The following is a 43,850-nucleotide window of genomic DNA, read 5'->3' as shown; positions in this document are numbered from 1 at the left end:
AACAGTTTTAAACTGAGTAAGGATTTCAATAGCATAAATGTAATCGGTTGTGATAGGAGAGTAACAATCTACTGGAAAAACAAATTAAGTTGAACATGGAAGCATGCTTTGCAGTAAATATCAAATCAGGTGATTTTGAAGACAAGCACAACAGTCACTGATAAATTATTTCTCCAACCGATCATTTTTGCAAATGATAGAATAGTCGACGAAGCTGGACAGACAGTCGCCGCTTTGTGTTCTTCTTTTGAACTCAAGGGGGAGGAAAGTCCGGGCTCCACAGAGCAGGATGACGGCTAACGGCCGTCCACCGCGAGGTGAGGAACAGGGCCACAGAGACGAGCGTATTCAGTTACGGTGAAACGCGGCAACCTCCATCCGGAGCAAGACCAAATAGGCAGGCAATGATGTGGCTCGCGGAGCCTGCGGGTAGGTTGCTTGAGTGCACAGGTAACTGTGCAACTAGAGGAATGACTGTCCACGACAGAACCCGGCTTATCGGCCAGCTTCATCAATTTTACATGCTTGATATGATGCCACACGTCATACAAAACGGTTATTCGTTAACTTAATAAATTAGCATTGAATACTTTCAATCATCGCAATGATCCGTAAATTTCTTAGCAAGGTATTCAGCCGCAAAGCAACTGCTTCCGAATCGCTCGTAAAGCTGAGTATTATTTCTAGCAAACACCATGGAATCCAACGTCACCAGATCACCCCATGCGCATTAAAAACCGCCCTCAATTTACAACAGGCTGGTTTTTCGGCTTATCTCGTCGGGGGCGCGGTACGTGATTTGTTATTAGGATTGGTGCCGAAAGATTTCGATATTGCAACCAATGCAACACCTGAAGAAATCCACAAAATTTTTCGGCGCTCGCGCATTATAGGACGACGCTTTCGCCTGGTACATGTAATGTGCGGCTCTGAAACCGTGGAAGTATCCACTTTTCGAGGACCGTCATCGGATGATGATGGTCCTGCGTCGATTCAATCGATCGACCAGCATGGCCGCTTGTTGCATGACAATGTCTTTGGTAGTCAGGAAGAAGACGCGAAGCGCCGTGATTTTACCGTCAACGCGTTGTTTTACGACCCCGCCAAAGAAGAAATTTTAGATTACCTGAACGGCTACGACGATATTAAAGCCAAAAAAATGCGTATTATCGGCGATCCAGTACAGCGTTTCCGGGAAGATCCCGTGCGTTTGTTACGAGCAGTTCGTTTAGCAGCAAAACTAGATATGCAAATTGATACAGAAACCGCTAAGCCAATTGGCGATCTGGCACCTTTACTGCAAAATGTCCCGCCGTCTCGCCTGTTTGATGAAATGCTAAAATTGCTATTGTCGGGGCATGCTTTGACTTGTGTTGTTGAACTGCGCGCGCGTGGCTTGCATCATGGCCTTTTACCTATGCTTGATGTGATCTTGGAACAGCCCTTAGGCGAGCGTTTTATCACTATTGCACTGAAAAATACGGATGAACGGGTCAGACAGAATAAACCGGTCTCACCCGGATTCCTTTTTGCCATATTGTTATGGCATGAAGTGCTGGCATACTGGAATTCACTCCAGGCATCCGGGGAAAAACCATTGCCCGCTTTATTTAAAGCAATGGATCATATTCTTTCGCTACAACATAAAAAATTGGCGGTACCCCGCCGTTTTGATGCAGTAATACAAGAAATATGGGCAATGCAACCGCGATTCGAAGCCCGTGTCGGGCGTAAACCTTTCCGCTTACTTGCACATCCACGTTTCCGCGCCGCCTATGATTTTATGCTATTACGCTGTGAAAGCGGTGAACTCAGCATTGAGTTCGGAGAATGGTGGAAAGCCTTTCTATCCGCAGATAATTCCGAACGAGAAAAAATGCTGCCCAAGCAAACAGCCATCAAAAAAGGGCGAAGAAAACGTAGCCATAAAAAACCTTCGTCCAATTCTGTTATCACCTCCGAAAACCCGATAGACAACTCAGGCACTTAATTGTACATTTCATGCTAATAAATAAAGGATTGGCTTTTATCGCTTTAGGAAGCAATCTGGAAATTCCGGTTTTTCAGGTACAACATGCTTTTGATGAATTGGAACAGCTTCCTGGCACGCAACTAATAAAACGCTCGTCTTTGTATCAAAGCACTCCGATCGGGCGGCTGGATCAACCTGATTTCATCAATGCAGTGGCACAGATTAAAACTGAGCTCGCACCATTGGATTTACTGACTGCGTTACTGACTATCGAACATAAGCAAGGTCGCTTACGTGAATCGTTGAACGCACCACGGACTCTGGATCTCGATATTTTGCTGTATGATACATTGCAATACCAGGATGGCGAGCTGACCATACCGCATCCACGTATGACCCAACGCGCATTCGTACTACAGCCCTTGATAGAAATTGCTCCAGATTGTCAGATCCCAGGATACGGTCACATTGCGCCATTACTTGCTGCATGTAAAGATCAAAAATTACTAAAAATCAATGGATAAAATCTTATAACCTAAATCAGATTTTGTCATAAAACTATTTGCCACTATTGAAATAGAGTATGAGAACCTCACTCACAACGCTGCAAAAAATGGTTGAGAACAATGAGAAAATCGCCGTTCTGACCTGTTACGATGCAACTTTCGCAACCATTCTAGAAAACTCAGGCGTAGATGTGCTACTAGTCGGTGATTCATTGGGAAATGTTTTACAAGGTGAAAACACCACATTATCAGTCACGCTCGATGATATGATTTATCACACCCGCTGCGTTGCACAGGGCACTGACAAGGTACTGATTATCACTGATATGCCCTTCGGCACTTATCAGATATCGCCAGAGCTAGCTTTCAGCAATGCTTGCAAAATTATCGCTGCTGGCGCGCACATTGTGAAAATCGAAGGCGGTCACATCATGACTGATACCATTCAGTTCTTAACCCAACGCGGCATACCCGTTTGCGCGCATATCGGTTTGACACCGCAATCCATTCATCAACTGGGTGGCTATAAATTACAAGGTAATTCAGAAAAATCCGCCAAGTTGATGTTGGATGATGCAAAAAGTCTGGAAAAATCCGGTGCAAGTATGCTGGTAATGGAACTCATACCGGCGAAACTGGCTAAAAAAATCACCCAGACTCTTTCCATTCCTACCATCGGCATTGGCGCGGGCAATAATTGCTCCGGACAAGTTCTGGTATTACACGATATGTTGGGTTTATTTCAAGGAAAAAAACCACGCTTCATAAAAGATTTTATGGCGGATGCTCAAAATATTCAAGAGGCAGTAGAAAATTATGTTGCTGCAGTTAAAACCGAACAATTTCCAAGTACTGAACATCAATTTTAACTGAATAATATCGCGTGAAAATAATTACCGATATCTCAGAATTACGTAAAAATCTTCGTCGAGAGCAAAGAATTGCTTTCGTTCCAACGATGGGTAATTTACACGCAGGGCATCTTGCTCTGATTGATCAAGCCAATCAATTATCTGATTGCATTGTTGTCAGTATTTTTGTCAACCGATTGCAATTTCAGCCTCATGAAGATTTCGAACGTTACCCTCGAACATTCGAAGAAGATTGCAGGACGCTGTCGGCACAAAATGTCAAGATAGTTTTTGCACCTGATGAAAAAATTCTTTTCCCAACGCCACAAGAATTCTTGTTAGCATTACCCCCTGTAGCAGATATCTTGGAAGGAGAATTTCGACCAGGATTTTTTCGTGGTGTTGCAACGATTGTATTGAAATTATTCAATATTATCCAACCTGACCTCGCTGTATTCGGCAGAAAGGATTATCAGCAGTTGCATATAGTGCGTAAAATGGTACAACAATTAAATTTACCCATAGAAATTATTGCGAGTGAAACTATTCGAGAGCCAGATGGTTTAGCATTAAGCTCACGCAATCAGTATTTAAATGAAGCACAACATGCAGAAGCTTGCAGGCTTTACCAATCGCTTTTGCAGATCAAACAAGAAATTTGTTCCGGTTGTAAGAATTTTCAGAGATTGCAGCATAATGCTGTCAACAACCTGGAGCAACACGGCTGGAAAGTTGATTACATCAGTACCCATAACCGCAATACACTTTTATTTGCACAGGCATCAGATCAAGATTTAGTCGTTTTAGGCGCAGCTTGGCTTGAAAACACACGATTGATCGATAACCTAGAAATCTAACATCAGGTTTTTTTGTAACAAACATAGCATGATGACTATTTTTTCAAACCAGACAAATAAAGAACAAAAAATGATGCAATCACTGAACACTTTTTGGCTATCCTGCCTGGATCATTTTCAAAAAGAACTCAATGCGCAACAATTTAACACCTGGATCAAACCCTTGGAAATTGATCTTGCATTAAATAGTGATAATAAAGTTGTACTGATCGCACCTAATCGTTTTGTATCACAATGGGTCGCAGATAACTTTATCGTGCACATAGAAAGTATGGCAAAAACCTATTTTGACAAAAATATTCAATTCCATCTGAAACTTGCTGATCAAACAAAAACCAAAAATAATACATTGAATCAGGTATTAGACTCCACACCCAGCTCTAATGAAACTACACCGGAATCTAAAACTGTTCATCATCCTGCTAAAAAAAATCTTAATGGATTAAATCCCAACTTCACCTTTGATAGCTTTATAACCGGAAAAGCGAATCAATTAGCACGAGCCGGGGCTATACAAGTGGCGGAATCTCCAGGAGTTGCCTATAACCCGCTTTTTATCTATGGCGGTGTAGGTCTTGGGAAAACACATTTAATTCAAGCGATCGGTAACTTTGTGCAAGAAAACAACAAAGGTGCAAAGATTCGCTATGTTCATGCAGAAAAATACGTCTCCGATGTTGTCAGTGCTTATCAACACAAAGCTTTTGACAAGTTCAAACTTTACTACCATTCATTGGACCTATTACTAGTTGATGACGTACAATTTTTTGGCGGAAAGAATCGCACTCAGGAAGAATTTTTCTACGCATTTAATGCTCTCATTGAAACACATAAACAAGTCATCATCACCTGCGACACTTATCCCAAAGAAATTACTGGTCTGGAAGAGCGTTTGGTTTCGCGCTTTGGCTGGGGATTAACCGTAGCGGTGGAACCCCCTGAACTGGAAATGCGGGTCGCAATTCTTTTAAAAAAAGCTGAAATAGAAAAAATGCGATTGGATGAAAATGTCGCTTTCTTTATCGCTAAACATATTCGTTCAAATGTACGTGAGCTGGAAGGCGCATTGAAACGCGTGTTGGCTTTCTCACGTTTTGTCAATCAGGACATAACACTTGATCTGGCAAAAGATGCATTAAAAGATTTGCTTGCGGTACAAAGTCGTCAAATTTCAATTGAAAATATTCAAAAAACCGTTGCTGACTACTATAAGATTAAAGTTTCTGAAATGTATTCAAAAAAACGTTCACGTGTCGTTGCAAGGCCGAGACAAATGGCAATGGCTATTGCTAAAGAGCTGACTTCACTAAGCCTACCTGATATTGGAGAAGCTTTTGGTGGCAGAGACCATACTACCGTATTACACGGCTACCGCAAAATTAACGAATTGCGTATTTCTGATCCCCATATAAGTCGGGATTTTAACGCTTTGATACTCATTTTAAGAGGCTGATAACTTTTTAACAAATTGTGTATAACTGCCTAGGATAAAAATCTGCTATTTTTATCCACAATTTATCCAGTCTCCATACCTTTATCATACAGACAAAAAAATGATTCTATCTTGTTGAAATTATTATAAATAAAAAAACTATACAGACGTATTAAAGACATTATCTAATTATTACTATTTTTATATCAATACAAAATACAATGCAATGCTTTTAATAAAAACTAACCGAGACACACTGCTAAAACCACTACAAACTGTAACTGGCATTGTAGAGCGTCGACAAACGTTACCCATCCTATCAAACGTTCTGATTAAACAAAATCAAGAAAAGACTTCTTTTTTGACCTCTGATCTGGAAATACAAATCAAAACAGAGACTGCGGAAAACCTTTCTCTTGAAAAAGATTTTGCTTTTACAGTTTCTGCTAAAAAGCTTCAGGATATTCTGCGTTCGCTTTCATCCGATACCGAGGTAACATTAACGCGGAAAGATGATCACTTACAGGTTAAATCCGGTAAAAGCGCATTCAGTCTGCAAATTCTTCCTGCGGAAGATTTTCCCGAAGTAACCAAAGAACCGGAATCAGACAGCGTTATTACACTCAAGCAAAAAGAATTCAAGAATCTTTTATATCTGGTTCAGTTTGCGGTAGCTCAACAGGATATCCGCTATTATTTGAATGGACTTTTGCTGTTGATCGATGGTAAGCAACTGATCAGTGTTGGTACTGATGGTCATCGCCTTGCTTATATTTCAACAAGTTTAGATAAGACGCAGAAAAAGCAAGAAGTTATTCTTCCGCGCAAAGCAGTCTTTGAACTATCCAAATTACTCAATGACAGCGAAGACTTGATCAAGATAGAATATTTCCAAAATAAGGTCAGGTTTTCTTTTTCAGATATAATTCTGACATCTAAAGTTATCGATGGAAAGTTTCCGGATTACAATCGGGTTATTCCAACTAGAAACAACAAACTATTTGAAATTAATCGGCTCATCTTTTTGCAAGCTTTGCAGCGGGTTTCCATTCTATCAAATCAAAGTGATAAATTTCGCGGCGTGCGTTTAATCGTCGATGAAAATAATTTACGCATTGTCTGCAAGAATAATGAACAGGAAGAAGCTGAAGAAGAACTGGAAATCAACTATCAAGAAGACCAAGTGGACATCAGCCTGAACATTACCTATTTGATGGATTTATTAAACAATGTTACGAGTGAAACCGTACGATGCGCCTTTGAAAATGCCAATAGTAGTGTTTTAATGACAATACCTGGAAATGAAATATTTAAATACATCGTAATGCCAATGAGGATTTAATAATAACCGTGCCAAAATCAACAAAAACCGCGACCCTTGAATCGTTATCTGTAAATTTCATAAAGTATCCTACTAATGAGTGATCAAAATCCCCATGTACCGAAAGAAAATCCAACTGATTACGATTCTGAAAGCATCAAAATACTCAAAGGCTTGGATGCCGTACGTAAACGTCCTGGCATGTATATCGGCGACACCAGCGATGGTACAGGTTTGCATCACATGGTGTTTGAAGTGGTCGATAATGCTATCGATGAAGCATTAGCCGGTCATTGCGACGAAATAACCGTCACGATTCATCCGGATAATTCAGTCAGTGTGTTGGATAACGGTCGAGGCATCCCTACCGGGATCAAGCAGGATGATGAAATGAAGCGCTCCGCAGCAGAAATCGTCATGACGGAATTACATGCCGGAGGAAAATTTGACGACAATTCATACAAAGTTTCTGGTGGCTTGCATGGGGTTGGCGTATCGGTAGTCAATGCATTATCGGAATGGTTGAAACTCACTATCAGACGCGACAGAAAAATGCACCAGATCGAATTTCGGATGGGTGTTCCAGTCAAACCGCTGGAAGTTACGGGAGAAAGTGAACGGCACGGTACGGAAGTACATTTCCTGGCCAGCAAGGAAATTTTCGGCAACATTGAATATCATTATGATATTTTCGCCAAGCGCTTACGTGAGCTTTCTTTTCTTAATAACGGAGTAAAAATCCATCTGATTGATCAACGTACCGGCAAGGATGAAAAATTCGCCTTTACCGGCGGTATCAAAAACTTTGTTGAATACATCAATCGCAGTAAGACGGCGCTGCATCCGAGTATTTTCTATGCAGCGGGTGTAAAGGACAATATTGCCGTCGAGGTATCGATGCAATGGAATGACAGCTACACCGAGCAAGTGTTATGTTTTACCAACAATATTCCGCAAAAAGACGGTGGAACACATCTGACCGGGCTACGTGCCGCAATGACACGCACGCTCAACAATTATATCGAAAAAAACGAACTGGCCAAAAAGGTCAAAGTTGAAACCTCTGGCGATGACATGCGCGAAGGTTTATCGTGCGTATTATCGGTGAAACTGTTTGAACCTAAATTTTCGTCGCAAACCAAGGAAAAATTGGTGTCTTCAGAAGTACGTCCGGTGGTGGAAGAAGTCGTGACGCAAAAGCTTTCCGAGTTTTTACTGGAAAACCCGATTGATTCCAAAACCATTTGCAATAAAGTTATCGACGCTGCCAGGGCACGTGAAGCTGCCCGAAAAGCTCGCGAATTAACGCGCCGCAAAGGTGTGCTCGACAGTATGGGATTACCTGGAAAACTGGCTGATTGTCAGGAGAAGAACCCAGCGCTGTGCGAACTCTACCTGGTCGAGGGTGATTCCGCCGGCGGTTCCGCTAAACAGGGACGTGACCGCAAGTTTCAAGCAATCATGCCACTCAAGGGCAAAATACTGAATGTCGAAAAAGCACGTTTTGACAAGCTGATTTCGTCGCAGGAAATCATTTCCTTAATCACTGCGCTGGGTACGGGTTTCGGTAAGGATGAATACAATCCGGACAAACTGCGTTATCACCGCATCATTATCATGACTGATGCGGACGTGGATGGTTCGCATATCCGCACCCTGCTGCTGACGTTCTTTTACAGGCAAATGCCCGAACTGATTGAGCGCGGCCATATTTATATCGCACAACCGCCTTTGTATAAAATCAAGCATGGTAAAAAAGAACGCTACGTCAAAGATGATCATGAATTAAAACAACACTTGCTTAGCCTCGCATTGACCGATGCTGAGCTGCATTCCGGCGAAGAAAGACCCTCTTTGAGCGGTGAAACACTGGAAAAAATTGCCAATGAATACATTCTGGCAGAGGCGGTTATCGAGCGCATGAGTCAGATGATTGATAGTAACGTAATGCACGCGTTGCTACGCCAGCCAGATGTTGATTTGCACAATGAACAAGCGGCGATCGACAGTGCAGCCCGTTTGGCCGCACGTATTAAGGATGTGGAAATCGCTGCGGAATACGATGACGTGCACGAACGTTATCGATTGAAAATTATGCGTATGTCACATGGTAATGTGCTGACCAGCTACTTGGATAATGATTTTGTCGAGAGCGGCGATTATGCGCAAATCCAGAAAACCGCACAGGTATTTGAAGGTTTGCTGAGTCAAGGCGCTTATATTCAACGTGGCGAGCGTAAGCAGTTTGTTAGTGAATTCAAATACGCATTGGAATGGTTGCTGGAGGAAGCGAAAAAAGGGTTGAACGTGCAGCGTTATAAAGGCTTGGGAGAAATGAACCCAAGTCAATTGTGGGAAACCACGATGGATCCGGAAAATCGCCGCCTGTTACGTACTCAGATTGAAGATAGTATATTAACCGATGAAATTTTTACCACGTTGATGGGTGATGTGGTTGAGCCACGCCGTGCATTTATTGAGAAGAATGCGCTACGTGCGACGAATATTGACATTTAGATTGACTCTAGCTTAGCAAACAAGCTTGAAATGAAAAGCCTGTTTGTAGTGTTATCAGGAGATTAAATCATGAAAAACCTACTTTTTTTCATAATTTTTAGCATTATTGTGTTGTCTGGTTGTGCTAAAAGCGGTGGTGGCGGTGAAGAACCACGGGTGCAATGTGACGATGTTGCTAGCCGTGGCTATCTAAACGTCCTATCTGTCAATCTTCTGTTCAAGGAAATTGAAACACGTGAGCAGCGTCTGGAAGCGGTTGCAGAATTTGCAGAGAAAACTCCGGTCGATGTCATTCTGCTTCAAGAAGTGGTTGGAGGCGCATTAGCTCATACTGAAAATAGCGCAGAAGATTTGCAGAAGAAGCTCCTCGTGCGTAAACGTGATTATGATTTGTACACATCTTTTGAAATTGGATTACCGGGTGTGATAGGCGTGGCCAATGCGATATTGAGTCGTTGTGAAATTGATTTTAGGACGACTAAGCGCTTGCCGCATGCGACTGAATTGAATTTTCGCGGACATGATATTAGATTGCCAAGAAATGTCATGATGACACGCATCAATATCCCCAATACTAGTAAACTGAATATTTATAACACACATCTTTGCGCCACATGTACAGCGGATCAGCTGGATGCTCAGTTAAATGTTATGCTGCCATTCATTAGTGAATTAGAAACATCTTTTCCAAGTGGTAATATTGCAATTCTTGGTGGCGACTTTAATATCGACCGATTTCGCGTAGATCCTTTTGTAGAGGGGATTTTCTATGACAGGATTGTCAGTGCTGGTTTTATTGATGCTTATGCGCAGAATAGGCCACTGGACAGTCTATGTACGAATACTAAACAAGCCGACGCACATTGTACAAAAGGAGTTTCGACGTTGGATGCTGGGGGATCTGCCAGGCGCATTGACTATATTTTTATGAATCAGGCAAAGAATTTACGTGAAAGCCGAGTGGTATTTAACACCCTAGTTGATCCAGATCAGGCAAGCGTATCTGATCACGCTGGTGTTTTTATTTCAGTGACTTTGCCATAAGGATACAGCGGGTGATGGATGTCACCCGCTTCTAAAATTGGGTGTTTACGCTGCAACGCGGGATGCGCGTTTACGTTCATGCTCCAGCAGATGACGCTTACGAATTCGAATCGTTTTCGGTGTAATTTCTACCAGCTCATCATCGGCAATGAATTCAATCGCTGATTCTAGCGTGAGTTGAATCGGTGGAATTAATGTGACCGCTTCATCGGTTCCCGAAGCGCGAATATTAGTTAATTGCTTGCCTTTGATTGGGTTGACCACCAGATCATTGTCGCGGGTGTGGATACCGATCACCATGCCTTCGTAAAGACGGTCTCCTGGGCTGACGAACATGCGGCCGCGATCTTGTAGTTTCCATAGAGCATACGCAACGGCTTCTCCTTGTTCAGCTGAAATGAGTACACCGTTTCTGCGTGGTGGAATTTCCGGGCGCATTGGCGCGAATTCGTCAAATACATGGCTCATCAAGCCGGTGCCGCGTGTCATGGTCATGAATTCTGATTGAAAGCCGATCAAGCCACGCGCAGGAATACGGTAGTCTAGCCGCACACGTCCTTTAGCATCCGATACCATATCCTGTAAATCGCCGCGGCGCGAGCCCAAAGCTTCCATTACTGCACCTTGATTTGCTTCATCTACATCAACGGTGAGCATTTCAAACGGTTCGCATTTAACGCCGTCAATCTCACGAATCACGACATGCGGACGAGAGACAGCTAGTTCGTAACCTTCGCGGCGCATATTTTCCAGCAGAATAGTCAGGTGCAGTTCACCGCGCCCTGAAATCAGGAACGAGTCGGTTTCATTGGTGTCCTCCATCCTCAGGGCAACATTGATCAACAGTTCTTTTTCTAAGCGCTCGCGTAACTGGCGGCTGGTGACGAATTTTCCTTCCTGGCCGGCAAATGGCGAGGTGTTGACTTGGAATGTCATGGTCAGGGTTGGTTCGTCCACAGAGAGGATTGGTAGCGCTTCCGGTTGATCGATATCGGTCAGCGTAGTGCCAATGCTGAGTTCTTCCACGCCGTTAATCAGTACGATATCGCCGGCCAAAGCTTCTTTCATTTGTATCCGCTCCAAACCACGGAAACCGAGCACCTGATTAACTTTCGCTTTTTTCGGTGGTTTGTCGCCTGTCAGCACCATGACTTCCTGACCGGGTTTCAGTTTACCGCGGTGAATGCGGCCAATACCAATGCGGCCGACGAAACTGGAATAGTCGAGCGCGCTGATTTGCAGTTGCAGTGGCTCATCAGGATTACCTACAGGAGCGGGTACATATTTGAGGATAGTGTCGAACAACGGACGCATGTCGGTGCTCGGCTTATCAATATCTAAGGTGGCAAATCCATTTAATGCCGAAGCATAAATAATAGGAAAATCAAGTTGTTCTTCACTGGCGCCCAATTTATCGAACAGATCAAATGTTTGATCTACTACCCAACCGGCGCGCGCGCCAGGCCGATCAATCTTATTGACGACAACAATCGGACGTAAACCCAGCGCGAGAGCTTTTTTGGTGACAAAACGGGTTTGCGGCATCGGTCCTTCAACCGCATCAACGAGTAGTAATACACCGTCGACCATTGACAACACACGTTCGACCTCACCACCAAAGTCCGCATGGCCAGGGGTATCGACGATATTGATATGAATATCTTCGTAGTCAATAGCACAATTCTTGGCTAAAATGGTAATGCCGCGCTCACGTTCAATATCGTTAGAGTCCATCACACGCTCGGAAATTTGCTGGTGTGCGGCAAAAGTGCCGGCTTGATGCAGAAGTTTATCAACCATAGTGGTTTTACCATGGTCAACGTGAGCGATGATTGCGATATTGCGAATCGGGCGAGACATAAATTATTCCTCAAATATAAGCTATTAGTCCTTGCGGTGGGGGCAACATTATAGCATCTGATTGTTAATATGGCTAATTTAACCATCCGCTAAGTTTTCTAAAATTAGGGATTCTGATGTTGCCATCGATACGTTACTTATCACAAAGTTCACTGCAGGACTTGCAACTTACCATACATGATGTCACTGCCTGCATTGAGCATTTACTATTTGCAAAAACACAACAAAAGGCCTGGAATGCACCTAAGGCTGTGATTACTCCGCCAGATGATAGATACATGATGGCGACATTAGCGGCAGCCGATGACCCTCCATTTCTTGCTGTCAAAGCGCTAGTGCTCAATCCAGATAACCCAAGGTATGGATTAGAAAGCATTAACGCATTGGTGACTTTACTCGATAGCCGGAACGGATTGCCACTTGCGATCATTGATGGCAATTGGATTACTGCAGTACGCACGGCAGGATTGAGTGTGGTCGCTGCCAAACGGCTTGCACAACCTGATGCTTCTATTGCTGCTTTTATCGGGTGCGGCGTGCAAGCCCATAGTCACTTGCGAGCGCTGGCAGAAATTTTTCCGCTAAAACAGATTAATGTGTTTGGACGGAGCGCGGCCAGCCGCGACAAATTTTGCCGTAGCGCAGAAAAAATGGGCTTGTTGGTGGTTGCGACACAAACGGCACAGGAAGCTATTCAAGATGCTGATTTGATTGTTACATCTGTAACCTTGTCGCCAAAACTGATTCCATTTCTAGACGCGCGCTGGCTTAAACCAGGCGCATTCGTCACTATGACCGATTTGGCTGCACCGTGGCTGGCTGAGAGCATGCCAGCATTGGACCAGATTATCGTTGATGATTTGGAACAAGAAGCCAGCATGCCTAAACCGTTGGTTGATCCGGAGTTAGTGCGTGGTGATTTAACTGATTTGGTAATAGGCAGTGCAACTGGCCGTCAAAGCACAGATGAACGAATCGCTTTTGTGTTCAGGGGGTTGGCGCTTGGGGATCTGGCCGTGGCCGGACTGGCTTACCAGCGTGCTTGTGAGCAATTACAGGGTATGGTGATAGAATCCTAAAGCAATTACTGGTTGTTCTTTTCTGCGCCCGTCATCAAAAATTTAATCAGTAGCGCGAAAATAAGCGGAATTGTACTGAGTCCTGTCACCATGTAATGCTCTGCGGTGAATTGATCGCCTTCATCCATAATGATGTAGCCAAAAAATATCGTGACCGGGGTGATAATTGAGAGTGTTATTACTAAATTAAATAATCCTTTCATTTGTTAAGATCCTTTTGGTAAATTATTTTTTAGAGTATATGCCTATTGGCAGGGTATGCCCAGAACGTAAGAATTCAAAATCACTTGTCAATGGAGGTGCTATGCAGGGTAATATTAATCTTTTTGCAGCAACTGCATAACATGCATGGAACCCGTACTTGTTATTACCAATTTTCCCAATAAGGAAAGCGCCTTAGCGTTGGCAGAGGCTTTAGTCGATCAACATTTGGCGGCTTGTGTTAACACCTTAAGTCCGTGTGTTTCGATTTATCGCTGGAAAGATAACATTGAGTCGGCTGAGGAAACCCCAGTGCTAATTAAAACCCAGCGGCAATATTATGAACGGATTGAACAGTTGATCAAGAAGGTGCATCCTTATGAACTTCCGGAAGTAATTATGGTTCCTATATTGGACGGATTACCTGCATATTTGCAGTGGATCGTCGACGAAACAACCCTATCTGACTAAATAATACTGATACCTATGCGATTAATCCAACTTTTGCTACTAATGTTATGTTTATCCTGTCCGCAAGCTTTCGCTCAGGAAGGCGGATCTTTAAATTTGTTTCAGAAATTACAGGGCTTAGGTATCAATCTGGGCCAAAGTAATCCACAAGAACTTTTGCCACCGGATGAGGCGTTCAAGATCGCCGTAGAAGTGCGGGACGGAAATACGTTAATTGCCCATTTGACACCCGCGAAGAATTATTACCTGTATCGCGACAAAATTGCCTTTGAACCCAAGCAAGAAGGCATGGCGATTGAAAAGGTAACGTTGCCATCCGGCAAAATGAAAGAAGACATGACTTTTGGTAATACGGAGGTATATTACACTCCAATTCAGGCGGTCATTTCGTTAAAGCGCGAAGGCTCGGCAAGTGAGCCGCTGACACTGGAGGCAACTTATCAGGGTTGTAATGAACCGGTGGGGGTGTGTTACGCACCGATACATAAAGTGATTGATTTGACATTACCGGCAGTAAAGGCAGCAATCGGAGCGGTTGCCGAGGCAGTGAGTAGTCAAGCTACGGCAGCAGAAATTGATGCAACCACCGAGTTGTTTCAGATGCCGTCCAGATCACCCGCGATTGAAACCGAATCGTACAAAATTGAGCGTATGTTTGAAACCGGCAATTACTGGTTGATTCTCTCCGGGTTCTTCGTGGTTGGTTTATTTCTGTCATTTACGCCTTGTGTGTTTCCGATGTTTCCAATTCTATCGGGGATTATTGCCAATCAAGGCAAGAACGTAACAAAGCGGCATGGATTTATTCTGGCACTGGCTTACGTATTTGGTATGGCAATTACATATGCCATCATCGGTGTGGCGGCGGGATTATCGGGCGCAATGCTGTCTGCGACTTTGCAAAATGCATGGGTACTAGGCGCGTTTGCAGTGATGTTTGTGTTATTGTCCTTTTCCATGTTTGGTTTTTATGAGCTGCAACTGCCCGGGTCGTTGCAAACCAAGTTATCCCAGGAAGCCGGTCAGTTGAAGGGTGGGCATTTAACCAGCGTGTTTGGTATGGGGGCATTGTCTGCTTTGATTGTCGGTCCTTGTGTCGCCGCGCCGCTGGCGGGTGCTTTGCTATATATTAGCCAGACTCGGGACGTGGTTCTGGGCGGTTCGGCATTGTTTGTCATGGCACTGGGTATGGGCGTGCCACTGTTGCTATTGGGAACATCAGCCGGCGCTTTACTGCCGAAAGCTGGCGCATGGATGGAGTCGATTAAGCGATTCTTTGGCGTGTTGCTGATTGCGGTTGCAATTTGGATTATCTCCCCGTTGATTAATGAAGTGGTGTACATGTTGTTATGGGCCGTGTTATTAATCATCTCGGCGATTTATTTGCATGCGATTGATCCATTGCCGGAAAGAGCCTCAGGTGTGCAGAAATTTCTCAAAGGTGTGGGTGTTATCGCTTTACTGGTTGGTGTTGCGTTATTGATCGGCGTTTTGTCCGGTGGCCGGGATGTTCTGCAGCCACTCTCAAAGCTTAATCTGGCAGATGCGACAAGTTCAGGGGAGGCGGGACCTGCGAGTTATGCAACACTGCCATTTCAGCGGGTAAAAACTATCGCTGAACTGGATGAACAGATTCAGTTATCCAGAGAAAAATACGTCATGGTCAGGTTTCATGCTGATTGGTGTGTTTCCTGCAAGGAAATGGATCGATTTACGTTCTCTGATGCCAAAGTTCAAGCTCGACTGAAAGATGTGGTTCTGTTGGAGGTTGATGTCACTGATGGCACTCCGGATGACACCGCGCTACTTAAACGATTTAAGTTATTTGGGCCACCGGGTATTTTATTTATTGATCGTCAAGGCCATGATGTTCCTGATATTAAAATCATTGGATTTCTCAATAACAATGATTTCTTAACAGTACTGAACGCTGTTTTGATTTAAAGCTAGCTACTGTCAAATAATTAGTCGCGACGTCCTCTTAAAATATTTTCTAAGGATAAAACAATGTCGAAGTTCAAGCAGATAATTTTGTATTCTTGCGTCGCGATATTTGCTCTGGGAGCAGGCTCGTTCTTACGTACCTTGCTGTCTGAAGCATATCAAACTGAATTATCCAGTGAAGAAAGTCAGCAAGGCGCTCAAGCTATTCTTGCTGCAAGCTTGCCAGATTTACAGGGAGAAAATCAGGAGATTTCGCAATGGTTGGGAAAAGTTATGGTAGTGAATTTTTGGGCCACCTGGTGCACGCCGTGCCGCGAGGAAATTCCAGAATTCATTGAAGCACAAAAAAAATATGGGGAACAAGGGTTGATTTTTATCGGTATCGCTATTGATCAAGCGGATAAGGTCAAAATGTTTAGCCAGGAATTTGGTATCAATTATCCAGTATTGGTCGGTAGTTTTGATACTTGGTCATTGTTAGAGGCTGCGGGAAATCGTCATTCTGCGCTACCTTATACTGTGGTGATCAATCGCTCTGGAGAGTTGGTCGAAAACTATTTGGGACGTGTCGATCTGAAAAAGCTAGAAAAAATGGTAATTCCATTATTGAAGGAGCCACCGAAAATCGAGCAATCGACACAAACCAGTTGAATGTGTTGCTGGAACGTGAAAATAACTTCAGTCAAATAATAAATATTATCAAGGCATAATCTAATCAGGCTACTCTGCCAAAAAAGCAATTTCTATCAAAGATAATGATGTAATATTGTCAACAGGAATGGAATGCTTTGTTCATTGACGTATATGCGAGCTACTCTGTCCATGCACTACCTCGCATTTTGATGGTTGCGAATACTTACCAAACAAATACCCGGTTAAGTTTTTTTGGATTGAATGAAGTGCTGAAGGTGGGAAGGCACGGGTTTTTAATCTAAGTGTGAGGAGGATGTTTTTCCGATAATCATTTAGGAGACCACATTATGATACGACGTGATAGCAGTCAATTCATTGTTTTCTTCTTAATTATTCAAATAGCCATGCTCTCAGGCTGTACATCAATACCCGAGCAAACGGGGATGGAAGAAAAATTTAATGATGTTCGTATTACCACAAAAATCTATGAAGCAATTATTGATGAACCGTCGCTAAGACGTTTTGATATCAATGTCAGAACAATCAGAGGGGTTGTAGAACTAAGTGGTTACGTCAATTCCCGTAACGACATGGACAAAGCAATAGCGATTGCTCGTACTATCGATGGTATAAAATCGATCAGAAATGACATGCTGATTGGGTCGATTAATGATGATTATTAACAGATTCGTTGAAAAACTATCTGCATTGCTACTTCGGTGTTAATAACAGACTCACAATGCTCATTTATTATGCATAAACTGCACTTTTTCACCTGTTTTTGCCTAGTATTAGCCGCTTCGAAAACATTCTCAATGGCCTGTAAATAGCTTATCAGTGATTATCGGGAAGCATTTGCAAGTCACTCATTAATAAATGTTGATTCGAGTAGAAATGCTTTTAGCTGATATAGTACTGATCGTTCATTTTCTTTATGTCCTATTTGTGGTGGGGAGCTTGCCAGTTATTTGGGTAGGTGCGTGGCTGAAGATGATGTTTGTCACCAACCCTTGGTTTCGCTATCTGCACCTTGCCGCTATTTTGTTCGTGGTGGCTGAATCGTTATTTGGTGTCGCTTGTCCATTAACTGTGTGGGAAAATAGCTTGCGCCAGATAGAAAGGGATAGTAGTTTTATTCAGCGCTGGCTTCATTTCATCATATTCTACAATGTGCCGGAAGCCATCTTGGCTGTTGTCTATTGTTTGTTCGCCGGTTTGGTCGCAATGACTTTCAAATGGGTGCCGCCCAGACGCATAAGAGTTGATTAGTTTTCTGAAACTATCTGGCGAACATCTGCTTCTTCAGTTTCAAGACTGAACAATTCTTCAACATTAGGCTCGAATGTTTCTTCATCAAATGCTGTATCGCCGTTTTCGAATGGCCGATCTTGCGCTTGCAAGTTAACGAAATCGTAGCGAGAAGTATCGGCTAGATGCGACAGCTGGATATTCTGTATAGAACGGAACATGGTTTCCAACCGGCCGGGGAATTTTTTATCCCATTGCTGCATCATTTCTTTGATGGCTTGGCGTTGCAGGTTTTTTTGTGATCCGCACAGATTGCACGGAATGATCGGGAAATCCGAAATTTCCGCATAAGCCGCCAAATCCTTTTCTTTGCAATAAGCAAGCGGCCGAATCACAATGTGCTTACCGTCATCGCTGACCAGTTTGGGCGGCATTGCTTTGAGCTTACCGCCATAAAACATATTCAGAAATAAGGTTTCAAGGATATCATCGCGGTGATGGCCCAAGGCAATTTTAGTGGCCCCAAGTTCACCGGCCACGCGGTATAGCACACCACGGCGTAGTCGGGAGCACAGACTGCAGGTAGTTTTTCCCTCGGCAATGACACGCTTAACGACACTGTAGGTATCCTGTTCTACAATCCGAAAAGGCATGCTGATTTGCGTCAGATAGCTGGGTAATACTTGTTCAGGAAAGCCGGGCTGTTTTTGGTCCAGATTCACTGCGATCAGCTCAAAGTCTACAGGGGCATGGTTCTGAAGATTACGCAGGATATCCAGCAATGCATAGCTATCCTTACCTCCAGACAAACACACCATGATTCGATCGCCGGCTTTGATCATGTTGAAATCAGCAATAGCCGTTCCTACTTGTCGTCTCAGGCGTTTTTGCAGCTTATTGGCATTATATTGTTGTTTTTTAAGCATACTTTATGATAAATCTGAAGAAGCAAAAGCTCATTGATGATAAGGCGAGTAGTATAGAGGTTATAGCGGAATATTAGACAAATGAATTGGAACAATTTAGCATAGCCGTCTTCTAAATAAGACGGATGAACAAGTTTGGAAATTATTTTCAGGAGAATTCTATGAATATCATAAATAGAATTATACCATTGGTAATCTTAGTCTTGTTTTCAACCGAAAGTTACGCGACTGCAAATCATTCTAATTTGGAATCCGATATTGGCAGGCCGGGTAATTCTGATAAAGTGTCGCGCATTATTAAATTGACGCAGGTGGATAATATGTTTTTACCTGCAGAAGTTGAAGTGAATGAGGGTGAAACGATCCAGTTTGTGGTCAAAAATGGTGGCAATCACAAGCACGAAATGTTGATGGGTTCGATGGCTGAACTTAAAAAAATTGCTAAGATGCGGCGTATGTATCCTGATAAAGCGTATCCTCCTGAGACCCAATTGTTACAACTGGAGCCTGGTGAGCAAAAGGAATTGATTTGGCAGTTTACTCGCGCAGGAATCATTGATTTTGCCTGCCCGTTGCCCGGTCATTTTAAAAAAATGCGTGGAAAAATTTTTGTGGAGAAAAAATGAAAATACGAATGAGTACCCTGCTAATTGGGTCGATCTTGACAGTCAATTTATTGAGTGTTGCAACACAGGCGACAGCTACGGCAACCGTAGAAGTTTATAAGAGTCCGACTTGCGGATGTTGTGATAAATGGATCGACCATATGCGCGACCATGGTTTTACGGTAAAAACGCATGATGTAGGTAATAAAGAGATCAGAAAGAAGTCGGGTATTTCTGAAACCGTTGGTTCATGTCATACGGCGTTGGTGAATGGATATGCGATTGAGGGGCATGTACCGGCACCTGATGTCATCAGGTTACTCAAGGAAAAACCCAAAGCGATAGGGTTGGCTGTTCCAGATATGCCGCATGGGTCTCCAGGTATGGAAGGATCTCGTAGTGATCCCTACAATGTTTTGTTGCTTAAAGAGCGCAATCAAACCCGTATGGATGCCACCATCTACAACCGCTATGATCCGTATGCCAAAAAGGCTGAGCCATTACCTAAAGACGTAGAAGCAGAAAAAAGCAGTTCAGTTATGCGCTTAAAATAAAAGTAAGCGATTTTTATGAGAATGCGACATTTTTTGATTTATGGCGCTGCTACAATGGCTCTGATCGGGTGCGGTAATTTCTCGTCGCCGGATACTGCATTGGGGCAGCATCAGATTAATCCTAAAACAGGGTTGGTGATAAGAAATTTGGACGCTGCCCAAATTATGCGTGGAGAAGCTGTTTATGCGACCAATTGCGTGGGGTGCCATGGCCCCAATGGAGAGGCAACGCCGGATTGGCGCAAACCGAATCCTGATGGTAAATATCCACCTCCGCCACTAGACAGTTCGGCGCATGCTTGGCACCATTCCACCGATGTTTTGAAAAAAACAATTCTCAAAGGAACTCCCCCAGAAATAGGCTCTATGCCTGCGTGGGAAGGTATATTGACTGAACATCAAGTCGATGATGTGATCGCCTGGATAAAATCCTTATGGTCAGATGAAATTTACGATATCTGGTATAAAAATTTTGAGGATAAATAGTAAACATGCGTTTCAGACTTGAATCCGCCTTATTCCTTTGGTTTTTTTTCAAGTGATCGGATTTGCTCAAAGATCGTTTGTTTTTCATTTTCCAGCTCTCGATAGCGCGCATAAAGGCGATCTAAATCCGTTGTATATTTATCAATTCGATCTTGTTTTTCCTCCTTAAGCTGAATTAAATCTTCATAGTTCGGAATCGGAATGCTCTGAGAGAGTGGAATATTGGGCTGCCTCAAAGTTTGAGGCACTTCGGCCATTTCGTTGCGGCGCATTTCCTGAATCATCAGAAATTGCTGATAAGTCGATTGAGACTCTTGTTGTATGCGAGTCAACGTTTTTTCAAGCTCACGGATCTGCGCCTCCTGATCAGGCGTTTCCGTATCAGCCCAAATTGTATTAGCGGTAACAAAAAACACGCATAAAAGAATTAGCTGCATGACTTGAGTGTTAATAGATAACTTATTGTTTTTCATATATTTTAAGCGCTTGGTGGCAGAGCTTTATTGTTCAATAAGAGATTTTCCAAAATGCTATAAGCACAATTTTACACTCATTATCACTGGAGTTAATTTCTACTTTAGAGTTCTGTAAAAATATTTTGTTTCAGACCTCGAGTTTTTCATGATTCAATAAAGTATGCGGCACTACTTTGACGGAATTACTGCGATCACATTCATTCGTTTGGTAATATGTGCGAGCCAATGTTTTTTCTTAGCGCTACTAATACCATAGCTTATCCTATTTTCCAGGACGGGTGCGATTGCGCAGGATCAATTTGCAATTAGTTTAATGCTAGTTGCGGCAGATAGTGATTTCTTTCATGCAGCATAACCCTATAACTAAAAGATGAAAACCAATAAAGAACAACATACGCCGATGATGCAGCAGTATTTACGCATTAAGGCTCAGTATCCGGATATGTTGATGTTTTATCGCATGGGGGATTTTTATGAATTGTTTTTTGATGACGCGGATAAAGCTGCAAGACTGCTTGGGATTGCTTTAACCCGGCGCGGTGCTTCAGCAGGTGAGCCGATTAAGATGGCGGGGGTGCCCTATCACGCAGCTGAGCAATATTTAGCTAAGTTGGTCAAAGCCGGCGAGTCCATCGCGATTTGCGAACAGGTGGGTGATCCGGCGACCAGTAAAGGACCGGTAGCTCGCGAGGTTGTCCGCGTCATTACACCTGGAACATTAACGGATGCAGCATTACTCGAGGATAAGCGCGATTGCATTTTGCTGGCATTATGGGTACATGAGTCGGTTTTGGGTTTGGCTTGGTTGAACCTAGCCGCAGGTCAATTACGGATGATGGAGTCATCACCACAGAATATGCTTAGTGAATTGGAGCGTTTGCAGCCAGCAGAAATTCTTTTACCTGAAGCACTTATATTAGGTGAATTACAAGGAAAAAATTGGGTTTTAAAGCAATTACCTTCGTGGCAGTTTGATCGTGATAGTGCGATCAGTAGTCTGACACGACAATTTGAAACTTATGATCTTTCCGGTTTTGGTTGTGAAGATTTGCCTACGGCTCTGTGCGCAGCTGGTGCATTACTGGAGTATACGCGCTTGACGCAAGGGTCAGATGTGCTTCATATCACATCATTGCAAGCCGAGCGGGAAAGTATTTATGTCCGTATGGATGCAGCAACGCGCCGCAATCTCGAAATTTCTGAAACCATCCGCGGTGAAAGATCGCCCACGTTATTCTCTCTGCTGGATACTTGTTCAACGAATATGGGTAGCCGCTTATTGCAATTTTGGTTGCATCATCCATTGCGTGATCGTGGTGTAATTCAAAAACGACTGGATAGTATTGCGGCCTTGATCGGAGAAAATGAGTCAAAAAGTTATTTGGCTGCGCGCGGTCTTTTGCGGCAAATCGTAGATATTGAGCGGGTTACTGCACGTATTGCGCTCAAATCAGCACGTCCGAGGGATTTATCAAGTTTGCGTGATAGCTTGAAACTATTCCCGGAAATTATGACTGTGATTGCGCCGTGTCACAGCGAGAGAATTGATCAATTGATTCAGGCGATGCAAATTGAGCCTGTGCTCGTTGAGCTATTGAATACAGCCTTGTTGGAAGAGCCCGGTGTGGTGTTGCGCGAAGGTAATGTGATTGCCGATGGCTATGACGCTGAACTTGATGAATTACGAGCGTTGCAGAACAATTGCGGGGAATTTCTATTACAACTGGAAATTCGTGAAAAGGAACGCACGGGTATTCCTAATCTGAAAGTCGAATATAACCGTGTGCATGGTTTCTATATCGAAGTCACGCATGCACATAGCGAGAAAATTCCTGCGGATTATCGACGTAGGCAAACTTTAAAAAGTGCCGAACGTTATATTACACCTGAACTGAAAACTTTCGAAGACAGGGCATTATCCGCACAGGATCGAGCCTTGGCACGGGAAAAATATTTATATGATGCGTTAATAGAGGCGTTGTTAAAGTATATTCCTGTATTACAGAAAATGGCGCAAAGCGTTGCTGAGATCGACGTTCTGTGCACACTGGCAGAACGAGCGCAAACACTTAATTATACTGCGCCATATTTATCCAATGAGGAGATTGTTAGCATAGATACTGGTCGTCATCCGGTGGTAGAAAATCAGGTTGAAAATTTTGTGGCTAACGATGTTCAATTAGGTGCTGGGCAAACTGGAAAACCACAAATGCTGTTGATTACCGGTCCTAACATGGGTGGGAAGTCGACTTACATGCGACAAATTGCGCTGATAAGTTTGCTGGCTCATTGTGGATGTTATGTCCCAGCTAAAAAGGCGCATATCGGCGTACTTGATCAAATTTTTACCCGCATTGGAGCCGCTGATGATCTTGCCAGCGGCCGCTCCACGTTTATGGTGGAAATGACGGAAACAGCCAATATACTCCATAATGCGACAGCGCATAGTCTGGTGCTTATGGATGAAGTCGGCCGTGGCACCTCGACTTTTGATGGCTTGGCTTTAGCATTTGCAATAGCTCGGCATTTGCTGACAAAAAACTGTAGTTTTACCTTGTTTGCTACGCATTACTTTGAGCTGACAAAACTTGCAGAAGAGTTTAAACAAGTCAAGAATGTTCATTTGGATGCGGTGGAGTATAAACACCGTATTGTTTTCTTGCATAAAGTCACTGAAGGTCCCGCGAGCCAGAGCTATGGTTTGCAAGTAGCAGCGCTGGCAGGCGTTCCTGAGCTAGCGATCAGAGTAGCAAGAAAATACCTGGTTAATCTCGAGCAGGAAAGTATAAGTAGGAAACCGCAGTTGGATTTGTTTGCTTTTTCCGTTCCGAAGCTGGAAGAAAATGTTATTCGGGAACATCCAGTAATCGCAATACTGCAGAATCTTTCGCCTGATGATCTAAGTCCCAAGCAGGCATTAGAGCAGATTTATTTACTGAAAAAGGTGGTAGATACCGAACATGGCAGCTAAATTTTTATCCAATCGGGTACTTGAAATCTAGTGCTCATGACCATGTGCGCCATGCACATGTTCATGAGAAATTTCTTCTGCTGTGGCGGGACGGACTTCGGTTACCGTGCATGCGAAATTTAGTTTCATACCTGCGAAAGGATGATTGCCATCGACAATGACACTATCATCGGTGACATCGGTGACTTTATAGACGATAAAGTCTTCGGAATCTTCAGCGCCGCCTTCAAAATGCATGCCAACAGTCACATTAGCAGGAAAAGAGTCGCGTGGTTCAACGCGAACCAATTCGGCATCGTATTCACCAAAAGTGTCTTCCGGTTCCATGGAGATTGAGCATGAATAGCCAATTTCCATTTCGTGCAATGCTTCTTCAACTAAAGGAAAAATACCTCCGTAGCCACCATGCAAATAACTGATCGGTGTATCTGTTTTTTCCAGAATTTCTCCTGAAGCATCCGACAATTCATAGTTGAGAGAAACCACAGTATTTTTTTCCACGCGCATATTAAGTTTCCTTGCTGAGTTTGATCAAAAGTTGAAACGCTTATAGCAATCAGAGCGATTATTTATTGGCAAGCAGTGATTGAACAGTCATTATTATACGCACAAAGTTATTTTTCCTTAATCCGAAATGACGCGGAGTTGAACAATGAATGATTCAATCTTCTTTTACGTTGAATGGCAATGTTCTGATCGGCGCAAAACTTTGCCGGTGAATTTCGCAAGCCCCGTACTGTTGCAGCGCAGCCAAATGCGCTTTGGTTGGATATCCTTTATGTTTATCGAATCCATAGTTGGGAAAACACCTATGCAATCTTTGCATTTCAGCATCACGAGCAGTTTTGGCCAATATTGAAGCCGCTGAAATTTCGGGTATTAAGCTATCGCCGCGAATGATTGTTCGCATTAAACAGTGTAAGCGTGGGCTCTGATTGCCATCGATCAGTACTATATCGGGTGTGAAAGGAAGGCTTTCGACAGCACGTTTCATGGCCAGCAAACTTGCCTGAAGAATATTCAGCCGGTCAATTTCCTGTACCGAGGCATAGGAAATTGACCATGCTTTAGCATGTTTTTTGATGGTGACTGCCAGTGCGTTGCGCTTTTTTTCGCTCAGTTTCTTGGAATCAGCTAATCCATCTATTGTAAAGGCCACGTTTAAGACAACACAAGCCGCATAAACTGGGCCAGCCAGCGGTCCTCTGCCTGCTTCGTCGACGCCGCAAATCAATTCGATTGTTGACGTTTCAATGATTGAATACCCCTGATGCTGGCAGTTATTTCAACCGTGGTGGCTACACATTTCTGGAAGTGCACATAAGCTGTGCTTCGGTAACTAGCTGATCATCCACTTCGGCACGCGCTGAATACTTCCATAATCCTTTGATTTGTCGTTGGATAGAAACTTTGAGAATTAACTGATCGCCGGCCATGACAGGTTTTTTGAAACGAACACCATCGATACCTACAAAGTAATAAACTGTATCTTCCTTGTTAGTCGTATTCTCTGTTCTAAGTGTCAGAATAGCTGCTGCTTGGGCTAATGCTTCAACAATTAAAACCCCTGGCATCACTGGATGGTGAGGGAAATGTCCGGAAAAGAAAGGTTCGTTGATAGAAACATTTTTTAACGCAACGATATCTTTTCCCGTTTCATATGAAATTACCCGGTCTACTAGCAAGAGTGGATAGCGATGCGGAAGATATTTTAATATTTCGTGGATATTCATGCTATTCATGGCTTTATTTCCTTTTTGGCCCTGGATTCCTTAGTTAGGTACTGTTTGATTAACAGCGCATACTGAAAGTAGTGCCTTATTCGTTATTGAGTGCTTTAATTACTTTGTCGGTAATGTCGATACGCTGACTTCTGTAAACGGAGTCCTGTAATTGCAAAATTAGATCATAATTTTCATTTTCTGCGATTTTACTAATAGCACGGTTAGTGCGCTCTAAAATCATACTGTATTCTTCATTCTGGCGTACGCTCAGGTCCTCTCGCATTTGCTTCTGGGCGCGTTGGTACTCGCGACTCAAATTGGCAAGATTTCTTTCCATATTGCGTCGCTCAGATTCTTCCATGTTAATGCTTTCTTTTTCTAGCTTGTCTTGCAACGTCTTGGCTTTCATCGCCATTTTTTTGATATCTTCATCCCGTGGAACAAACTCCTGTTCGATTTTTTTCTGGGCCTGTATGGCTGGTTTGGATTCGCGCAGGATTTGTTCGGTATTGACTACACCAATTTTAATATCGCTGGCAAAGGCGGCTACGAAACTGCTAGTGAAAGCTACGGCGAAAAAGGCCATCATCGCCATGGAGCAACAGTGATAGATTCGTTTATATATTTTTACCTGAAGCATACTCGACAGAAATTAGAATTGTTGACCGAACATGAATTGGAATCTTTGCAGGTTATCCGCCGGCACATCATTTAATGGTTCTGCTAAGCTAACTTTCAATGGCCCCATAGGGGATACCCAGGTTAATGCAATACCGGTTGAGTAGCGCATGAAATTGTTAAGTTGATTGAATTGGTTAAATGTAGTACCTCCATCAACAAACACGCTAAAGCGTAATGATCGATCATCTCGTAGAAATGGGACTGGGAACATTAGCTCAATATTTCCGACTACACGCTTGCTAGCGCCTACTGCTAGTAATCTTCGATTGACAGTAGTGATGTTACCGGGAAGCAATGTGTCATCACGGGGACCTAAAGAATTTAGATCATAGCCCCTTACTGAGTTATTACCCCCAGCAAAAAAGTTTTTGAAGAAAGGGAGATTTTTTCCGCTGTAACCATCACCATAGCCGAATTCCGTGTTTACCAGAAGCGTAAAGAAATCAGTAATCGGAAAGTACCACCTCTGGTTGTAACTGACTTTGTAGTAGTTTAAATCACCACCCGGCACACTGACTTCGCCAAATAATCGATGAGTTGTTCCAGAGGTTGGCCAAATTGCGCTATCACGTCGGTCGCGTGCCCAGCTTATGGTCGCCGGAAAATTATTAGTTGTTTTACCAAATTCGTCAACAAAATCCCTATAACGCTGTGGACTGTCCGCAAATGTACCGATCGAGGTGTTTTCTGCAGCCAGGCCAAGGGAAACAATATCGTTTTCTGCGATGGGTACTCCAAATCTAAAACCGGCACCTAAAGTATCTGTTTTGAATGCGCCAAACTGTGTTAATGCACGCGTATCCAAAACGCGCTTGTATGCATCCAGACCAAAGCTTAGGCCATCAACTGTGGCATAAGGATTGGTAAACGATGCAGAATAGGTTTCGTTAATGGCACCTCGGTTAGCATCAAGACTAAAAAAATTGCCAGTTCCGAAAATATTGTTCTGAGAAATTGAAGCGTTTAGAATGATCCCTTGACGATCAGAGTAGCCTGCGCCGAACATAATAGATCCTGTGGGTCTTTCTTCGACCCTAACTTTTATGTCTACCTGGTCGGTTTTATCGGGTACCGCTGGCGTTTCTACATTGACACTGTTGAAAAAACCTAAACGATCAACCCTGACTTTAGAGAGATTAATTAGACTTGTGGAATGCCAAGCTCCTTCCATTTGACGAAATTCACGGCGTATGACTTCATCGCGGGTGCGATCGTTACCTTCAATATCGATACGGCGAACGTAAACTCGCTTGCCCGGATCAATAAAAAATGTGAAAGCAGCCTGCCGATTTTCATAATCTATCTCAGGGGAAGCATTAACATTAGCAAAAGCATAGCCGTCATCGCCTAGTCGATCCGTTATTAATTTAATGGACTCGGTTAGTTTCTCGCGTACAAAAACGTCACCATTTTTTAGTAGTATCAGTTTGTAAATTTCTTCTTCCGGTACGATGGTTTCTCCCGCCACTTTAATATCGGAGATTGAATATTGAGCACCTTCGGTTATGTTGATTGTGATATAGATGTCGCGTAAATCAGGCGTTATGGAAACTTGAGTAGATTCGATATTGAATTCCAGGTAACCGCGATCAAGATAATACGAACGAAGTGTCTCAAGGTCTGCGGAGAGTTTTTGTTTTGAATACTGATCGTTTTTGGTGAACCAGCTGAGCAGGTCGGGTCTTCTAAGAACCAGTAAGCTGCGCAATTCTTTATCAACGAATTTTTCGTTGCCAACAAAACTTATTCTTTTTATTCTGGCGGTACGACCCTCATTAATATCAAAATTTATTCCGACACGATTACGCTCCAGTGGTGTTGAAGTGGTCGTAATTTTGACGGCATATTTGCCGCGACTAATGTATTGTCGTTTTAATTCCAGTTCGGCTCGTTCCAGTAGCGAACGACTGAAAATCCGGGATTCGGATATACCCGCTTGTTTTAAGCCTTCAAGCAGTTTGTCTTTCTCAAATTCTTTGGCACCATTGATACTAATTTCTGCAATTGCAGGACGTTCAATAACTTCCACAACCAGAATGTTATTCTCATTTTTTAATTTTACATCTTTAAAAAAACCGGTGGCATATAGTGCTTTAATCGCTTCTGTTGCTTTTTCTGCATCCAACACTTCACCGACTTTAATGGGTAGATAACTAAATACAGTGCCTGCCTCAGTACGTTGTATGCCTTCAACACGAATATCCTCAACAATGAAAGAATCGCCGGCCCAAGATGAAAATGCACAGAATAAGCTGATAAATGCAAAGAAATACTGGAATTTCATTATTTAACCAGTAATAAGGCGACTAATATCGTTGTAGATGGCAAACGTCATGAGTGTAAACAGCATAATCAAACCAATTTTTTGACCGATTATTATTGTTTTATCTGAAACCGGACTTCCTTTGACTATTTCAATAAGATAATACATGAGATGCCCGCCATCAAGTATTGGAATTGGCAATAAATTTAACACGCCAATACTAACACTGATCAGTGCAAGAAAAGCGAGATAAGATACTAATCCCATTTGTGCCGATTGTCCGGCATAATCAGCAATAGAGATCGGTCCGCTGATATTTTTCCAGGATACATCACCCGTAATCATCTTAGAGAGCATTTGTAATGTCAGTACAGTTGTTTCCCAGGTTTTCTCGGCAGCTTTCTGTAATGCTTTGCCGGGTGAATAACTGACAGTAACAAGTAACTCTTCAAATTCTGCCTGATTGACGACGGGCGCAACTCCTATCTTGCCCACTCGCTTACCATGCTCTATGGTTGCCTCAGGGGTAACTGTCAGCATGATCATTTGATCATTGCGTAAAATATCCAGTTCTAGCGAGCGTTCGGGGTTTGTACGTATTTCTTGCACAAAATCCATCCAGGTATGTATCTCAATATGATCGACCGCAATAATTTCATCGCCGGTCAACAAACCAGCGTGAGAACCAGCGCCATCAGAAATAACTTGTCCGATTACGGGTTTTATTACCGGCTGGTAACTGCTAAATCCTATGATGCCTGGAAAATTCTCATTGAGCTTATCGGGGTCGACCTGGCTTAAATCCAGCTGCCGCAAGTTCATTTCACCCCTATTATTGATGGTTTGCACTTTTACATCGGCTGACCGATTGATGGCATACCGCAATAAAGCCCAGCGCGCATCCTGCCAGCTTGCAACGGATTCATTTTCTATGCTGACAATGGTTTCACCTAATACAAATTCTGCTTTGGCAGCAGGTGTGGCGGGTTCGACTGAACCAAGTATGGGCTTCATTCCAGGAACACCTAGAATAAAAAGTAACCAATATAGAACAATGGCTAGTAAGAAATTGGCAATGGGACCGGCTGCGACGATTGCAAAACGACGAGATACAGGCTGGCGGTTAAAAGCACGAGGTAAGTCTTCAGATGCCACCTTGCCTTCATTTTCATCGAGCATCTTGACATAACCACCTAATGGAATCGCGGCAATTACCCATTCAGTCTGGTCTTTTCCCCATCGCCTACGAAAGATGGGCTGACCAAACCCAATGCAAAACCGTAATACTTTTACGCCATTCCATCGTGCTACCAAATAATGGCCAAATTCGTGAAAAGTTATCAGTGTGCCTAAGGCAATAATAAAAAAAATAATTGTGTAAGTTATTGACATATCTAATGATTGCGATTATTGCAAGTGTAGGTTAATTTTAACTTCACGATATTTTTCATCTTATTACTTCTAAAAATGATTGCAGGGATACTACCATTAATTAAGAAAAATTGAATCGGGCCACTTACCCACATATTTTCTTACTTGACAACCCTATTGCAAATTTGCTAGCCATTCGTGTGATTTAGCGCGAGCCAGTTTGTCCGTTCTTAAAACATCATCCAGTGTCATCATTTCTTCTCGTTGTATTGTTTGCATAACATGTTTAATCATGGTGGGAATAGCTGTAAATGCCATGCGTCTTTGAAGAAAAGATTCTACTGCTATTTCATTAGCGGCATTCAATACTGCTGGCATATTGCCACCGGCATGCAGCGCTTGATAAGCTAAGTCCAGGCATGGAAATCTTTTAATATCAGGTTGTTCAAAATCAAGATGAGCAATCTTAAACATGTCTAATGCCGATACTCCACTTTCTATTCGCTCAGGATAACCCATCGCATGTGCAATCGGGGTTCGCATATCTGGATTGCCAAGTTGCGCGATAACCGAGCCATCTACATACGCAACCATAGAGTGGATCACACTTTGTGGATGAATGACTACTTGAATTTTATCTGGAGGCGCTTCAAACAACCAATGTGCTTCGATGACTTCTAGCCCTTTATTCATCATGGTAGCGGAATCTACGGAAATTTTCTGCCCCATATCCCAATTAGGGTGAGCGCATGCTTGTTCCGGAGTCACGTTCTCCAGGGAATCTAACGATGCGCATCGAAACGGACCGCCCGAAGCTGTGAGCAGTATGTGGCTGACGCCTGCTGCTGCTAAATTTCCATTGAAGTGATGTGGCAGTGATTGATAGATTGCGTTATGTTCGCTATCAATTGGTAACAGTGTTGCATGGTGTTTTTTTACCAAATCCGTAAAAATATGGCCGGCCATTACCAGCGTTTCTTTATTGGCTAACAATACTAGTTTTCCTGCCTGTGCTGCCGCAAATGTTGGGCGAATACCGGCAGCTCCAACGATGGCTGCCATTACGGTATCAACCTCTGGAAGAGAAGCTACCTTTTCTAAAGATTCTATTCCCGATAAAACTTCAGTCTTGATGTTCGCTGTCTTAATTGCGCTAGCTAGTTGCTCAGAGCTTTTCTGATTCAGCATGACTGCAAATCTTGGTTGAAAACTTTGGCACTGCGCCAACATTTTTTCAACATTATTGTTGGCAGTTAATGCAAAAGCCCGAAATCGATCAGGATGTCGTGCGATTACATCCAAAGTGCTCTCCCCGACACTGCCGGTGGAGCCAAGTATAGTAATTTGTCGGATTGTTTTCATGATGCGGGAGAATAAAAAATTAGTAAGGCCAGAATAGCAAATGGCAACGATGAAATTAAAGCGTCAATTCGATCTAAAATACCGCCATGGCCTGGCAAAATACTTCCACTATCCTTAATTCCAGCATGACGTTTCATAAGTGATTCGTATAAATCTCCGATAATGCCTAATATGGCCATCAATAAAAGCAGTGGTATTAATTGTATCGCTAAAGATTCTTCAATAAACCAGAAGTCCCAGATCAGACCGTAAATTAATACTGCAATTAAGGCTCCGGCGACACCTTCCCAAGTTTTGTTCGGACTAATTTGGTTAGCAAGTTTGTGTTTGCCAAATGTTTTTCCTGTGAAATAAGCTGCTGTATCGGAAATCCAGATTGCCGCCATAAGGCCCAATAAAAGTAGCGGACTGATAGCACGTAGTTGATAAAGTGCGAGACAGGTGGGTAACAATACTATCCAACCGATTAGCATTAAGATTAATGGACTTTTTATCGTGTAAACTTGCTTCAGGTACGGTGGTACACCAATAATCCAGAAAACAACTGACAAGGCATAGACCCAGATCAAATCAGCAGAATATGCATTAGTTTTTATAGACTCGCTCATTTGGAACAATAATTCCCCTCCTGCAAGGGTGGTCAGGAGCATAAAAATTATTGTGTTTTTTACAGAAAACCCAGCTAATCGACACCATTCGCGAGATCCGATAATCGAAAGCGCAAGTAGCACGATAGCCCAAAAAATATCCTGTAACAAAAATAACGCGGATAAAAACAATGGAAGAATAATAACTGCAGTAAGGACACGGGTCTTAAGCATGAAAGGTGGTCTTTTATCCTGCTACTTGAATCTGTTCACTGGTGCAGCCAAACCGACGTTCACGTTGTTGATAAGATTGGATCGCTCGTTCAAGTTCATGCTCATCGAAATCAGGCCATAATGTATCGGTGAAATACAATTCAGTATAAGCGAGCTGCCATAATAAAAAATTACTAATGCGATATTCACCACCAGTTCGGATAAACAAGTCCGGTTCAGGGGCATAGCTCAGCGCAAGATATTGCGCTAAATTTTCTTCTTCAAAATTAAAGGGTAGCTCGGTTGATTGTGCCATCATTTTACGCACGGCTTGCATGATATCCCAGCGCCCGCCGTAGTTGGCAGCTATAGTGAAGGTAAGACGTTTATTTTCTGCGGTTAGCTGTTCGCCAATGCGGATGCATTCTATTATCTTGGGTTCAAATTTTGATAAATCACCGATAACTTTGAAGCAAATACCGTTTTCATGCAGCCGAGAGATTTCTTGTTCCAATGCGCCAAGGAAAAGTTGCATTAAAGATGTTACTTCATCTGTTGGGCGCCGCCAATTTTCACTGCTAAAAGCAAATAAAGTCAGGTATGGAATATTACGCTCTATACATGCCTTGATAATACCACGAACTGTTTCAACACCTTGTTTATGTCCAGCGATCCGAGGCATATAGCGAGTTTGAGCCCAACGGCCATTACCATCCATAATAATAGCAATATGTTTTGGTATTAAGCCAGTTTCAGGTATTTCTCTAGTTGAGCTTAGACCTTGCGGCATATCAAACAGCCATTAGTTCGGTTTCCTTGGTTTGCAAAATTTTATCTATCTCCGCGATATAGCGATCAGTTAATTTTTGAATGTCATCTTGACCACGACGCTCATCATCTTCAGAAATTTCTTTGGATTTTAATAAATCTTTCAAGTGAGCATTGGCATCTCGGCGAATATTACGCATTGCGACACGAACATGCTCTGCTTCTTGCTTAACTACTTTAATCAGATCGCGGCGACGTTCTTCAGTGAGAGAAGGCATGGGTACGCGAATAGTCTCACCTACGGGCATAGGATTTAAACCTAAATCAGATTCACGAATGGCTTTTTCAATCGCATTACCCATTTTCTTCTCCCAGGGAATTACGCCGATCGTGCGTGCATCAATTAGATTGATATTAGCTACCTGATTGATGGGTGTTTGTGTTCCGTAATAATCAACGGTTACATGATCTAAAAACCCCGTATGAGCCCGTCCGCTTCTGACTTTACTTAAATCTGCTTTTAATGCTTCAAGACTTTTTTGCATTTTTTGTTCAGCAGATTTTTTTACATCGGCAATCATAATATCGTTCCCTCATACTTCGATTTTCAAGGTTTCAATTATTGTTCATTCAGACTGTTACCAAAGTTCCTTCGTCCTCGCCTGTTATTATACGTTTAAGTGCACCAGCCTTGAAAATACTAAATACGCTAAGCGGTAATTTCTGGTCACGGCATAGTGTTAATGCCGTCGCATCCATTACCTGTAAATTCTTGGCAATAGCTTCGTCAAATGTTAATTTGTGGAAACGTGTTGCTTCAGGATCAATTTTAGGATCGCTAGTATAGATTCCATCTACTTTAGTAGCTTTCAGCATGATATCTACATTCATTTCCATGCCGCGCAAAGCAGCTGCGGTATCAGTGGTAAAAAACGGATTACCGGTACCTGCCGCAAATATGACTATTTTGCCATCTTTCAGATAACGCATAGCACGCCCACGGATATAAGGTTCTACAACTTGCTCAATGCGTAAAGCGGATTGTATTCGCGGCACCAGCCCAGCCATTTTCATAGCATCTTGCAGTGCTAAGGCATTCATTACAGTAGCTAACATGCCCATATAATCCGCAGTAACGCGTTCCAATCCATCATTGGCTGACTTCATTCCGCGAAAAATGTTTCCTCCGCCAACGACAATGGCAATTTCAATCCCTAGTTTACTAACTTCATGAATTTCTGAAACAATTCTTCCCATGACAGTATGATTAATACCATACTTATCGTCGCCCATCAGGGCTTCGCCGGATAATTTCAATAAAATACGTTTATAGATTGCAGCAGTCATTGATAATGTATTGATAGAACTCAGTTTACTTGGCTTGTTCCATCTGAGCCTTAACCTCATCTGCAAAATTCTCAGTTTTCTTTTCAATGCCTTCGCCTACCACGAACATAGTGAAATCATTAACTGTTGCGGATTTGCTGGCCAATAATTTTTCTACCGTTTGTTCTGGATCTTTTACAAAAGGCTGACCTAATAACGTTATCTCAGCAAGATATTTTGTGATACGCCCATCAACCATTTTTTCGATAATATTTGCTGGTTTGCCACTCTCAGCAGCCTGAGCAGTAAAAATCTCGCGCTCATGCGCTAAGACATCAGCAGATACTTGCGCTTTAGATACACAAATGGGCTTACTTGCCGCAATGTGCATGGCCAGATCCTTGCCTAAAGCTTCACCTCCTCCGGTAAAATCTACCATTACGCCAATCTTGGTTCCATGAAGATAATAAGCCAACTGTCCTTGTGTTTCGTGGCGACCACAACGGCGAATACTGATATTCTCGCCCAATTTCATAATTAATGCCTTGCGAATTGCTTCAATAGTTTCACCGCTAGGCAAATTTGTATCACTTAAAGCAACGGTGTCGATTATATTTTTTGTTGCACTTAGTTCAGCGAGGTTTTTGGCAAAATTAATAATATCTTCATTTCTGGCGACAAAGTCTGTTTCGCAATTTACTTCAACCAGGGCACCACATTTTCTGTCTGCTGAGATATATGCACCAATTACACCTTCTGCTGCAATTCGACCGGCGGCTTTGCTTGCTTTGGCGCCACTTTTAATTCTTAACAGATCTTCCGCTGCCTTCAGATCGCCGCTAGTCTCTGTCAATGCTTTTTTGCATTCCATCATGCCTAGCCCGGTCATTTCACGCAATTCTTTTACCATGCTTGCGGTAATTTCCGCCATATTTACTCCAAATACCAAATTAGTTAATAAAAGAAATTATATGACTTTATTCAGCCTCAGTTTCAGCTGTCATTTCAACGATTTCTTGAATAGCCTGATTGCGCCCTTCTAGAATGGCGTCTGCTGCACCGCGGGCATATAAGCGTATTGCACGACTGGAATCGTCATTTCCAGGAATAATGTAGTGCAGATCCTCCGGATTGTGATTGGTATCGACTACACCGATTACAGGGATGCCAAGCTTTCTTGCTTCTGTGATGGCACCTTTTTGATATCCAACATCGATAATAAACATAGCATCCGGTAAGCCTTTCATGTCTTTGATGCCACCCAAGCTACTGTTTAGCTTATCTAGTTCTCTTTGAAGATCAAGCGCCTCTTTTTTTACCAGTTTATCTAACGTTCCATCTTGTACCATTGTTTCCATCTCATGTAGACGCTTGATAGACTGTTTAATGGTTTTGAAATTAGTCAGCATGCCCCCTAACCATCGCTGGTCTACGTAGGGAGATCCGCAACGTATCGCCTCTTCGCGCACAATATCTCGCGCCTGTTTTTTAGTACCAACAAATAAAATGACTCCCTTGTTTGCTGATAATTGGCGCACATACTTCATGGCTTCTTCATACATCACCAAGGTTTTTTCAAGATTTATAATGTGGATTTTGTTACGATGGCCGAAAATGTAGGGTGCCATTTTGGGGTTCCAGAAGCGTGTTTGGTGTCCAAAATGTACACCTGCTTCCAGCATTTGCCGCATAGTTACTGACATAAGTTCTCCTTAAGGATTGAGCCTCCATTCACCTTGATATCCAATTATTTTAGGTGGATGTGTGAATTTAATTTGGCGTGCGCATCATGAAAATTACCAAATTATCTTTTTATTATAACATTTTCTTGTGCTTACTCAAGCTGGTTAATCGCGGAAAAATGTTGAAAATCTATTTATTTAGCAGCAAAGAAACTTTTGCTACAATCAATGATGGATTGTGCAGACTATTATTCCAATCCACACGAAATGTGGGTTATTAAGTGATGCAGGATGAATTACCCATTTTCATTTTTAATCGATTAATATCATTTATCTGAATGTGCTTATTATCTACGGTGATGATATTTTCATCTTGCAGCTTGGAAAATGCACGACTGACTGTTTCTAGCTTAAGCCCAAGATAACTGCCAATTTCCTCGCGCGTCATGCGTAAATTAAAATCGGATTCGGAATAACCGCGCATAGAAAAGCGACGCGATAAATTAAGTAAAAATGATGCTAAGCGTTCTTCTGCTTTCATGCTGCCCAGTAACAACATTACGCTATGATCCCGTACTATTTCACGGCTCATGATTTTATGGAAATGACGCATAAGCGACGGAATAACAATGCTAATTTCTTCTAGTTTGGTGAAAGGAATTTCACAAACCTCGCTGTCTTCAAGCGCTATCGCATCACAAATATGAATTTCTGAGCTGATAGCGTCTAGCCCCAGCAGCTCTCCGGTCATATGGAAACCTGTAACTTGTTGGCGTCCATCTTCTTCAAGGACGCAGGTTTTTAGAAATCCACTACGAATGGCAAAAAGTGATTGGAATTTTAAGCCTGATTGATGTAGATAACCGCCGCGCCGAACTTTACGTTTATGGCTAACAACATCGCCAAGAATCTGAATCTCTTGGTCATTGAGGCCAACAGGCAGACATAATTCACGCAAACTGCAAGTCGCACAGCTTGATTTAATGTGCGTAACATCAAGAAGGTTTTGTTGTGAACTATCGTGTAACAAATTATTTTCCAAATATGGGGCCCCATTTATCAATACTCTGATTGATCTTAATCAATATTAATACTTTCAACCCCTTTATAATTCTACGTGAATACTGCAAGAAGTGGATAATATTTTTGGATTGCAAGAGCGCAGGAAATAAATGATTGATCCGATGGGATTAAGCTTAGGCGATTATATCGGTCTGGCCTATTTAGATGCATTCTCCACTAAGTAGGAAACTTAGTGTATTCATTACGATTCCCTAATTCTTCTTCAAGTTTGCTTGAGATTAATTCGGATCTTATGTGTGATTTTGGAAATTACTTATCTGATCGTTGTTTATACCCCGGGGCTGCTTATTTGATTGAAGCATCTGATGCGTATGAGTATTCAGATTGGATAAATAATCGAAAATTAGGATGCTTTCGTCGTCCTTTATCATTAGATTTATACGCCCCTAATAGCAGCTCCTCATGTTTTTATTGCCATCTTAATCAGCTTATCCCTGCTAATCACAGTACTGAAACATATTCGAATTATTTGCTTCGAGAGATAAGGCTTCAAGGGCGATTATTCAAAGGGGATAGTAAAGTTGAACAGATATATTTCGAAGGGGGTAGTCCGGCATTTTTGAATGACTCCCAACTAAATACTCTTACCCAAGAGATCAAGCGGTATTTTACCTTAGTTGAAGGCGGTGACTTTTGTGTTGAGATTGATACGCGACAATTAATCAATTGCTCAATGCGAGCTTTAAACGAAATGGGATTTAATTGTGCAATTGTAGGCATTCAAGATTTTGATCAACAAGCGCAACATTCTGAGCAGTGTATTCAATCTGAAGAAGCTGCCGTTCATACTGTCCGCAATATCCGGCGGGCAGGATTTAAGTCGGTGAGAGTAGAATTAAGCTATGGATTGACTGGGAAAGATTTGGATAAATTTGCTTCTAGGCTAGATAAAATTATTGCGGCGGATCCAGATCAGGTTAAGCTTTTAAATTATCAGCATCTTATAGAAGAATTTAAGCCGCAAAGGAATAATATTCTTACTGGATTACCTGCAACAGTAACCAAGTATGAAATGACGCTGTTGGCAATTTCTCGCTTAGCAGAAGCTGGCTACAGCCATATTGGTATGAATCTTTTTGCCAGGCATGATGATCCGCTGGCAGTTGCTCAGCGCCAAGGAAGGCTTCACTATGGCTTGCGCGGTTTTTCAATTCATCCTGATTGTGACCATGTTGCATTAGGTGTTTCAGGAATAGGGCGTATAGGCCCGACTTTACATCAGAATCATTGTGACCTATTACAGTACTATGATAAGTTAGAACAAAACACTCTTCCTATTTTGCGCGGTCTAGAATTAAATGCGGATGACCTGTTACGTCGTTCAATCATGTATGCGCTGATTTGTCATTTGGTTATTTCATATGATTCAGTAGAAGCTTTTTTTCCGATAGATTTCAAGCAGTACTTTGTAACTGAATTGACAGATTTACAGGCGTATGCAGAAGCCGGGTTAGTTGCTTTGGATAATGAGGAGATTGCCGTTACATCGAAGGGGCAATTATTTGTCGGCGATATCTGTAGAATTTTTGATAAGTATTTGCGTAAACATCATTAGCGTAATCAATAGTCTGCTGCTGATTGTAATGCGCCTGAGAGTTGAGGCAGATTCTCAGACGCGATGATTTATTGTTGGACTTCACTGTTGGTTAAAATATATTCGGCCAATCGGTCAGCGGCTTCGCCTTGAATATTTTTGAAAGCGGGCATCCGCATGCTGCCTGATTGAAATTTCTTAATGATTGCTTCCTTATTGGCAGATTTTTCACTCAGAATCATTGCCTTGTTTGCACTCAAAGGCTTGTGACATTCACTGCAGACAGTGCTAAAGATTCTCTCGCCGGAAGCATCTGCTGGCGGGCTATAGTCATTGGCGGTTCCGCCACAACCGACAAGGATAAACAGTGCTGATACTGCTACTAAAATATATGTTATTTTCATTTCCTGGCTCCAGTTTATTTAGTTCAATTAATATCGAGAGTAATCCCGATTCAGTATTTAGCTACTCAACATAAATGTGATGTTTTTGAATGTGATGTTTTTGAATTTATTTATTAATCAGATTTAATGAATTAGTAGACTTAAGATAGCCAGTATTATGACAGCTTGTCAAACAAATGTTTTAGAAAATACGGATTGGTTCTAAACATTGTTATTTACTGCCAGGGAGACTCTTGGCGACGTTCCCAAGCTACAGAAGCATAGATATCGTAATATCTATTTGAGATAATTCATAAAGTTGTGATAAAAACAACACCGGATGTAATTCTTTGAAAAATTATTTTTTCTTGACACTTTCTTAACATTTGTTTTGTTATTGTTTACGCCCTATTGCTACGTAATCTAAAAAGAAGGGATCAAAATTCTTTGATTCTTAGTTTAAGCCATTAAACTTTAACTAGAATTTTTGAGAATAACATTATTTGATGTGGCTGAATTTCTTAACACTTTCTTAACAATTGCTATGTTATGGTGGCAAGCGAAATTATAAGAGTATGAATGTGGTAAGTTTTTTTACTCAGTAAAAGTAACAAGTATTTCCGATTAACTATTTTATAGAATCAAACTGTTTTGAAAGAGGATCTTATGTTCAAGAAAATAAACATTTTTGCTATTTTTATTGCGCTTGGCTTCGTTTTCAGTAATCCGGCAGCCGCCGATGCCACAGCTGAAGATTTTCAAGTGTGGGGAGGTGTTTTCTCACAAGGTAATTTTGGTTTCGTCAATCCTAACAATCCGGACTTAAAAAAATTCAGATGGTGGATGGAAGGGCAAGGTCGCTTTGGTAATGATGCGACGCAATTCTCACAATCCCTGATCCGCCCGGGTCTGGGTTATGCGTTAACTGATAAGGTGGTGGTATGGGCCGGTTATGCGTGGGCACCCACAGCTGAACCGCTGGCGGCACGTCCATTTAATGAACACCGAATCTGGCAACAGGTGACCTGGGCCGATAATTTTTCATTCGGTAGATTATCAGCGCGTAGCCGGTTTGAGCAGCGCTTCTTTGATCATCATGCAGCCAATCCTGGTAATGATGATGTGGGTCATCGATTCCGTCAACTGGTTAAACTAGCGGTTCCAATGCCGTCAATAGATCCAAATCTCAGTTTTATCGTTCAGAGTGAATTGTTTATTGCGATGAATAGCGTTGATAATCCTGCTTTCATTTCTCGTGGTTACGATCAGAACCGCGCATTCGTAGGATTGGGATACAAAGTCAACCAGTATGCAACCGTTGAAGTGGGTTATATGAATCAATTTATCAATCGGCCGCACAGTGCGCGCCCCGATCAAATGATGCATAATTTTATTGCCAGCTTGTTTCTGAATTTCTAATGATCAATCGTGCAGCACTGATTATTTAGACATACCCCGTACTCTCTGAGCCGGTAATTTCCTTACGGTCAAAAAATTACCGGCTCAAATTTTCCTGTTATCACTAATCGTCACAGCTGGTTGTATTTTTGGGCGGAAGTAAGTGTATGATTTAAAGAGTGAGAATATTTTTCCACTTTTTATTACGATACACTTTCTATTACTATACTGCTCCGATCAATTACAGAGTAATACATGCACGATTTTAAGCCGGGTCAACGATGGATCTGCGATGTTGATTTACAATTGGGATTGGGCACTGTTCAGGCTGTCGAGTATAGAATTGTCACCATTATGTTTAAAGCCACGGGTGAAATTCGTTCCTATGCCAAACAGTCTGCGCCATTGACGCGTGTAATTTTTAAATCCGGGGACATTATCAGTAGTTATGATGATGTTGCATTCAAGATCACTGAAGTACAGGAACACAGTGGTATAGTGGTTTATTCGGGAGTGAATGAAAGTGGCGTCAGAATAGAACTGGCCGAGGAACAATTAGCGCATAATCTGTTATTAAATCGTCCGGCAGAACGTTTGTTTACAGGTCAGTTTGATCAGGATAAATGGTTCAAGATCCGCTATCAAACCTTGCGGATACGCAATCAGTTAGCAAGCGCGCCGCTGTATGGACTGGTGGGAACTCGCACCAGCTTGATTCCGCATCAGCTTTATATTGCCCACGAAGTTGCACGCCGTTATGCACCGCGCGTCTTGCTGGCTGATGAAGTGGGACTGGGCAAAACGATCGAAGCCGGTCTTATTCTGCATCGGCAATTGTTAACCGAGCACGCCAAGCGAGTGCTCATTGTGGTTCCAGAGACCTTGATTCATCAATGGTTGGTGGAAATGTTGCGGCGCTTTAATCTGCAATTCAGTATCTTTGATGAAGCGCGATGTTTATCGCTGGAAGAGAGCGAGGAATGGGAAAATCCTTTCCAGAGCGAGCAGTTGATACTTTGCAGCTTGAATTTTCTGCGTCACTATCCCAAATGGTTTCAAGCTGCATTGAATGGTCATTGGGATTTACTCGTGGTCGATGAAGCCCATCATTTGCATTGGTCTGAACAAGCTGTCAGTCCGGAATATTCCATCATTGAGCAATTAGCCGCCTGTACCAAGGGAGTGCTGTTATTAACCGCGACCCCGGAGCAATTAGGCAAGGCCAGTCACTTCGCGCGCCTGCGCTTGCTGGACCCGCACCGCTTCAGTAGTTTTGCGGCTTTTTTGGTTGAAGAACAATCGTACGAACCGATTGCCAAAGTGGTAGAAGCTTTGCTCGAAGATCAGGATTTGAATTATGAAATCAGACAGATCATCTTGTCAGCCATTGATCCTGCACAAGCTCAAGAATTCCTTGCACAATTGCAAGATCATACTGCTGGTACGCAGCAACTCCAGCAAGCGAGAAAAATGCTGGCGGAATTGTTGCTGGATCGGCATGGTACCGGCCGTATCTTGTTCCGCAATACGCGTGCAGCTGTTAAAGGGTTTCCTGAACGCAAACTTTTAGCTATCCCGCTGGCACTGCCTCTCGAATATCAGCAATGTCTGACAGCTTTTGAAACGATCCCTCTGTCAAAACCAAAATTGCTGTTGTGTCCTGAACTACTCTATCAGGTCAGAGCCGAGCCGGAGCAACCCTATTGGACAGAAATCGATCCGCGCATCAACTGGCTAAACGCGACACTCAAGCAGCTGAGACCAGAAAAAGTGTTAGTCATCACCGCCGATGCACAAATTGCCCGCGATATCGCGCAGGCGCTCAAGGTACTGACGGGACAGCATATTCCGGTATTCCATGAAAGCATGAGTTTGATTGAGCGCGACCGCGCCGCCGCTTTTTTTGCCGATAAAGAAACCGGCAGCCAAATATTGATATGCTCAGAAATCGGTAGCGAAGGCCGCAATTTTCAATTTTCTCATCACCTGGTGTTGTTTGATTTGCCGCTCAATCCCGATCTGCTGGAACAGCGTATTGGCCGGTTGGATCGTATCGGCCAGACAGAAACCATTCAGATTCATGTTCCTTATCTGGAAAACAGCGCATTGGCGGCGATGTTTCATTGGTGTCATGAAGGATTGAATGCGTTTGAGAAAACCTGCCCGGGAGGACAGACCGTTTTCTTGCAAGTGGAAGATGCGCTCATTAATGCGCTTCATCAACGACAAATTGATACCGATGCATTTTCGGATTTGATTAGTGCCACCCAATCGGCCAATCAAGTACTGAATGAAGCGTTGGATTGCGGACGCGATAAATTACTCGAGTACAACTCTTTTCGTCCGGCTGTTGCAGCAGGGTTATATCAGGAAGTACACGTACAGGACGATGATTTCACGTTGCCGCAGTATATGGAAACGGTATTTGATTGTTGCGGCGTGCATATTGAAGAACATCGCGCCAACAGTTATTTGATCGAGCCGAGCGAACACATGAGCATGCCATTTCCCGGTTTGATGGACGAAGGCTCGGTTATCACGTATTCAAGAGACGTTGCATTGGCCAATGAGGATATGCATTTCCTGACCTGGGAACATCCCATGGTTATCCACGCGATGGAACGAATCCTGAACCAGGAAACCGGCAATGCAGTGGTCGTTGCACTGAAGCATCCAAAGGTAAAACCGGGTATTGTATTGCTGGAAAGTCTGTTCGTGCTGGAGGCGGGCGGGCAAAACGTACAGCAAAGTAACCACTATTTACCGCCCGCAGTTATCCGTATTTTGCTGGATGAGCAAGGCGGTGAGGGTTATCCATACTTGGATCACGATTCGATCAATCAACATCTGGAACTGGTAGCGATAGGAATCGCCAAGCAAGTCATTCAACTGAAAGAAGACGCGATCCGCGAGCTAGTGACCGCGAGCGAACAGACAGCCGCAATGCAGGCACCGCAACTCGTCGCCCAAGCCGAAGCGCGCATCCAACAAACCTTCACCCCGGAAATCGAACGCCTCAAGGCGCTGCAACAAGTGAACCCAAATGTGCGCGACGAAGAAATCCAATTCTTTGAACAGCAACTACTGCAACTGACCAGTGCGCTGAAATCCAGCAATTTGCGACTCGATGCCGTGCGGGTGATTGTGGCAACCTAGTAGCGATGCTAATCGTTCATACAATACAAAGAGCAGGGTAGGCATTAATGCAATTTATCCGCTTAAGATAGGGGAAAAATTGTCCAATCAAGTGAGGTCACGTTCTAAACGTCCATTAAAAATAGGGATTGCCGTAGAAGAAATTAAAAGAGCGAAAAAGGTAGAAACCTACTAATATTCATGAGATTATGTTATTCTCAATAAACCCTAAAGCAATAATCGTAGTCAGCCATGGAGAATTATAAGTAGAGCTTACTCAGAAATTCAGCGATCAGTTATGCGCTGCCAAGTAGAAATTCTGGTTTGAGATGAATTGGCAGGCACGCGCAAACGGAATTTCTCTGTGCATGCTCTTTTTTGTCACC

Annotated in this window: 40 protein-coding genes and 1 other RNA gene; 22 read left to right on the top strand and 19 right to left on the bottom strand. The window is 42.8% G+C overall.

The window, feature by feature from the left end; translation table 11 throughout:
• The first annotated feature begins 210 nt into the window (after positions 1-210).
• The 9 genes from rnpB (at position 211) to Q0C11_RS04795 (ending at position 10,500) form a co-directional block, all read left to right on the top strand.
• An RNA gene (gene rnpB / locus Q0C11_RS04835) (RNase P RNA component class A) lies at positions 211-514 on the top strand.
• A 90-nt stretch (positions 515-604) separates the two neighbouring features.
• Positions 605-1,990, top strand: coding sequence for a polynucleotide adenylyltransferase PcnB (pcnB, locus tag Q0C11_RS04830; protein WP_293006236.1), 1,386 nt, complete (start codon positions 605-607; stop codon positions 1,988-1,990).
• Positions 1,991-2,001: 11 nt separating this feature from the next.
• Entirely contained in the window at positions 2,002-2,496 is a 495-nt protein-coding gene (gene folK, locus Q0C11_RS04825) for a 2-amino-4-hydroxy-6-hydroxymethyldihydropteridine diphosphokinase (protein ID WP_293006235.1), read from the top strand.
• A 59-nt stretch (positions 2,497-2,555) separates the two neighbouring features.
• On the top strand, positions 2,556-3,347 hold the full coding sequence (panB, locus tag Q0C11_RS04820; protein ID WP_293006234.1) for a 3-methyl-2-oxobutanoate hydroxymethyltransferase: 792 nt from the start codon (positions 2,556-2,558) through the stop codon (positions 3,345-3,347).
• Positions 3,348-3,361: 14 nt separating this feature from the next.
• Complete coding sequence (gene panC / locus Q0C11_RS04815; RefSeq protein WP_293006233.1) at positions 3,362-4,186, top strand: pantoate--beta-alanine ligase; 825 nt, start codon at positions 3,362-3,364, stop codon at positions 4,184-4,186.
• Between the two features lie 73 nt (positions 4,187-4,259).
• Complete coding sequence (gene dnaA, locus Q0C11_RS04810) at positions 4,260-5,639, top strand: chromosomal replication initiator protein DnaA (protein WP_293006238.1); 1,380 nt, start codon at positions 4,260-4,262, stop codon at positions 5,637-5,639.
• Between the two features lie 205 nt (positions 5,640-5,844).
• Entirely contained in the window at positions 5,845-6,960 is a 1,116-nt protein-coding gene (gene dnaN, locus Q0C11_RS04805; RefSeq protein ID WP_293006232.1) for a DNA polymerase III subunit beta, read from the top strand.
• 75 nt (positions 6,961-7,035) lie between these two features.
• Complete coding sequence (gene gyrB, locus Q0C11_RS04800; RefSeq protein ID WP_293006230.1) at positions 7,036-9,456, top strand: DNA topoisomerase (ATP-hydrolyzing) subunit B; 2,421 nt, start codon at positions 7,036-7,038, stop codon at positions 9,454-9,456.
• Positions 9,457-9,525: 69 nt separating this feature from the next.
• The gene (locus tag Q0C11_RS04795) at positions 9,526-10,500 is read left to right on the top strand and encodes an endonuclease/exonuclease/phosphatase family protein (RefSeq protein ID WP_293006228.1); all 975 of its coding nucleotides are present in this window, start codon (positions 9,526-9,528) and stop codon (positions 10,498-10,500) included.
• A gap of 45 nt (positions 10,501-10,545) precedes the next feature.
• Here Q0C11_RS04795 and typA read toward each other — a convergent pair whose 3' ends face one another.
• On the bottom strand, positions 10,546-12,360 hold the full coding sequence (typA, locus tag Q0C11_RS04790; RefSeq protein WP_293006227.1) for a translational GTPase TypA: 1,815 nt from the start codon (positions 12,358-12,360) through the stop codon (positions 10,546-10,548).
• Between the two features lie 116 nt (positions 12,361-12,476).
• Here typA and Q0C11_RS04785 point away from each other — a divergent pair, with 116 nt between their 5' ends.
• Positions 12,477-13,439 carry an ornithine cyclodeaminase family protein gene (locus Q0C11_RS04785; protein ID WP_293006225.1) on the top strand — a complete coding sequence of 321 codons (963 nt, stop codon included), beginning with the start codon at positions 12,477-12,479 and terminating at the stop codon, positions 13,437-13,439.
• A 5-nt stretch (positions 13,440-13,444) separates the two neighbouring features.
• On the opposite strand, the gene Q0C11_RS04780 is transcribed toward Q0C11_RS04785, so the two are convergent.
• Positions 13,445-13,642 carry a hypothetical protein gene (locus Q0C11_RS04780; protein WP_293006224.1) on the bottom strand — a complete coding sequence of 66 codons (198 nt, stop codon included), beginning with the start codon at positions 13,640-13,642 and terminating at the stop codon, positions 13,445-13,447.
• Between the two features lie 145 nt (positions 13,643-13,787).
• On the opposite strand from Q0C11_RS04780, the gene cutA reads away from it, so the two are divergent.
• The 5 genes from cutA (at position 13,788) to Q0C11_RS04755 (ending at position 17,957) form a co-directional block, all read left to right on the top strand.
• Positions 13,788-14,111: a divalent-cation tolerance protein CutA gene (cutA, locus tag Q0C11_RS04775; RefSeq protein WP_292918794.1), complete on the top strand. Its 324-nt coding sequence runs from the start codon at positions 13,788-13,790 to the stop codon at positions 14,109-14,111.
• Positions 14,112-14,126: 15 nt separating this feature from the next.
• On the top strand, positions 14,127-16,055 hold the full coding sequence (gene dsbD, locus Q0C11_RS04770) for a protein-disulfide reductase DsbD (protein ID WP_293006222.1): 1,929 nt from the start codon (positions 14,127-14,129) through the stop codon (positions 16,053-16,055).
• Positions 16,056-16,118: 63 nt separating this feature from the next.
• Positions 16,119-16,706: a TlpA disulfide reductase family protein gene (locus Q0C11_RS04765; RefSeq protein ID WP_293006220.1), complete on the top strand. Its 588-nt coding sequence runs from the start codon at positions 16,119-16,121 to the stop codon at positions 16,704-16,706.
• Positions 16,707-17,035: 329 nt separating this feature from the next.
• A complete protein-coding gene (locus Q0C11_RS04760; RefSeq protein ID WP_293006218.1) occupies positions 17,036-17,371 on the top strand; it encodes a BON domain-containing protein in 336 nt (111 codons plus the stop codon).
• 211 nt (positions 17,372-17,582) lie between these two features.
• Positions 17,583-17,957 (top strand): DUF2784 domain-containing protein, encoded by a 375-nt coding sequence (locus Q0C11_RS04755; protein ID WP_293006217.1) that lies wholly within the window; start codon positions 17,583-17,585, stop codon positions 17,955-17,957.
• On the opposite strand, the gene ttcA is transcribed toward Q0C11_RS04755, so the two are convergent.
• Positions 17,954-18,862, bottom strand: coding sequence for a tRNA 2-thiocytidine(32) synthetase TtcA (gene ttcA, locus Q0C11_RS04750; RefSeq protein ID WP_293006216.1), 909 nt, complete (start codon positions 18,860-18,862; stop codon positions 17,954-17,956). The two genes, Q0C11_RS04755 and ttcA, sit on opposite strands and share 4 nt — an antisense overlap.
• Before the next feature lie 161 nt (positions 18,863-19,023).
• On the opposite strand from ttcA, the gene Q0C11_RS04745 reads away from it, so the two are divergent.
• Genes Q0C11_RS04745 through Q0C11_RS04735 form a run of 3 tightly spaced genes read left to right on the top strand, consistent with a single transcriptional unit; the run spans position 19,024 to position 20,507 of the window.
• The gene (locus tag Q0C11_RS04745) at positions 19,024-19,488 is read left to right on the top strand and encodes a plastocyanin/azurin family copper-binding protein (protein ID WP_293006214.1); all 465 of its coding nucleotides are present in this window, start codon (positions 19,024-19,026) and stop codon (positions 19,486-19,488) included.
• On the top strand, positions 19,485-20,021 hold the full coding sequence (locus tag Q0C11_RS04740) for a DUF411 domain-containing protein (protein WP_293006212.1): 537 nt from the start codon (positions 19,485-19,487) through the stop codon (positions 20,019-20,021). The genes Q0C11_RS04745 and Q0C11_RS04740 overlap by 4 nt, the downstream gene beginning before the upstream one ends.
• Before the next feature lie 15 nt (positions 20,022-20,036).
• Complete coding sequence (locus tag Q0C11_RS04735) at positions 20,037-20,507, top strand: cytochrome c (protein WP_293006211.1); 471 nt, start codon at positions 20,037-20,039, stop codon at positions 20,505-20,507.
• Positions 20,508-20,536: 29 nt separating this feature from the next.
• On the opposite strand, the gene Q0C11_RS04730 is transcribed toward Q0C11_RS04735, so the two are convergent.
• Positions 20,537-20,980 (bottom strand): hypothetical protein, encoded by a 444-nt coding sequence (locus Q0C11_RS04730; RefSeq protein WP_293006209.1) that lies wholly within the window; start codon positions 20,978-20,980, stop codon positions 20,537-20,539.
• Positions 20,981-21,353: 373 nt separating this feature from the next.
• On the opposite strand from Q0C11_RS04730, the gene mutS reads away from it, so the two are divergent.
• On the top strand, positions 21,354-23,954 hold the full coding sequence (mutS, locus tag Q0C11_RS04725; protein ID WP_293006207.1) for a DNA mismatch repair protein MutS: 2,601 nt from the start codon (positions 21,354-21,356) through the stop codon (positions 23,952-23,954).
• A 27-nt stretch (positions 23,955-23,981) separates the two neighbouring features.
• Here mutS and Q0C11_RS04720 read toward each other — a convergent pair whose 3' ends face one another.
• The 14 genes from Q0C11_RS04720 to fnr all read right to left on the bottom strand — a co-directional run bounded on the left by Q0C11_RS04720 (position 23,982) and on the right by fnr (position 36,961).
• A complete protein-coding gene (locus Q0C11_RS04720) occupies positions 23,982-24,461 on the bottom strand; it encodes a peptidylprolyl isomerase (protein WP_293006206.1) in 480 nt (159 codons plus the stop codon).
• 154 nt (positions 24,462-24,615) lie between these two features.
• Positions 24,616-25,188, bottom strand: coding sequence for a ribonuclease HII (gene rnhB, locus Q0C11_RS04715; protein ID WP_293006205.1), 573 nt, complete (start codon positions 25,186-25,188; stop codon positions 24,616-24,618).
• A 64-nt stretch (positions 25,189-25,252) separates the two neighbouring features.
• Complete coding sequence (gene fabZ, locus Q0C11_RS04710; RefSeq protein WP_293006203.1) at positions 25,253-25,696, bottom strand: 3-hydroxyacyl-ACP dehydratase FabZ; 444 nt, start codon at positions 25,694-25,696, stop codon at positions 25,253-25,255.
• A gap of 76 nt (positions 25,697-25,772) precedes the next feature.
• Entirely contained in the window at positions 25,773-26,267 is a 495-nt protein-coding gene (locus Q0C11_RS04705) for an OmpH family outer membrane protein (protein ID WP_293006202.1), read from the bottom strand.
• Positions 26,268-26,330: 63 nt separating this feature from the next.
• Entirely contained in the window at positions 26,331-28,643 is a 2,313-nt protein-coding gene (bamA, locus tag Q0C11_RS04700; RefSeq protein WP_293006200.1) for an outer membrane protein assembly factor BamA, read from the bottom strand.
• A gap of 3 nt (positions 28,644-28,646) precedes the next feature.
• Positions 28,647-30,014 carry an RIP metalloprotease RseP gene (gene rseP / locus Q0C11_RS04695; protein WP_293006199.1) on the bottom strand — a complete coding sequence of 456 codons (1,368 nt, stop codon included), beginning with the start codon at positions 30,012-30,014 and terminating at the stop codon, positions 28,647-28,649.
• A 153-nt stretch (positions 30,015-30,167) separates the two neighbouring features.
• Positions 30,168-31,355: a 1-deoxy-D-xylulose-5-phosphate reductoisomerase gene (gene ispC / locus Q0C11_RS04690; RefSeq protein ID WP_293006198.1), complete on the bottom strand. Its 1,188-nt coding sequence runs from the start codon at positions 31,353-31,355 to the stop codon at positions 30,168-30,170.
• Positions 31,352-32,176: a phosphatidate cytidylyltransferase gene (locus Q0C11_RS04685; protein WP_293006196.1), complete on the bottom strand. Its 825-nt coding sequence runs from the start codon at positions 32,174-32,176 to the stop codon at positions 31,352-31,354. The genes ispC and Q0C11_RS04685 overlap by 4 nt, the downstream gene beginning before the upstream one ends.
• Before the next feature lie 13 nt (positions 32,177-32,189).
• Entirely contained in the window at positions 32,190-32,945 is a 756-nt protein-coding gene (gene uppS, locus Q0C11_RS04680; protein ID WP_293006195.1) for a polyprenyl diphosphate synthase, read from the bottom strand.
• A 1-nt stretch (position 32,946) separates the two neighbouring features.
• A complete protein-coding gene (gene frr, locus Q0C11_RS04675; protein WP_293006194.1) occupies positions 32,947-33,504 on the bottom strand; it encodes a ribosome recycling factor in 558 nt (185 codons plus the stop codon).
• 49 nt (positions 33,505-33,553) lie between these two features.
• Positions 33,554-34,270 (bottom strand): UMP kinase, encoded by a 717-nt coding sequence (gene pyrH, locus Q0C11_RS04670; RefSeq protein WP_293006192.1) that lies wholly within the window; start codon positions 34,268-34,270, stop codon positions 33,554-33,556.
• Positions 34,271-34,295: 25 nt separating this feature from the next.
• Complete coding sequence (gene tsf / locus Q0C11_RS04665; RefSeq protein WP_293006190.1) at positions 34,296-35,180, bottom strand: translation elongation factor Ts; 885 nt, start codon at positions 35,178-35,180, stop codon at positions 34,296-34,298.
• Positions 35,181-35,226: 46 nt separating this feature from the next.
• Positions 35,227-35,952: a 30S ribosomal protein S2 gene (rpsB, locus tag Q0C11_RS04660; RefSeq protein ID WP_293006189.1), complete on the bottom strand. Its 726-nt coding sequence runs from the start codon at positions 35,950-35,952 to the stop codon at positions 35,227-35,229.
• Between the two features lie 256 nt (positions 35,953-36,208).
• Complete coding sequence (gene fnr, locus Q0C11_RS04655; protein WP_293006237.1) at positions 36,209-36,961, bottom strand: fumarate/nitrate reduction transcriptional regulator Fnr; 753 nt, start codon at positions 36,959-36,961, stop codon at positions 36,209-36,211.
• Positions 36,962-37,186: 225 nt separating this feature from the next.
• Here fnr and hemN point away from each other — a divergent pair, with 225 nt between their 5' ends.
• Positions 37,187-38,569 (top strand): oxygen-independent coproporphyrinogen III oxidase, encoded by a 1,383-nt coding sequence (gene hemN / locus Q0C11_RS04650; protein ID WP_293006187.1) that lies wholly within the window; start codon positions 37,187-37,189, stop codon positions 38,567-38,569.
• A gap of 68 nt (positions 38,570-38,637) precedes the next feature.
• Here the strand turns inward: hemN and Q0C11_RS04645 are convergent, their stop codons facing one another.
• A complete protein-coding gene (locus Q0C11_RS04645; RefSeq protein ID WP_293006185.1) occupies positions 38,638-38,952 on the bottom strand; it encodes a cytochrome c in 315 nt (104 codons plus the stop codon).
• Between the two features lie 645 nt (positions 38,953-39,597).
• On the opposite strand from Q0C11_RS04645, the gene Q0C11_RS04640 reads away from it, so the two are divergent.
• Positions 39,598-40,350, top strand: a complete 753-nt coding sequence (locus Q0C11_RS04640; RefSeq protein WP_293006184.1) for a DUF2490 domain-containing protein — start codon at positions 39,598-39,600, stop codon at positions 40,348-40,350.
• A 234-nt stretch (positions 40,351-40,584) separates the two neighbouring features.
• Positions 40,585-43,485 carry an RNA polymerase-associated protein RapA gene (gene rapA / locus Q0C11_RS04635; protein WP_293006182.1) on the top strand — a complete coding sequence of 967 codons (2,901 nt, stop codon included), beginning with the start codon at positions 40,585-40,587 and terminating at the stop codon, positions 43,483-43,485.
• Positions 43,486-43,850: the final 365 nt, after the last annotated feature.

The sequence above is a fragment of the Nitrosomonas sp. genome, assembly GCF_022842015.1.
Taxonomy (GTDB): Bacteria; Pseudomonadota; Gammaproteobacteria; order Burkholderiales; family Nitrosomonadaceae; genus Nitrosomonas.
This window is presented reverse-complemented; position numbering and strand designations above follow the sequence as displayed.

Coding starts and splice junctions, on each gene's coding strand:
- panB (WP_293006234.1), top strand. CDS start 2,556: ATGAGAACCTCACTCACAACGCTGCAAAAAATGGTTGAGAACAATGAG.
- cutA (WP_292918794.1), top strand. CDS start 13,788: ATGGAACCCGTACTTGTTATTACCAATTTTCCCAATAAGGAAAGCGCC.
- Q0C11_RS04645 (WP_293006185.1), bottom strand. CDS start 38,952: ATGAAAATAACATATATTTTAGTAGCAGTATCAGCACTGTTTATCCTT.
- rpsB (WP_293006189.1), bottom strand. CDS start 35,952: ATGTCAGTAACTATGCGGCAAATGCTGGAAGCAGGTGTACATTTTGGA.
- Q0C11_RS04755 (WP_293006217.1), top strand. CDS start 17,583: ATGCTTTTAGCTGATATAGTACTGATCGTTCATTTTCTTTATGTCCTA.
- Q0C11_RS04720 (WP_293006206.1), bottom strand. CDS start 24,461: ATGCGCGTGGAAAAAAATACTGTGGTTTCTCTCAACTATGAATTGTCG.
- Q0C11_RS04745 (WP_293006214.1), top strand. CDS start 19,024: ATGAATATCATAAATAGAATTATACCATTGGTAATCTTAGTCTTGTTT.
- dnaN (WP_293006232.1), top strand. CDS start 5,845: ATGCTTTTAATAAAAACTAACCGAGACACACTGCTAAAACCACTACAA.
- gyrB (WP_293006230.1), top strand. CDS start 7,036: ATGAGTGATCAAAATCCCCATGTACCGAAAGAAAATCCAACTGATTAC.
- ispC (WP_293006198.1), bottom strand. CDS start 31,355: ATGAAAACAATCCGACAAATTACTATACTTGGCTCCACCGGCAGTGTC.
- folK (WP_293006235.1), top strand. CDS start 2,002: ATGCTAATAAATAAAGGATTGGCTTTTATCGCTTTAGGAAGCAATCTG.
- bamA (WP_293006200.1), bottom strand. CDS start 28,643: ATGAAATTCCAGTATTTCTTTGCATTTATCAGCTTATTCTGTGCATTT.
- mutS (WP_293006207.1), top strand. CDS start 21,354: ATGAAAACCAATAAAGAACAACATACGCCGATGATGCAGCAGTATTTA.
- uppS (WP_293006195.1), bottom strand. CDS start 32,945: ATGCCGCAAGGTCTAAGCTCAACTAGAGAAATACCTGAAACTGGCTTA.
- pyrH (WP_293006192.1), bottom strand. CDS start 34,270: ATGACTGCTGCAATCTATAAACGTATTTTATTGAAATTATCCGGCGAA.
- Q0C11_RS04735 (WP_293006211.1), top strand. CDS start 20,037: ATGAGAATGCGACATTTTTTGATTTATGGCGCTGCTACAATGGCTCTG.
- typA (WP_293006227.1), bottom strand. CDS start 12,360: ATGTCTCGCCCGATTCGCAATATCGCAATCATCGCTCACGTTGACCAT.
- Q0C11_RS04765 (WP_293006220.1), top strand. CDS start 16,119: ATGTCGAAGTTCAAGCAGATAATTTTGTATTCTTGCGTCGCGATATTT.
- Q0C11_RS04760 (WP_293006218.1), top strand. CDS start 17,036: ATGATACGACGTGATAGCAGTCAATTCATTGTTTTCTTCTTAATTATT.
- Q0C11_RS04780 (WP_293006224.1), bottom strand. CDS start 13,642: ATGAAAGGATTATTTAATTTAGTAATAACACTCTCAATTATCACCCCG.
- dnaA (WP_293006238.1), top strand. CDS start 4,260: ATGCAATCACTGAACACTTTTTGGCTATCCTGCCTGGATCATTTTCAA.
- Q0C11_RS04705 (WP_293006202.1), bottom strand. CDS start 26,267: ATGATGGCCTTTTTCGCCGTAGCTTTCACTAGCAGTTTCGTAGCCGCC.
- fabZ (WP_293006203.1), bottom strand. CDS start 25,696: ATGAATAGCATGAATATCCACGAAATATTAAAATATCTTCCGCATCGC.
- dsbD (WP_293006222.1), top strand. CDS start 14,127: ATGCGATTAATCCAACTTTTGCTACTAATGTTATGTTTATCCTGTCCG.
- rapA (WP_293006182.1), top strand. CDS start 40,585: ATGCACGATTTTAAGCCGGGTCAACGATGGATCTGCGATGTTGATTTA.
- Q0C11_RS04740 (WP_293006212.1), top strand. CDS start 19,485: ATGAAAATACGAATGAGTACCCTGCTAATTGGGTCGATCTTGACAGTC.
- Q0C11_RS04730 (WP_293006209.1), bottom strand. CDS start 20,980: ATGAAAAACAATAAGTTATCTATTAACACTCAAGTCATGCAGCTAATT.
- rseP (WP_293006199.1), bottom strand. CDS start 30,014: ATGTCAATAACTTACACAATTATTTTTTTTATTATTGCCTTAGGCACA.
- Q0C11_RS04795 (WP_293006228.1), top strand. CDS start 9,526: ATGAAAAACCTACTTTTTTTCATAATTTTTAGCATTATTGTGTTGTCT.
- ttcA (WP_293006216.1), bottom strand. CDS start 18,862: ATGCTTAAAAAACAACAATATAATGCCAATAAGCTGCAAAAACGCCTG.
- pcnB (WP_293006236.1), top strand. CDS start 605: ATGATCCGTAAATTTCTTAGCAAGGTATTCAGCCGCAAAGCAACTGCT.
- Q0C11_RS04640 (WP_293006184.1), top strand. CDS start 39,598: ATGTTCAAGAAAATAAACATTTTTGCTATTTTTATTGCGCTTGGCTTC.
- Q0C11_RS04685 (WP_293006196.1), bottom strand. CDS start 32,176: ATGCTTAAGACCCGTGTCCTTACTGCAGTTATTATTCTTCCATTGTTT.
- tsf (WP_293006190.1), bottom strand. CDS start 35,180: ATGGCGGAAATTACCGCAAGCATGGTAAAAGAATTGCGTGAAATGACC.
- frr (WP_293006194.1), bottom strand. CDS start 33,504: ATGATTGCCGATGTAAAAAAATCTGCTGAACAAAAAATGCAAAAAAGT.
- Q0C11_RS04785 (WP_293006225.1), top strand. CDS start 12,477: ATGTTGCCATCGATACGTTACTTATCACAAAGTTCACTGCAGGACTTG.